The organism is Mesorhizobium sp. M7A.F.Ca.MR.176.00.0.0, from assembly GCF_004023165.1.
In the GTDB taxonomy this organism is placed as follows: domain Bacteria; phylum Pseudomonadota; class Alphaproteobacteria; order Rhizobiales; family Rhizobiaceae; genus Mesorhizobium.
The window spans coordinates 222-46,246 of sequence record NZ_RZTC01000049.1; the positions used below are offsets into that span (position 1 = coordinate 222).

A 46,025-nucleotide genomic window follows, 5' to 3' on the forward strand; every position below is an offset into this window, starting at 1 on the left:
CATGAAGCCGATGCGCACGAGATGCACATCGACATCGCCCAGCAGGCCGCCAATGCCAAGGTCGGCCTGCCCGCTGACGACATGATCGGGGATCAGGCCGAGGTACCGATATGCAGGCGCAGCATCACGGTCGGAAACTGCGCCTCGAACGCCTTCAGCACCCGCACCAGCACCGGCGACGGCAACGCTGCGTCGACCGACAGCGCGACTTCAGCCTCGAGCCCTTGGTGATGGCCGTCGACGCGCGAACGGATGCGCTGCAGCACGCCGATCATGCGCCGCGCATCCTCCAGCATCGCCCGGCCGATCTCGGTCAGTTGCGGCTCGCGGGTACCCTCGCGCTCGAACAGTTTCAGCCCCAGCTGCGCCTCGAGATTGGCTATGCCGTAGCTGATGACGGACTGTGCCCGATTGAGCCTGCGGCCGGCGGCCGAGAAGCTGCCGGCTTCGGCGACTGTCACAAAGATCTGAAGTTGATCGAGCGTCGGATTGGGCTGCATCGTGATATCTAACTTATAGATGGATCGTATAGAAAATATACCAGTTTATTGAATGGATCGAAAGCCCCATATCTGGCGGGACAAATCATTCCAACCGCTGGAGAGCCCAAAATGTCCATTCTTCTCATCACTTCGAGCCCGCGCGGCGCCGCCTCCCATTCGACCCGCATCGCTACCGAATTCGCTGAAAAGCTCGTCGCCGCCGATCCGTCGAACACGCTCGTCGTGCGCGACCTCGTCGCCAATCCGCTCCCCCATATCGACGCCGACTACGCGAGCGGCATCTACGTGCCGGCGGAAGCGCGCACTGCGCGCCAGGCTGAGGTCGTCGGCGTCTCCGATGTCGTGCTCGACGAGCTGTTTGCTGCCGACACCGTGATCCTGGCCACAGGCTTCATCAACTTCAACATCTCCTCGACGCTGAAGTCCTGGGTCGATCATATCTCTCGTTCCGGCAAGAGCTTTTCCTATGGCGAGAACGGCCCCAAGGGTCTCGTCACCGGCAAGAAGGTCTATATCGTGCTGGCTTCGGGCGGCATCTATTCCGAAGGTGCGGCCGTGCAGTTCGATCACGCCATTCCCTACCTGCGCGGCGTGCTCGGCTTCCTCGGCATGACCGATGTCGATGTCATCCGTATCGAAGGCGTCGGCATGGGTCCTGACGCGGTGACCGCAGCGCTCGCCAAGGCGACCGCCAAGGTCGATGCCGTGGTGGCAGCCAGCCAGGGTGTCGCGGCTGCCGCATAGGGAAAAGACTTAAATTGGAGGGCAGGCGCTTGGCGCCCGCCCTTTTTCAATGCGCTCCCCGCTTGTTTTCCTGACAGTAAACAGCGCGAAGCGACCAGAGTCCTTTGGGTGTGACTTGACGATCCACCTTGGTTCACTCACAATCACAATGAACCAAGTGGATCGAAACCATGACGGCTTTCACCGTACGCCTCCCCGACGACACGACAAACAGGCTCGACCAACTTGCCGAAAAGCTCGATCGCTCGCGCTCTTATGTGGCCGCCAAGGCCATCGAAGACTTTGTAGCTCGTCAAGAGTGGCAACTCGCTGAGATAGAGGCCGGATTGGCCGAGGCCGAGCGCGGTGAGTTCGCCAGCGAACAAGAGTTGGCCGCCGTGATCGGGAAATACGTCAAGCCCGCCGGCTGATCCATGAGCCGCAAGACAATCCGTTGGACCAAGCGGGCTTTGCGTCGGCTTGGCGAAATCGGCGCGCATATCGAGAAAGACAGTCCCGAAGCTGCCGCCCGTGTCATTGGGCGCATCTTGTCCGCAGCGGAGTTGCTTACCGAACAGCCGGCTATGGGTCGCGTTGGACGCATCAAGGCGACGCGAGAACTCGTTTTGGCCGATATCCCATATATCGTCCCCTATCGCGTAAGCGAAGATGCCGTCGAAATACTTACCGTCATACATGCCGCCCAACAGTGGCCAAAGAGCCTCTAAGCCAACTGGCCGCTGCCTTTCTAGCCGATGAAATGCCTGAGCAACCCCGCCGAAGCGACTCCGATCAGCACAGTCGGCAGCATGGAAAGCCGCGTGGCGGCCACCAGCGTAACAGCCAGCGCCAGAATATCCGCCGGGAACTTCGACACGAAGGCCGGTGCGATGACCGCAATCAGCACGCAACCGGGCGCAGCTTCCATCACAGCCGTGGCACGCCCGCTGAGCGTACGGTTGCGCAGCACGACATAGCCGCCGATGCGCGTGAGATAAGTGACGCCGGCCATCAGCACGATGGTGAAAAAGGTCGTTGCATCGATCATGCATCACTCGCCATCAGCCAGGCCGCGACCAGACCCGACATGGCGCCCGCGGCGACATACCAGGCGCCGGGAACGAAGAGATAGACCAGTGCCGCCACGACCAGGCTGACCAGCCAGGGTCGCGCCGCCGCCATCCCCGTCCACATGCCGCGCATCAGCACCAGGAAGACAGCCGGGAACGCCATGTCGAAACCATAGGCCCCGACGTCGCCGAGCATCGGACCGAGCAAGGCACCCAGCGTGGTGAAGACCACCCAGGTGAGATACATCGCCAGCGCCGCGCCCATATAGTAGCGCGGGCTGAAGGCCGGCATGATGCCGGCAGCAGTGCGCTGTCTGGCATCGGCCAGGCCCAGCGCCCAGCTCTCGTCGCACATAAAGAAAAGCGCCGGAAACACCTTGCGCCGCGGCAGGTGGCGCAGGAACGGCGCTAGTGCCGCACCCATCAGCAAATGACGGCTGTTGACCAGGAAGGTGATGGCGACGATGAGCACGATGTGCGGCGGCGACGTCCACAATTGGATCGCCGCGAATTCCGAACCGCCGGCGAAATTCAGCCCTGTCATCGCGGACAGTTCGACCGTGCTCAGCCCTTTTTGCGTGGCCTGGGCGCCGAGCACCAGCGCATAGGGTATGGTGCCGAACAGCACCGGCGCGCAGGACGCCACGCCACGGCGGAATTCGGATCGCGAACCATTGCCCGCCGCCTCGACTGCCTGTGAAATGCTCATGTGTCTCCACTGGCGCGCCTCGCGGCCGCCGCTGCCCTGCGTTTGAACTCTCATGACACTGGCGGCAAACATACCCACAATTCTCCGCAATATGGTTGCGAATATTGTTGTACTTCAACTAGGTTCGGCATTGAGTGCCATTAATTCCAAAATAGATGGAATCTAGAGCCATGAAGCTGGATGAGATCGACAAGCGGATCCTGCGGGCGCTGCAGCGCGACGGCCGCATGGCCAACAACGATCTGGCCAAAGAGGTCGGCCTGTCGCCCTCGCCTTGCCTGCGGCGCGTGAAGCTGCTGGAGGAAGCCGGCATCATCGATCGCTACGTCGCAGTGCTGAACCCCGGCAGCATCGGCAAGGGCCTCACCTTCTTCACCCGCATCTGGCTGAAAACGCAGGATGAGGACACGATCGAGCATTTCGCCACCGAAGTCGCCAAGCTGCCGCAGGTGATGGAGTGCTATTTGATGCTCGGCGATTGCGACGCCATGGTGCGCGTGGTGGCGGCCGGCATCGACGATTACCGCCGCTTCCAGTCGGAGCATCTGAGCCGCATCAAGGGCGTGCAGAACGTCAAGACCGACGTCCCCAGCCAGACGATCAAATACACGTCGGAACTGCCGATCTGAGCTGCCGAAAACGGCGTCACATCAAACTGGATAAAAAATGCAACCGGATTGTAGGATCGAACCCGGTGCCGGCGTCCTTCGTGCAAGCAGCGCGCAGCGCTGCCTTTAGGCATGGGAGATTTGAATGAGCCTTTCCTATCGTTGGGTCATCGTCGCCGCTGGCGCGCTGATGTCCTGTGTCGCCATCGGGACGATGTTTTCGCTGGCGATATTCCTGGAGCCGATGGCGATCGACACCAACTGGTCGCGCGCCGGCATTTCCAGCGCCATGACGCTCAACTTCCTGGTGATGGGCCTTGGTGGCTTCGCCTGGGGCGCGATATCGGACCGTTTTGGCGCCCGCATCGTCGTGATGATCGGCGCGGTGCTGCTCGGGTTGGCGCTGGTGCTGGCCAGCCGCGCCGGTTCGCTGCTGAGCTTCCAGATCACCTATGGCGTGCTGGTCGGTCTCGCGGCAAGCGCCTTTTTCGCGCCGATGATCGCGCTGACCACGGGCTGGTTCGACACCAACCGCAGCCTTGCCGTCTCACTGGTCTCGGCCGGCATGGGCGTGGCGCCGATGACGATCTCGCCCTTCGCCCGCTGGTTGATCTCCGCCTATGACTGGCGCACCGCCATGTTCGACATCGGCATTACCGCCTGGGTGCTGCTGTTGCCGGTGGTGCTGCTGGTGCGCCAGCCGCCGAAGCCCGTCCTGGTCGACACCGGCTCCGCGCCGGTTGCCGAAGGTGCCGGCCTGACAGTCGGCCAGGCGCTGCGCTCGCCGCAATTCATCGTGCTCGGGCTGACCTTCTTTGCCTGCTGCGCGGCGCATTCCGGACCGATCTTCCATATGGTCAGCTATGCCATGCTGTGCGGCGTCGCCCCCATGGCAGCGGTCTCGATCTACAGTGTCGAAGGTCTGGCAGGCCTTGGCGGCCGGCTCTTCTACGGCGTGCTGGCCGACCGGCTGGGCGTCAAGCCGGTGCTGATCGCGGGCCTGGCGATCCAGGCGATCGTCATTGCCGCCTATCTGTCGATCAGCCAGCTTGAGCAGTTCTACATGCTGGCCGTTATCTTCGGTGCCACCTATGGCGGCGTCATGCCGCTCTATGCGGTGCTGGCGCGCGAATATTTCGGCCAGCGCATCCTCGGCACCGTGTTCGGCGCCGCCACCATGCTGTCCAGCCTCGGCATGGCATTGGGACCGCTTGCCGGCGGCATGGTGTTCGATGCCTACGCCAACTATTCCTGGCTGTTCATCGGCTCGGCTCTTATCGGGCTCGGCGCGGTCGGCATCGCCATCGCGTTCCCGCCACTGCCACGCAGGGAACTGCAGCCGGCTTAGTTCGGGTCGACTTCCAAACCTTGCTGGCCAGGCGCGCAATCAGCCTGGCCCGTTCGGTTCGCCGCGGATCCTGTCCCCTGTTTCATCCGCTCCCCCTTGTGCGAGTGCGGAAGTCCCCGGCCACGTTTGCACCAAGCGCGACCTTCGCGCACCCGTCCACACCAGTGAGGGTACCACTTGAGCCGAAGGCGCGCGGCTCCGCCACGGCCAGGCTTGAATGGCAGGCAACGGTCGATGGATCGAAAAGCTCTCTTAAGCATTTAAGCTTTGGCTAATAGTAGCCTCAGGAGAGAAACGATGAAAAAGACGCTGCTCATTTTGAGCCTGCTCATTCCGCTCTCGGCGTGCTCCCGTACCGAACAAGGCGCCGCCGTCGGCGGCTTGGGTGGCGCGGCCGTAGGCGCCGCAGTGGCCGGAGACCCTGTGGAAGGGGCGGTTGTTGGCGGTGCGGTGGGAGCGATAGCCGGGGCCGTCATCGGCCACGCCAGCGAAGCCGGCCAGTGCAGATATCGTGATCGGTACGGCCGGGTTTACGTCGCGCGGTGCCCGGACGGCTACTGATCTCAAGACGCGTGATCTCCTTCGATCACGCGTCTGCTTGGGGTTAATCGAATGGCCTATCGGATCAAAAAGTTGCCGGGTTTCTTGTTTGCCGCTGTCGGCGCTGCCGCGTTGAATATCGCGTCCACGATTGCGATTTCGGCCGCGCTGGTTGATGCGAAGACGATTGCCGATCACTTCTCATCGGTGAAATCTATGTCAGGGGATTTCGTGCAGTCGGGCCCGAAGGCGGAAAGAAAACATGGCAGGTTTTTTCTCCAACGCCCGGGCAAGATCCGGTTCAATTATGCTGGCCAATCTGGGATCAGCGTGATTGCGGATGGTAAATCCCTGGTGGTTTACAACAGGAAACTGAAGACATCGCGGCTCTATGCTCTCTCGAAGACGCCGCTGAAGCTGCTGCTCGACAACAAGGTCGACTTCTCCGGCAGTCGCCTCAAGAGCATCAGAGACGACGGCGCCCAAGTTACCGTCAAGCTGGCCGACAGATCGGCTTTCGGCAACTCGAACATCTCCATGGTGTTCGACAGAAAATCGCTCGATCTGCGCAGATGGAGCCTCACCGACGAGAAGGGACTTACCACAACGGTGACTATATCAAATGTGAAGCAGGGCGTTCGCGCTCCCGAGGGCACCTTCGTTATCGATTATGCGGCGAACCGTGAATTCAACACCACAACGAAATAGCGGCGGCCGCAGAATGGTCACAGCACCGGAACCAATATGATCAGCGGCGGTTTAATCCGTGAAGGGACCGGAACCGCAAAGGACGCGGCACAATGATTGAAATTCACAGCATCGAAGCGGCCAACGCCAGACTGCGCATAAGGAGAGCTGAGCACTCTCTGAAGCGCGCGAATGACTTGCTGGACGAGGAAGGCGGCGTCGCTCTTAATCTGGCATTGTGCGGCCGGATAAGGGCCGCGAGAAGGCATCTGATCGAGGCCAGGACCCGCCTGATGACGATCGATCCCGCCAGGACGAGTTGATCCGCCGGCGGTCGTAGGTCAACCCGGACCGAGAGGTCCATCGTGGTGCAAAGACCGGCATGGTTAGGCAGTGCCCTGCTGGGATCTACCCAAAAATCCGGTCGCCCTGCTCGTCGACCAGTTGGATGCCCTTTTTGATCGAGATGTCGACGGCATCGTCGAGCCCGGCGAAACGGTCTGCGCGGATGAATTTGTGTTCCTTCACCACACCGTCGATCTCCTTGGAGACGACGCCGCACGTCTGGTACTGGCCATCCGCCTTGTAGGGCGTGGCGCTGATCAGGAAGCCCTTGTGCTCGACCTGCTTGGCTGGCGCTGCACTCGTCGGCTCAGCCGCCTGGGTTCCGCCGCCACCACCGCCGAAAAGACGCTTCAGAAAAGACATCGGGCTTCCTCCAACAGCATTCATCCCGCACCATGTAGAGTGACGCGGGATGAATTTCACTATCGGTCCTTGGCCCAGCGGGCAAGGGCTGCGTCCGGTCGGCTGGACAAGCTTACTTGTGCGACAGCGCTTCCAGCGCCTCGGCGGCGCCTTCGAGGATGGCGATCGCCTCGGCCTGCTTGTCGGCCGGGGCGTCGACGAAGTCACCCAGAGCCGCGCGCAGCCGGTGGCGGACTGCGCGGAATTCGTCGCGCGCTTCCGAACGATCCCCGCGGCTACCCCGGCCGCCACGACGCCCGCCCTCTTCACTCTCGTCGTTCCAGCCGAACCAGTCGCGCGCCTTGGCCATTTTGCGGCCGAAGCGCTCGAGATGGTCGAGCACGCCATCGATCATCTCGCGGTTGTCGGCGAGATGCGCCTGACCAGCTTCGGTGATCGAAAACACCTTCTTGTTGCCGTCGGCGGCGGAGGCGGCATAGCCGGCCTCTTCCAGGAAGGTCAGCGTCGGGTAGACCACGCCCGGGCTCGGGCTGTAGATGCCGCTGGTGCGCTCTTCCAGGGCCTTGATGATGTCGTAGCCGTGGCGCGGCGCCTCGGCCAGCAGCGACAACGTGATCAGCTTGAGGTCGCCGTCGGCCAGCATGCGCCCGGCGCGGAACATGTCGCCCGGGCCGCCGCGCCCGCCACCGCGACCGCCCTGCCCGAACGGGCCAAAACCGCCGCCCCCTCTGCCACCAAATTTGCCGGCCATGTGCATGAACATGCGTTCGCCGAAATGATTGTTCCCAAAATGTTTGTGCATTGATTGCTCCTTGAGTTGTATCTTACGATATATCTTAATTAGGCAGATCAATCGATGGAGTCAAGATATATCTTACGATGTATCTGAATGCGGCGCCAGAGGCTTGCTTTCAGGCCTGGGAGCAGTCTGGTAGTGGCGTTTCCAACGCTGCTGCTGGTCCTGCCGATAGTACGCCGCATCGTCGGCGCGCTGTGCGAGCCGGCCAGCCGATAGCGCGCACGAAAAGGTCCGGAGATGTCCTCCGGACCTTTGCGCTTCTGGTCATCAATGACGAACGGCTACCAGCGGCCCTCGCGGCGGTTCCAGGCATAGAGAAGATCGGCGAAGCGGTCGTAGGCAAAGCGTGTCACCGGCAAGGCAAACGGATTGCCGAACACCATCGCCAGCCAGCCTTCGCCCGGCGTGACCTTCCACACGGCGATGGCAACGTCGGCGCCGACCAGCAGCCTGCCCGCCGCATCGGTGGCGTGAAGCCGGCGGCGGATATCCTCAAGCGACGCGCCAAGTCCGGCAAGCGCTGCCGGTTCAAGATTGATGTCTCGGAACTCGATCCGCCCGGCCTTGACCGCCTCGATCAGCCGCCGCTTCTGCCTGCTGATACCGGCATCGCAGACCGGGCAGCGCGTGTTGTACCAGACGGTCAGCATCTATCCGTGGCCATGCCTGTGGTGCAGGTCGGGATAATGTGGATGCCGGTGGCGCATCGGCGCATGCCGATGCCAGTGCGAATGCGGCTCGTCCACCGGCCCATCATGATGGTGCTGGTGGTGCTCGTCATGCACATGGCTGTGCTCGTGTTCCAGTTCCTCATGGTCGTGCTCATGCTCATGGCGTTCCGACAAATGCAGCCATAGGCCAACGCCCATCAGAACTCCGGCGGCCGCAAGCTTGAGCGTGACGGCGTCACCCAGGATGGCGATTGCCAGCAACGCGCCGATGAAGGGAGCGAGCGAGTAATAGGCCCCTGTCCGGGCGGTGCCCAGATGACGCAGCGCCACGATGAACATCACCAGGCTGACCCCGATGCCGAAGAAACCGACTGCCGCGGTCGCTGCAATGACCGACGTCGGGGGAAACAAGGCCCCGCCGGCAAGCGCCAGCCCGACATTGACGACACCCGCCACCAGCCCTTTGAGCATGGCGATCACCACCGGGTCGGTGGCGGAGATCCTGCGCGTGAAATTGTTGTCGATCCCCCAGGCCAGACAAGCCCCTGCCACCATCAGGGCGCCACGGTTGAAGGCGACGCCCTCACCTTGCCACGACAGAAGAATGGCACCCGCCAGAATGGCGAAGGCGCCCAGAAGCAGGCGTCGGTCGACATTCTCGCGATAGACGAGCCAAGCGATCGCCATCGTCGCCAGCCCTTCCAGATTGAGCAGCAGCGCCGAACTGGACGCCGTGTTGAGGGTCAAGCCGAACATCAGCAGCACTGGCGCGATGATGCCGCCCATGCCGATTGCCAGCGCCAGCCAGGGAATATCTCCAGCGGTCAGTTGTGCTTCCCCGGCCGCGGCCTGCCTGCCCCGAAGCAGACGATACAGAGCAAGGCCGAGACCGGCACCGAGATAGAGCAGCCCGGCCAGCATGAAGGGATTGACGCCATCAAGCAGCAGCTTGCTGAGCGGCGGCGTCGCCCCGAACAAGGCGGCCGAGCCAAGCGCCAGCGGCACGCCGGGCCAAAGATGCGAATGGGAATGCGGTTCGGACATGGCTACATCCTAACGCAAGCTCCCCAGGAATGGCGACGCACTTTGCGCGCTGTTTCGCCACGGCTCTATCCGAGCGAGGTGATGATCTCGCGGTAGGCGAATTCGGGGAAGGCCTTCAGCGTCCGCGTCCTGACATTGCCGGCCGCCGCCAGCATCAGCGAGAAACGCGCCAGCACTGCGTCGTCGGGCGCTTCGACCACCGCCACCATGTCGTATTCGCCCATGGTCAGGTAAAACGCCTTGAACGATCCGCCCATGTCTCCGAGCTGCTTTCTGGCGGCGTCGAGCCGCTTCGGTGACTCGCGCACGTTTCTGGCGCCCTGCTCCGTCCAGTTCATCAGCACGATGTAGCTTGTCATGGCACACCTCCCTCCGGGACCACGGAGCACGGCGGCTTCACCGGGGCGGGCATCCGGGTTGTCGCCCAGAAAATGCATCCGATACGAAATTATCCTCCTGCGGCGAACGTCCTGCAAGGACTAATGCACCGGCGCCCGATTGCTGGGTGAAGGCGAGCCTCGTGCCAGGCGCCAAGGAGGCAGCGTTATGGTTCGATTGAGATCGGCGACCGGGGCGGCATCATCGTCAAGGGGACACGGCTGAACATGCCATTGTAAGGACAATCCCCACGGGAATTGCAGTTAGTGAACAACATCAATTTCGGCCGCAAAAAGCCCATCCGCCGTGCCACGCCCGGTCAACACGACCCGAGTTCCCTGATGAAGTGTCTTACGAAAGTCGTCCGGGATACCGCATAGAGTGCCGGTCATCATCGGCATGCCCGTCAGGTCGACTCTATTCGGACAGCGGTAGGACCAACCCGCCGTATCTTTGACGGAGAATTCGAGTTGCGTATGCTTCCCCATCAGTGCTGCTAGCCAGAGCGGGTATGCAGTCAGGACGGTTGCACGGACATAACCGCCAAAAACGAAAGGCAACACAATAACGCTAAAACCAGAAAGGATGAGGGCCTTGATGGACACCTGCGGGGCGTCGAAGTCCTTTGCAAACTTTCGGCAGCAAAGAACAAGAATTAAGCAGCCAGCAGGGATAGCAATCGATTTCGCGATCGTATTGTGGTCGCTCACATAACCTTGCGACGGCACAAAAGAATAGCCGGAGATCATGGCTCCAACAAGAACCGCTCCATGAATAGTAAGGCCGACAAGACAGAGGAAAAAAATCCAGAAGAGACAGCGGCGTAGCGGTCGTCTCTCTGTTGTCTCCTCCACGGAAGCCTAGCCTAACTGTCCAGGAAGCTGCGCAGCTTGCGGCTCCGGCTCGGGTGCTTGAGCTTGCGCAGCGCCTTGGCTTCGATCTGGCGGATACGCTCGCGGGTGACCGAGAACTGCTGGCCGACCTCTTCCAGCGTGTGGTCGGTGTTCATGCCGATGCCGAAGCGCATTCTGAGCACGCGCTCCTCGCGCGGCGTCAGCGAGGCCAGCACGCGCGTGGTGGTTTCGCGCAGATTGGCTTGGATCGCCGCATCGATCGGCAGGATCGCCATCTTGTCCTCGATGAAATCGCCCAGATGCGAATCCTCCTCGTCGCCGACCGGCGTTTCGAGCGAGATCGGCTCCTTGGCGATCTTCAGCACCTTGCGCACTTTTTCGAGCGGCATGGCGAGCTTTTCGGCCAGTTCTTCCGGCGTCGGCTCGCGGCCGATCTCATGCAGCATCTGGCGCGAGGTACGCACGATCTTGTTGATCGTCTCGATCATGTGCACCGGAATGCGGATGGTGCGCGCCTGATCGGCGATCGAACGGGTGATCGCCTGCCGGATCCACCACGTCGCGTAGGTCGAGAACTTGTAGCCGCGGCGGTATTCGAATTTGTCGACCGCCTTCATCAGGCCGATATTGCCTTCCTGGATCAGGTCGAGGAACTGCAGGCCGCGATTGGTGTATTTCTTGGCGATCGAGATGACGAGGCGCAGATTGGCTTCGACCATTTCCTTCTTGGCGATCGCCGCTTCGCGCTCGCCTTTCTGCACCTGATTGACGATCTTGCGGAATTCCAGGATCGAGATCGCCGTTTCGGTGGCGAGGTTCTGGATCTCGGCGCGCAGGTCCTTGATCGCATCCTTCTCGTTCTTGGTGAATTCCTTCCAGCCGCGCGAGGTCAGATTGCCGATCGAGCGCGTCCAGTTCGGGTCGAGCTCGGAACCCTGATATTCCTTCAGGAACTCTTCGCGGCGCACGCCGTAGCTTTCGGCCAGCCTGAGCAGCTTGCCTTCGTTCTGCACCAGGCGCTTGTTGATGTCGTAGAGTTGCTCGACCAGCGCCTCGATGCGCGCTGTGTTGAGCGACAGCGACTTCACCGCCTTGATCAACTGGTCCTTGAGCTCCTTCAGCCGGCGGTCCTGGCTGGGCGACAGCGTGCCGGCGGCGGCCAGACGGTTCTCGACCTGCTGGTCCTGCAGCTTGCGCAGCTTTTTGTAGGTGTCGGCGATAACGTCGAGCGTCTCCATCACCTGGGGGCGGAGTTCCGCTTCCATCGCGGCCAGCGACAGGCTCGCTTCGTCCTCGTCTTCGTCGTCGTCATCCGTCAGCCCACGCGTATCGGCGCCGACATTGGTGATGTCGTCTTCGTCGTCGCGCGAACGGCGCGGCTTGTCCTCGACCTTGGCTTCCTCGACGCGCTCGACCACCGGCGCCTGTTTGGCCTCGGGGCCGGCATAGGTGGCTTCGAGATCGATGATCTCACGCAGCAGGATTTTGGATTCGTTGAGTTCGTCGCGCCAGATGATAATGGCCTGGAAGGTCAGCGGGCTTTCGCACAGACCCGCGATCATCGTCTCGCGGCCGGCCTCGATGCGCTTGGCGATGGCAATTTCGCCCTCGCGCGACAACAGCTCGACCGAGCCCATCTCGCGCAGATACATGCGCACCGGATCGTCGGTGCGATCGGTCGGTTCTTTCTTGGTGGTGGTGGCGGCGACCGCGGTGCCGGTCTGCTCAGCCAACTCGTTGGCGTCTTCCTCGGCATCGGCCGCGGTGTCGGCGGCCTCGGGCTCCTCGCCCTGCTCGTCGTCCTCGACCACGTTGATGCCCATGTCGGACAGCATCGCCATCGTGTCCTCGATCTGCTCGGAGGTCACTTCCTCTGAGGGCAGCACCGAATTCAGCTCGTCCATGGTGACATAGCCGCGCTTCTTGGCGGCCTTGATCATCTTCTTGACAGCATCATCGGAAAGGTCGAGCAGAGGGCCATCGGTGGCGCCTTCGCGTTCGGTTTCGACCTCTTCCTTTTCCTTTGTCGCCATAGTCTTTATCTTCTCCTAGCGGCCGAACTTCAAAGCCGCGTAAGCTGTCGGACCAGTCAAATCGGATGCGCTCGCTTATGAAACGCGCTTCACCGGGCCAGTAACTGCATCAACTCGTTTCGTTTGGTGTATGTCGTTGCCCAAATCGGGTTTCCCCTTTTGGGCGACATGCATTAAGTCCAGATTAACCCTGATATCTGTGGCAGGCGGGCTGCCTGTCCAGTGACCAGTACCTCACATCGCTTATTTCCCGTCGACGCGGGTTCGGGTTAACGTTTCGAATCGTCCTGATTCCGCCAATCTGCCAGAAGGTCAAGCGCCTCTCGCATGATTCGCATGAAAAAAGCGAATCAATTACCCGACTTAGCCCGTTACGCGCCATTTGGACGCGCAACGACGCTTTCTCAATTCACTCGCTTCCAACTAAGCTCGCCCAGCCCTGCCCGAGGAGACGCCAAACCCTTCGATCAGCGCTTCCGTGGCCTGCACATCCTGGAATTGCGCCTGAATTTCGATCAGATGCCGGTAGTTTTCGTCTGTGGGATCGGTGGCGAGCGCCGCTTCCGCCTGTTTCAATTCCTTATGTAAGGTGCGCGCGCTGCGCTGCAAGTGCAGCGCCTGGCTGAAAGCATCGCGGGCATCTTCAAGGGCGGCGGTCTCCAGCGCCGGCCATTGCCGCATCCGCCGGATCAGCCCGACGGCCCGCTCCCAGATCTCGGCGCAGCCGGCGCGTTCGATCATCGCAATCACCGCCTGCCGGTCATTGGCCATGTCATGCGCCATTGCATCGAGGATTGCCGCATGCAGCCGCCTCAGGTCGGAGTTGGCGAGATCGAGGAACTCGATATGGGCGAAATTCTCGTCGATCAGCGCCGGATGGTTGATCAACGCGACGATGATCGTCGCCTCGCGCACCGACATCCCCTCGCCGCCGCGTTTGACCAAAGCCGACTGGCCGAGGCTTTCGGTGATCGCAATGCGGCCGCCACCGCCTTTGGCGAACTGCCCGCCGGGCGCGGCCGTCTTGCCCTGGCCCTGTTTCCAGTCCTGCCGACCTTGACGCCCACTGCGCTGCGAGCCGAAGAAGCTCAGCACACGCTCCCGCATCTCCTGCTGGTAGTGGTAGCGCAGGCTTTCGTCGCGGATGCGGCTGGTCAGCTCGCGCAGCGTCTTCTCGAGTTCGGCCCGCCGCTCCGGCGTATCGAAGACGCCGCCCGCCGTCTCACGCATCCACAAAAGGTCGACCAGCGGCCGCGCCTCGGCCAGAACCCGACGAAACGCATCCGGTCCTTCGGCCTTGACCAGATCGTCGGGATCCTTGCCTTCCGGCAGCAGCGCGAAGCGCGCCGAACGGCCGGCCTGCACAGATGGCAGCGCCATATCGGCGGCCCGCCACGCTGCCTTAAGCCCGGCCTTGTCGCCGTCGAAGCACAGCATCGGCTCCGGCGCCATGCGCCAGAGCAGTTCGAGCTGGTTCTCGGTAAGCGCGGTGCCGAGCGGCGCCACGACATTCTCGAAGCCGGCCTGCGCCAGCGCGATCACGTCCATATAGCCTTCGACGGCGATGACCGTGCCGCCCTTGGCCAATGCCTTGCGGGCGCGGGCGAAATTATAGAGTACGTTGCCCTTGTGGAAGAGCTCGGTGTCAGGCGAGTTCATGTATTTGGCCAGCGCGTCCGGCTGCAAAGCACGGCCGCCGAAGGCGATGATCTTGCCCCGGGAATCCGGAATCGGGAACATGATGCGGTCACGGAACCAGTCATAGGAAACCGGGATGTCGTCACCGTGGCGCACCAGTCCACAAGCCTCGATGTCGGCCTTGGGCACGCCCTTGGCGGCGAGATGCTCCTTCAGCGCATTGCGGCTGTCGGGCGCAAAACCGAGCCGGAACGATTGCTGCGTCGCCGGCGTCAGTCCGCGGTCGCGCAGATAGGCACGCGCCTTGGCGCCTTCCGGCCCCTGCAGCCGTTCCTGGAAGAAGGTGGTGGCCATCTCCATGACGTCTGTCAGGCTGGCGCGTTCCTTTTCGCGCCGCTCCTCCTGCGCATCGCGAACCGGCATCGGCACACCGGCCATGTCGGCGATCTTTTCGACCGCTTCGGGAAAGCTCATCCCGTCGAGTTCGGTGAGGAACTTGAAATGATCGCCCGAAACCGAACAGCCGAAACAGTGGTAGCGGCCCTTTTTGTCCTCGCAGTGGAAGGACGGGCTCTTCTCGCCGTGGAACGGACAACAGGCCCAATAGTCGCCGCGCGGCGCGTTGGTTTTCTTCCTGTCCCACGCAACGCGCTGGCCGATCACCGATGAAATCGGCACGCGGTCGCGTATCTCGTCGAGGAAGGCGGGTGGAAAGCGCATCGGGGAACTCGTTTCCCGATTATATAATCATACCCGCGAATTCCGACGACCCTTAATGCGGGCCATACCCGGTTTCCACAGGCAAAAGAGGCGGCCGTTGCGGGCCGCCTCTTTCCAATATCCGCCTGGGGAGCGATCAGTGCGCGGCAAGCGCGCCGAAAATGACGCCGGAGAGCACACCGACCAACACATAGTCGTTGCCGACGCGGATCCATTCCTGGCGGCGGCCGGGACGATGCAGGCCATAGCGGCCGTAGTCGCGGATCGGCTGGTGCTGTCTCCAGCCTGAATATTTATGGCCGTTGCGCCAGTTGTTGCGCTTCACGATGACCTTCTTATGGATGACGCGCTTCTGGATGAAGCGCTTCTTGACATCCCTGTTGGTGGGCTTTTGCCAGTCGACCTTGCTGTAATTCGACTGCGGAGCGTTCGGTGCATTCAGCGGTGCGGCTTGGCCGGTGAGCGACGTAGCGGCCAGCATCGAGAAAGCGAGTGCGGAAAGGACAATGCGTTTCAAGAGAAGTCTCCTTGGTTGTCGATGCCAGAGGAATAGCGGGCCACCGATGAACCGAAACTGAACGCCTGCATTACAATTGCGTAATGAATTCCTTGATTTACCCGATAGAGCTGAACATATTCGCAAAGGTCAGGAGTCTGTCGCGCTGCTAACTCGGCCTATCCGTTGCTTCGCGCCCGCCCCGCAATGCAACCATTTGCGCGTCCGTCCATTTTCCGACACCGCCCGTCGCGCTGCAACGGCCCTTGAAATCGACAAGATTTTATTATCCGGCTAAAATATTCGAGCTATTATAAGCCACCGCCATGAACATGATTCGTACCCTCGTTTTCCCTTCTGATCGCCACGCCAAACAGGACGCGCATCCTGTTTGCATGCGGGGGACGAAATGAGCGGGTCCGTCGTCCTTCTGCATCTGGCCGGCGCCGTGGCGCTGATGCTGTTTGCCACCCGCATGGTGAAGACCGGCGTCGAACGCGCCTATGGCGACGTGCTGCGCCATCGCCTGCGCGCCACCATGCGCAATCCGATCATGGCGGTGCTGGCCGGCACCGGCCTTGCCATCGCCCTGCAAAGCTCCACCGCCGTCACGCTGCTGGTTGGCTCCTTCGCCGGCTCTGGCATCGTCTCGGGCGCCGCGGGCCAATTGGCAGTGCGCGGCGCCGAGATCGGCTCTGCGCTGGTGGTCAAGCTGCTGACCTTCGACCTCACCTTGCTGGTGCCGCTGTGCCTGATCACCGGCACGGTCATGTTCATGGCCACCGAGCGGCGCGACTGGCGCCAGACCGGCCGCATTCTGGTCGGCATCGGCCTTTTGATCCTGTCGCTGGAGATGATCGGACAGGCGTCTGAGCCGCTGCGCAACAGCCAGCTCATGCCGGTCATCATCAACTACTTCTCGACCGATTCCATCACCGCCTATCTGCTGGCGGCGCTGATCACCTGGCTGTTCCAGTCGAGCATCGCGGCGGTGCTGTTGATGGCGACGCTGGCGGGCCGCGGCCTGATCACGCCTGAACTCGGCGTTGTTCTTATCCTCGGCGTCAATCTCGGCTCCTCGATCATCGCGCCGATGCTGACCCGCTCGTCGAGCCCCGAGGTGCGCGTCGTGCCGATCGGCAACCTCCTGATGCGCGGGCTTGGTTCGCTTGTCATGCTGATCCTGGTCATGATCTTCAGGCCGCACTTCGCCTTTCTCGGTTCGACGGCGGCGGACCAGATCGTCAATGCCCACATCCTGTTCAATGTGCTGATCCTGCTCGCCGGCCTGCCGCTGGCAGGGTTTGTCTACCGCGCTTCGGAGAAGATCGTCGCACTTGGCACCAAGCCCGTGCCGGCCGCCTCGCTTGACGTCGTCGAGCTGTCCGCGCTCAACGAAAGCGCGCTCGACGTGCCGAGCCAGGCGCTTGCCAATGCCACCCGCGAGGTGGTGCGGGTCTGCGAGACGATCGAGATCATGCTCAAGCGCATCATCGAACTCTATGAAAGCGCCGACGCCGACAAGATTAAAGCGCTGGCCGCACTCGACGACCGCGTCGACCGCAAGCACGCCGCGATCAAGCTCTACCTCGCCAAGTTGACCAGGAACGCGCTGACCGAGGACGAGGCGCTGCGCTGCCAGGAGCTGATCGGCGCCTGCGTCAAGCTGGAGCAGGTCGGCGACATCATCGTGCGCAACATGCTGGTGCATGTGAAAAAGAAGTTCGAGCGCGGACTGGAATTCACCGACGAGGGCTGGGCCGAGCTGTGCGCCTTCCATAGCTCGGTGCTGGCCAATGCGCGGCTTGCCTTCAACGTTCTGGTGTCGCGCGATCCCGAGACCGCCCGCCAGTTGGTGCTGGAAAAAGACCGGCTTCGCGACCGCGAGAAAGAAACCAGCGCCAGCCATTTCGTGCGCCTGCGCGACGGCACTGCCAAGAGCGTCGAGACCAGCTCGATCCATCTCGACACCATCCGCGACCTGAAGCAGATCAATTCGCTGCTGGCCTCGATGGCCTATCCGGTGCTCGAAGAGCGCGGTCTGCTGACTGGCTCCAGGTTGAAGGCGAGCTGAGAAACAGCCGATCTCCCCCTCGTGGGGAGATTGGCGCTTCATCGCCTCGCGCCCCCACTGAAGAAAACCTAAACCGGCGACAAAAATTTCTGGATTGCCCGCAAAGCCCATCCGTGGTTTGAGGCCATTCCAGCTAAGGCTTCCCCATGTCGCTTCCGCTCATCGCCCTGTTCATTGCCGCCTTTGCTTTCGGCACCACTGAATTCGTCATTGCCGGCGTGCTGCCGCAAGTGGCGGAGGGGCTCGGCGTCTCGGTTCCCTCGGCCGGCTATCTCGTCTCCGGCTATGCCTGCGGCATCGCCATCGGCGGTCCACTGCTGGCGCTCGCCACCAAGTCGCTGTCGCGCAAGAGCCTGCTGCTCGGCCTCGCCATCGCCTTCACCATAGGCCAGGCGGCTTGCGCGCTGGCGCCCGACTTCACCTCGATGCTACTGTTGCGCATTGCCGTGGCGGTCGCGCATGGCGCCTATTTCGGCGTCGCCATGGTCGTCGCCGTGGGTCTCGTGCGCGAGGACCAGCGCGGCATGGCTGTCGCCGTCATCCTGTCTGGCCTCACCGTCTCCAACGTCATCGGCGTGCCGGCCGGCACCGCGATCGGCAACATCTGGGGCTGGCGCGCCACCTTCTGGGTGATGTGCGCGCTCGGCGTGGCGGCGACGCTTGCCATGGCAGCCCTGTTGCCGCGCACCACCGGCTCATCGGCCAGGCCCGCCGGTTTCGCCCGCGAGGTCCGTGTGCTGGCCCGCCAGCAGGTCTGGACTTCGCTGATCCTGATGCTGATGCTGATGATCGGCCAGTTCGGCCTGTTCACCTACATCACCCCGACACTGCTGGAGGTCACCGGGCTCGACGAGAACCTGGTGCCGTGGGTGCTGCTGCTCAACGGCGTCGGCGCCACGCTCGGCGTCTTCCTCGGCGGCAAGCTCTCCGACTGGAAGCTGATGCCGTCATTGATCACCATGCTGGCCTTGCAGGCGGTGACGCTGGCCGTCATCTACGCCGTCAGCCCCTATCCCCTGCCGATGGTTGTGGCGATCGTCGTCTGGGGCGGCCTCAACTTCGCCATCGGCACACCGATCCAGACCCGCATCCTGGCCTGGACGGCGGACGCCTCGAACCTCGCCTCGTCGCTCATTCCGTCCGGCTTCAATGTCGGCATCGCGCTGGCCGCGTCGTTGGGCGCCGCGATGCTGAACAGCGGCTATGGCTACCGCAGCCTGCCGCTGCTGGGCGCCATCGCCATGCTGGTCGCCGTCGCGGTGGCGCTGGCATCCTATGTCTGGGAAGGGCGCAGCAACGCCACGCCGCCGCTGACGGCTCCGGCGGAATAGACCACTTCACCCGCGCCAGCGCAGCAGGCGCATGGCATTGGCGGTGACCAGCACGGTGGCGCCGGTATCGGCCAGGATCGCCGGCCACAGGCCGGTGATGCCCAAAATGGTGGTGACCAGGAACACCGCCTTCAGCCCGAGCGCAACGCTGATGTTCTGGCCGATATTGGCCATCACCGCCCGCGACAGTCTTACCATGCGCGCGACATCCATGACGCGGCCATGCAGGATCGCCGCGTCCGCCGTCTCCAGCGCCACATCGGTGCCGCCGCCCATGGCGATTCCGATGTCGGCGGCGGCGATCGCCGGTGCGTCGTTGATGCCATCGCCGACCTTGGCGACCTTCAGCCCTTCGCGCTGCAATTCACCGATGATGCGCTGCTTGTCCTGAGGCAACAGCTCCGCCCGCGCCTCGATGCCGAGCGAAGCGGCGATGGCTTGCGCCGTGCGGCGATTGTCGCCGGTCAGCATGATCGTGCGGATGCCCTCGGCCTTCAGCGCCGCAATGCCGGCCGCCGCATCCGGCCGCGGCTCGTCGCGCATGGCGATCAGTCCTGCCACCACGCCGTCGGCGACCAGCACTGAGACGGTCTTGCCCTGCCCGTTGAGGCTGTCGACGGCGAGGTGCTGCACTTGCGTCATGTCGGCGCGTTCGCCCGCCGCCGGACCGGAGCCGAGGAAGACGGCGACACCACCGACGCTGCCCTGGACACCTTTGCCCGAGATCGCCTTCGCCGCCAGAGCCGGCGGCACCGGCGCACCATCAGCCTTGGCCCTGTCGAGGATCGCCATGGCTAGCGGATGGCTGGAACCCTGCTCGAGCGCCGCCGCCAGCGCCAGCACGGTGCGTTCATCGCGGCCATAGGCCATGATGTCGGTCACCACGGGCCTGCCCGCGGTCAGCGTGCCCGTCTTGTCGAAGGCCACCGCCGTGACCCGGCGAAACCCTTCCAGCACCGCACCACCTTTCATCAGCAGTCCGCGCCGCGCGCCGGCCGCAAGACCTGCGGCGATCGCCGCCGGCGTCGAGATGACGAGCGCGCAGGGGCAACCGATCAGCAGGATCCCCAGGCCCTTGTATATCCATTCGTTCCAGTCGCCGCCAATGAGCAGCGGCGGCAGCATCGCCACCAGCGCGCCGACCGCCAGCACCGCCGGCGTGTAGGTGCGCGAGAAGCGGTCAATGAAGCGTTCGGTCGGTGCCTTGGCTTCCTGCGCCTCCTCCACAAGCCGCACGATTCGGGCGATGGTGTTGTCAGACGCGGCAGCCGTCACGCGAACCCTGAGCACGCCGTCTGTGCTAATGGTGCCGGCAAAGACGGCGTCCGCGACGCCCTTGCGCTTGGGCGTGCTCTCGCCGGTCACCGGCGCCTCGTCGATTTCGCTCGCCCCCTCGACGACCACGCCATCCGCCGGGATGCGGTCGCCCGGCCGCACCAAGATGACGTCGCCGACCACGAGATCTTCGGCGGGAATCTCAGATGTGCCGCCCGCCCGCTCGACCAGTGCCGTCTTCGGCACCAGATCGGCAAGCCCCTGGATGCTCGCCCGTGCGCGGCCGGCGGCGACACCTTCCAGAAGTTCGCCGATCAGGAACAGCACCACCACGGCGGCCGCTTCTTCCGTGGCGCCGATCATCACGGCGCCTATCGCCGCGATGGTCATCAGCATCTCGATCGAGAACGGCGTGCCGGCCAATGCCGCCATCAGCGCGCGCCGCGCGATCGGCACCAGGCCGACCAGCAGGGCGGCAAGGAAGACCCAGCGCTCGGCCGCAGGAAGAAGATGGCCGATACCGTAGGCGGCAAGAAGCGCTGCAGCGCAAGCCAGCGTCAGAGCTGCCCGGCGGGTGCGCCACCACGCCTGCCCAGGCTCGGCATGGCCATGATCGTGGCCTTCATGGTCATTGGGGACGTGATCGGCGTGCGCCCTGTCTGAGATCGGCGATACCTGCGCCTCGGCCTTGACGATGCCATAGCCGAGCCTTGCCACCTGTTGCAGCACCTTGTCTTCCGGCAGCGCGCCGCCGTGGCTGACCGTCATGCTGGCGCCGGTCACCGAAACCGAGACATCGGCGACGCCGTCGAGGCGACGCACAGCCGTATCGATCTTGGCCGCACAGGAGGCGCAGTCCATGCCGCCGATCTTGAACCGTGTCTGCCCGATTGTTTCCAGCTTGAGGGGTGCCGTCATCACATTACCTGTCTGCCTTGCCCGCGCGGCGTCGCCGCATGGGTCTTGAATCCTGATGTCCAGCACTGTAATTGCTCTAGTCACTAGAGCTTCAAGAGGAAAATTTCATGTTTTCGATCGGTGATCTCTCGCGCCGAACCGGGGTCAAGGTGCCGACCATCCGCTACTACGAGCAAATGGGCCTTGTTGCGGCACCCGAGCGCTCGGAAGGCAACCAGCGCCGCTATTCCAGGCAGGAGCTGGAGCGGTTGGCCTTCATCCGCCACGCCCGCGACCTCGGCTTCGCCGTCGAGGACATCCGCTCCCTGATCGAGTTGAGCGGCCACCCCGAGCAGCCCTGCGGCCACGCCGACAAGATCGCCGAGGAGCAACTGATCTCGGTGAGGGAAAAGATTGCCCAGTTGAAGCGGCTCGAGGCCGAGCTCGAACGCATCGCCACGTGCTGCAATGGCCAGACGGTCGGCGACTGCTACGTCATCCGCGCGCTGTCGGATCATGCGCTGTGCGCCGATGAGCATGGTTGAGAGGTTCGAAGGACGCGTCAAAGGCGGCGCCGAGTTCGAAATGAGGGGGTGAACTCAATCCGACGAGATCACCCCGCAACGATCTCGCCCAGGAAGGCACGGTCCACCAAAGCGCAATCTCTTACGACAAGGCCGCGCTCCCATCGCTGGAAACACGGCCCTGGCGTTGGGTCCTTGGGAGGACTGGCACTCCGGCGCGGCCGCGCCGGATCACCTTTAGCGATCTCAGGCGATGTCGAAGCGGTCGGCGTTCATCACCTTGGTCCATGCCGCGACGAAATCCCTGGTGAATTTCGCCTTGGCGTCCGCCGACCCGTAGACCTCGGCAAGCGCGCGGAGCTGGGCGTGCGAGCCGAAGATCAGGTCGGCACGGGTGCCGGTCCACTTGACCGCCTTGGTCTTGCGGTCACGCGCCTCGTAGACTTCGTCGGAGCCGGCGGCCGGGTCCCAGACCGTGTTCATGCTGAGCAGATTGACGAAGAAGTCGTTGGTCAACGTACCCGGCCGGTCGGTGAGCACGCCGTGCTTCGACCTGGCCGTGTTGGCGCCGAGCACGCGCAGACCGCCGACCAGAACCGTCATCTCGGGCGCGGTCAGCGACAGCAATTGCGCGCGGTCGACCAGCATGGCTTCGACCGACATCGGCTGCTTGCCCCTGACATAGTTGCGGAAGCCATCGACTTTCGGCTCGAGCGCGGCGAAGGAATGGACATCCGTCTGTTCCTGCGAAGCATCCATGCGGCCCGGCGTGAACGGCACCTTGGTCTCGTGACCGCCGTCCTTCGCCGCCTTCTCAACCGCAGCGACGCCGCCGAGCACGATAAGGTCGGCCAGCGAGATCTTTCTCCCGCCGGTCTGTGCCGCGTTGAACTCCGTCTGGATGGCTTCCAGCTTCGCCAGCACCTTCGACAGTTCCGCCGGCTGGTTGACGTCCCAATCCTTCTGCGGTGCCAGTCGGATACGTGCCCCGTTGGCACCACCGCGCTTGTCGGAATTGCGGAACGTCGAGGCCGAGGCCCACGCAGTCGAGACCAATTCGGAGACCGAAAGGCCCGATGCGAGGATCTTCGCCTTCAGCGACGCAATGTCCTGCTCGCCGACCAGTTCATGGTCGACCGCCGGGATCGGGTCCTGCCAGATCAGCTCTTCCTTCGGCACGAGCGGACCGAGATAACGAACGACCGGACCCATGTCGCGATGGGTCAGCTTGTACCAGGCCCGGGCGAACGCGTCGGCGAAATGGTCCGGATGCTCATGGAAGCGCCTCGAAATCTTCTCGTAGGCCGGATCGACCCGCAGTGCGAGATCGGTGGTCAGCATGGCAGGCGCGCGGCGCTTGGACGGATCGTGGGCATCCGGCACGATCCCGGCACCGGCGCCGCCCTTCGGCGTCCACTGATGCGCTCCCGCCGGGCTCGTGGTCAGCTCCCATTCGAAGTTGAACAGATTGTCGAAGAAGTTGTTGCTCCACTTGGTCGGCGTCGTGGTCCAGGTCACCTCGAGGCCCGAGGTGATGGCGTCGCCTGCAATGCCGGAGGCGTGCTTGCTCGACCAGCCAAGGCCCTGCGCCTCGATGCCGGCGCCTTCCGGCTCCGCGCCCACCAGCGAGGCATCGCCGGCGCCGTGCGTCTTGCCGAAGGTGTGACCGCCAGCGATCAGCGCCACGGTCTCCTCGTCGTTCATGGCCATGCGCGCGAAGGTCTCGCGGATGTCGCGTGCCGAGGCCAGCGGATCCGGTCTGCCGTTCGGCCCTTCCGGATTGACGTAGATCAGTCCCATCTGGACGGCGCCGAGATGGCCCTGGAGTTCGCGGTCGCCGGAGTAGCGCTTGTCGTCGAGCCACTTGGTTTCCGAACCCCAATCGACGTCCTGTTCGGGTTCCCAGACGTCGGCGCGGCCGCCAGCAAAACCGAAGGTCTTGAAGCCCATCGATTCCAGCGCGACGTTGCCGGTGAGGATCAGCAGGTCGGCCCAGGAGATCTTGCGGCCATATTTCTGCTTGACCGGCCACAGCAGCCGGCGCGCCTTGTCGAGATTGGCATTGTCCGGCCAGCTGTTGAGCGGAGCAAAACGCTGCTGGCCGGCCCCGGCGCCGCCACGGCCATCGCCGATGCGGTAGGTGCCGGCACTGTGCCAGGCCATGCGGATGAACAGCGGCCCATAGTGGCCGAAGTCGGCCGGCCACCACTCCTGCGAATCCGTCATCACCTGGTGCAGGTCCTTGATCACCGCATCGAGATCGAGCGACTTGAATTCCTCGGCATAGTCGAACTCTTCGCCCATCGGATCCGAAAGGTTCGATTGCTGATGGAGAACGCCGAGATCGAGTTGGTTGGGCCACCAGTCACGGTTGCTCCTGCTGGAGGATCCGTGCGCAACGGGGCATTTGCCGGCGCTGGGATCATCGGTCTGTGCGTCCATGTTCTTCTCCGATCGTGGCTGTGTTGAACTGTTCAACTGCTGCGTGAACAGGGACGTTGGATGTCCCTGGAGGTGGTCCGTTTCATGGCTGGCGCGATGACCATATGCCCGATACGCGACCGAATATGTTGGATGTCCTGTTGCCGCGGGCATGCGCCTCACCAGGCGGTCCCGGCTGCTCCTCATCTTCGTTGCGACTCCTATAGCAAAGCCGCTTCATTAATTTAAGTTGGATTTCCTGATTACAGCGATAAGATGACATTATGACAAACCTGACGCTGAAGCAGTTGCGTTATTTCGAGGCGCTGGCGCGGCACAATCATTTCGGCCGTGCCGCCGATGCCTGCGCGATCTCGCAGCCCGCGATCTCGGTGCAGATCCGGGAGTTGGAGGAAACGCTTGGCACGGAGCTTTTCCAAAGAGGGCCACGCCAGGTCCGGCTGACCAATTTCGGCGAGGAATTCGCCTTGCGCGTTCGCGACATCCTGCGCTCGGTGGATGAGCTGACAGATCTGGCCCGCGCCTCGCGCGACCGGCTGGTGGGACGGTTGCGCATCGGGGTGATCCCGACGATCGCACCCTACCTTTTGCCTGCCATCATCGGCAACCTCGCCCGCATGCATGACGGGCTCGATATCCATGTGCGCGAAACGCAGACGCAGAAGCTGATCCAGGAACTGGCCGACGGGCGGCTCGATGCCGCCATCGTCGCCTTGCCGGTATCGGAAGCGTCGCTGACGGAAATCGTGCTGTTTGCCGAGAACTTCGTGCTGGTCCGACCCGGCGAGGATGAGGGAAAGCCGGTGCCCAACCGCGAAATGTTGCGCGAGATGCGGCTGCTCCTGCTCGAGGAAGGCCATTGTTTTCGCGACCAGGCGCTGTCGTTCTGCAACATGCATTCGGCACGGCCGCGCGAGTTGCTGGACGGCAGCTCGCTGTCGACCCTGGTGCAGATGGTCGGCGCCGGCGTCGGCGTCACCTTGATCCCCGAAATGGCCGTGCCGGTGGAGACGCGCTCGGCGGCGGTCTCTATCGCCCACTTCGCCAACCCCCAACCGTCGCGGACGATCGGCATGATCTGGCGCAAGACAAGCCCGATCGCCAAACAGCTGCTGCTTATATCCGAAGTGGTTCGCCAGGCAGCCGAAGCATTGCGCGCGCAGCACGGTTCGGCATCGGTTGCGCAGCCTCTGAATCTGCCGGCAGCGGCCCAATGAAGGCAGGCTGACCTGATCGTCAGCCTGCCGCCTGGAACCGGATTTCGCCCTTGTTCAGGAAGCAGGTCTTGTCGAACAGCGACAGGTCCAGAGGGTTCGGTAACCGCACATCGCCGATATCGGGACATGGCTTCTTCGCCGGATCGTATGACCGATCGATCTGCGAGATGAAGACGAGGATCAATCCTTTGTCGCGGGCAAAGGCCTTCAGCGTGCGAACCTGCGCCATCAGGTCCGGGTTTTCCCGCTTCTGATCGAGCAGTTGCAGATAATCGATCACCACCAGCGTGCCGCGCGGCGCCGAACCCAATGCCTTGACGATGTAGGCGGCACTGATGGCGTCGGAATTATCGAATGTGAACTGGTCGTTGAACTGCACCGGGTCCGCCCCGATGGCGTGAAACCGGTCCAGCACATCCCTTTGCGTATATTCGAGCGTAAAGAACACACCGCGATGGCCTGATTTCATGGATTCGACCGCGAGTTCGAGGCTCATCAGCGTCTTGCCGTTTCCGGGTCGCGCACCGACCAGAACCAGGTCGCCGGGCGCAAGTTGCGCAAACAGCATGCCGGCGGGCGCCGCCTCGGCTGCCTTGGCTGCAAGCAGGCTCCAGCTGGTGAACCCTTCCTGTGCTGCAACACGGTCGAGCGCTTGGTGCAGCGCAATCTTGCCCTCGCGAGACAAAAGCCTGGCTTGACGCTTGAGATGGTAGATGGGCGCGGACAACTTCATCGCAAAACCTCCTGGTGCGAGCCGTTTTTGCAACCCCTCCTTATGCCAAGTGCTCGAACAGTCGGTTCGGTGATTGGATAGCGCCCTGCATGAACGATGCTTTCCCGGCGGAGGGAGGTGGCGTGGGCCGCGCCAGAATCAGATGATAGCTCAATCCCTGCGGATCGAAAATCGCGGACCTCCAGGGATCAGGCTCCGGACTCGTGGCTCTTCACGATAGGAATTTTTTCTTGATTTCCTGCCCTCAGCTATGGTACATATTTGTCCATGGTGCTGATTTGCGCCAATGACCCGCCGCACAGGCGGGTTTTCGTTTGATGCTCCGTCAGCCAACGCGCCGAGGGCTCCGAAGGGACCCGCCAACCCGAGTTCGTTGCCCTGCAAGGATGCGAAGACGTCCGCCACAAGCCTGGAGCCAGCATGTCGGCGTAGGCCGTTTGCATGCATCGACCTGCTTTACGGCCCTTCATGCGGGTACGCTAAACAAGATGTGTTTCGCCTGATAATGCGAGGCCATCTATGATCGATTCTCGCGGCAATGCCGCAAGAAATCGCCATTCGCTTCGACAAGGAGAATTGATCCGGTGCGGTTGAGATCTGTTCCTCTGGGTGTCGTCGCCAGCCTTCTCGTCGTCATCGCCGTGGCGGTATCGGCCCGATCCTTTGCCGCACCATCTGCCGTTCCAGCCTGGCTGCAGGCTCATGTCGGCGACAGCGACGGCCAGATCTCGCAAATTGTCCTCGAACGAGCCCGCGCGCTTTACCTGAAGAAGGTCGCGCAAGGCGCTGTCAAGAACCCCTGCTACTTCGCCATGGATGCCACACGCCCCAGCGATCTGGGCAATGGCGTGCTCGGCCGTCGCTATTACGTCATCTGCGAGGCCAGCCAATCATTTCGCGCGATTTCGTCGGGTCATGGCAGCGGCCGGAATTTGAAAGGTGTTGTCGATTTTTCGAACGGCAAGCGGTGCGCTAGAAACTTCGGCAATGCGATGGATTCATCGTTGACGGCCGGCGGGGCCTATATGACCAGAGAGGCGAAAACCTCGTTCAAAGGCTACTACCGCACCGGCGCGAAGCAGGACGCGATTTTCCAGCGCACCTTCATCCAGTTCGACGGCGAAGGCGAAGCCGCGAACGCCAGGCAGCGGGCGATCGGCGGTCACGCTGCCCAGGTGCTGCATGGCCTATGCCTGCGCAAAAACCCGAACAGCTCGCACGCCGACCATGACGGCTTCGTGCCGTTCGGCAAGCTGGTGGACTATGCCGGCGGTCGCAGCAATGGCTGCACCAGCTGGTCGCCGGCGGATGCCAAGCGGATCATCCCGATGGTCAGGGACAATCCGACGACGCTCTACATCTACCCGGAATCGCGCGACATCACCGCGGTCGCAGCCGACCGTTCACAGCCGGGCGCCTACTGGAACGCGTCCTGCCTGAAGGAAATCGGCACACCGAAATTCTGGCCGAGAAAGACCCTTGAGCCGATCATCGCCCAATACAGGAAGGATCATCCGGCACCGCCGCCACAGCCGCTGCCGATCTGCGAAGCGTCTTGAAGTCCGCATAGCGCCGCCGCGTTGATTAAGACCGTGCTGCTTTATGTTCGTCGTGCGAACCGCATTGATCGGCGGCCCTGCGACCCACCAGCAATGATTCAATCCGATCTCCAAGGTCAGCGCGCCAGCAGCTTCGGCCCCCGCCTCTCTCCTCGGCGTCGCTACTCAAAACAGCTGTGTGCATAAGGGCCGGATGGATCAGACTGGTTGAATGCTCTGGCCGAGGAGAGAATTTCCGGCACCACGTTCAGCCGATTGCGGTGGTTGGAACCAACGGCCTGCTACCCAGTTAGAAAGCCAGCAAGTCTGGTTGTAGCCTTGCCGCCATGTGAATCAAAACCCGCCGACGCTGTCTACGGCCTAGCAGGAGTGGCGACCTTGCAGCGGCGGTGGCCGGCTGGGAAACCGGTGTGCCTGCCTTCGCAATCTGGGCTGCACAGCCGCTGACGACAGCCCAGCAGACACCGTCGCCGACAGCCAAACAACAGGAGATATGCCGACATGAAAGCAGCCCGCATCCATGCTTTTGGCGGACCTGAGGTTGTTTCGATCGATCAAGTCCCCTTGCCTCAACCGCTTGACGACGAGGTTGTGCTCAGGGTTCGCGCCGCGAGCGTCAATCCGATCGACTACAAGATCCGCGAAGGTTCGACGAGCGAAACCCTGCCGGTCACGCTCGGGCGCGACGTGTCCGGCACGGTGGAAATATGCGGCACGCGGGCGCATACGTTGAAGAAGGGCGACTCGTTATTTGCGATGCTTGGTCATGACCGCGGCGGCAATGCCGAATATGTCGTGGTCAAGGCGACGGAGGCGGCTGCGAAACCGGATCGTCTAAGCCATGTCGAAGCCGCGGCGGTGCCGCTTGCCGGCATCACTGCATGGCAGGGCCTGTTCGACCATGGCGGCCTCAAATCCGGGCAACGGGTTCTCATCCATGGCGGCGCCGGCGGCGTCGGTCATCTGGCGATCCAGTTCGCCAAGGCCGCGGGCGCGTTCGTCGCGACAACCGTTTCCGCCGAGGACGTGGTTTTCGTGCGTGAGCTCGGCGCCGATCAGACGGTCGACTACAAGAACCAGCGTTTCGAAGAGGTCGTCGATGCGGTCGACCTGGTGTTCGACCTTGTCGCGGGCGACACGCAGGACCGCTCCTGGGAGGTGCTCAAACCTGGCGGGACGCTCGTTTCCACTCTTTCCGAACCGTCGCAGGAAAAGGCAAACTTGCGCCGGGCGCGTGGCGTCTCCTATCTGGCCGAACCGAATGCGGCGCATCTTGCCGAGATCGGCCGCCTCATCGAGGCCGGCAAGGTCACCCCCTTCGTGCAAGCCACCTACCCTCTTGGAGAGGTCGCCAAAGCGGAAGAACGGCTGGAAAATGAGCATGTGCGTGGCAAGATCGTGCTTGAGGTTTCCGCCTAGCGAGTTGGTGCTTCTGCCGTCCCTCTGGAACGGGTTATCCGATCCGCGCGTCGCCGTCGCTGTCCGGCACGTTCGGAAACAACACCTTCAGCTTGTGTTCCGCGCTTGCCCAACTGCGCGTGTGATGTTGCCAGAGGCACCAATTGCTCACCGCAAAGGCTAGAATGCCGACAGTCACGGCGAGACTGACTGTCGAGCCAATGACAACCTTGAGCATCACCCCGGCAAAGACACCGGCGATGGCACCGTTGACGACATTCACCATCCCTGCGGTTCCGGCGAACGCTTGCCAGGGCCTTGGCTTGAGGCCGACATCGGCCAGCAGAGCCGTTTGGTTGTCATGAGTGGAGTGAACCAGGTAGCGCGCCATCGAGGGAGTAAGCTCGGTGTAGTAGTGCCTGATGCGCGCCATGCCACGGGCGTGGACCATGTCTTCGATGGCCACCTGCACAGCCCTGACGAATGTCACCAGCCCGATGAAGTAGAGGCATGGCAACAGGATCAGGCTGAACAGCATGAAAGGAAGCCCCATCCTTGTCACCTGGGCGACGAAGGCAAGGGCGATCGTGGCGCTGGATACCGAAGTCAGGAACAAATTTGCGCGCTGATTCGCCTCCTGAATCGTCGCCGCCCTGGCGGTCCCCAGCACCAAATGCTCCGTGGTCATCATCTGCAGGAGTTGCTGCCGGTTCTCGCCTTCATCGGTTTTTGTCTTCCTTGCAGGCATCGCAAAAAACCTGTTGCGGGACGCGCTCCCCCACCCAACCAACTCCTCAAAGCCGCCCACCCAAGGAACGAACTGCTTCGGAAGGGGTTCCAGCGCAACCAAGAGCCGTTCCGTGATCCCGGAGAAGAGCCGGATCACAGACCGAGCCAATTTTGTCGACAGATAGCGAAACGATTGTCCCCGAGCATCGTTTCGAAACCAGACATGAATTTGATGAGGAGGCGATGATGAGCGCTACCGGTTTGGATGTTTTTGACAGGACGCTGCAGACAACCAACATCTGGCTCGACGAGATCATGGACGATCATGGTCCGGATCGGCGGATTGCATGGCACATATTGGGCGCGGTCTTGCGGACCGTAAGGGACAGGCTGCAGATCGGGCTTGCGGCCAAACTTGGGGCGGAACTGCCGCTCCTGGTGCGCGGCGCTTATTACGAGCACTACCGGCCCGCAGCCGAGTCGGACAAAACGCGCTCTCTTGAAAACTTCTCGCAGCACATCGGCGAGGAATTGAAATCTCCGCCCCGTCGATCCCGAGGAGGCGGCACGCTCGGTGTTCCGAGTTCTTGCACGGCATATTGATCTGGGCCAGTCGGCCAAGGTGCGCGATGCCCTGCCGAACGAAATCCAGGCGCTCTGGCCCGAAAGCCTCGGAGTCAAATAGCGTCGGCATCGAATCTGACGGGTTTCTAGGCAGCCGTGCCGAGGCTGACGCCCTGTCAAGTGTCAGTCCCGCAAGCGGTTGGCGGCATGATCCTGATGCTGCTCGGTCGCGACCTGCCTGGAGTCCAAACCGCGTTCTTTGGAATGCTGCGCCTTGTCGCGATTGGACAGAACCTTGTTTTCTTCAAGCTTGTCCTTTGGCGTTACGGTCATGGCGCCTGTGCCAGAACCCTTTCCCTGCGAACCTGCTCCGATGTGTTTCTTGCTCCCGCGTGCCATGGGCTGCCTCCAATCTATGACAAATGTTCCAGGATCGGTGCTCATCTAGTCGTCAGGACGATTTTTGTGATGGACGCTTTCCTGATTTTTGCCGCGAAGGATGTTGCGGTCGTCCGGATCGACGAGGTCCGGTGTGTCGGTTCTCATGTCCGACCCTTTGCGCAGCGCTTCGCGTTCCGCCGCTGATCGTTTCAGATCCGCCTCTGAATCGAAATCCTTGCCGGCATTCTTTGTGTTTTCCCGCTCTTCAATGATGCGAATTTGTTGATCATGGGTTTTGCGTCCAGTCATCGCTTCCTCCGGCGTGTTCGTGTTGGCGCTCGAAAGTCATTGGCCGCCTCTAAGGTCGGGTCACGGCGCTTGCCTGTCCGAGCCGGCTCTCGTGCTGATAATGGCAAGGTGACGGGATCGTTCCGAAGGCGTTGAATAAGCTTTTCGCCAGATGGCTCGGTTCACCCACGCGCTCACGTTGACCGAGGCCGCCGCCCCGCCTTCTGAACCAATACGTCCTTTGAACGTTTCGGCGACCGCCGGACTGGTGCCGGACGCCTTTCCGTCGCGCTCCAGTTCAGCGCAGGAAATCGACCACAGCCTGGATGAACTCTGCCGGATATTCGATGTTCGACAGATGGACCGCGGGCAGCACTATGAGCTTCGCGCCGGGCACCGTCGCGGCAATCATCTCACCGTGGCTGGCTGCTGTCACCGTGTCGTGCCGACCGGCGATCACCAGCGTCGGCCGCGGTATCAGTGCTACGGTGCGGCGAAGATCGGCGTCGCGAACCGCTGCGAACAGACCCGCCAGACCTTGCCGGTCGATAGCCAGCAGCATGGTGCGAAACTCTTCGACCACCGGCTCGTTGGCGGCAACCATCGACGTGGGGAACCAGTTGCTCAGGAACGTCTCGGCGGTTTCCGACATGTCCGGTGCCTGCCGCACCGCGGCAATCCGCTCGTCGAAATAGCTTGCCGGCGAGAGATGGGACGAGGTGTTGCTCAGGATCAGCCGGTCGATCCGCTCGGGCGCGTGGATGCCGAGCCACTGCGCGACGAACCCGCCGAGCGACAGGCCAAGGAAATGTACGCGTTGCAGGTCGAGCGCGTCGAGCAGCTCGATGACGTCGCGGCCAAGCCGGTCGAGCGAGTAGGCGCCGACGGGAACGCTCGATCCGCCATGGCCGCGAAAATCGTAGCGCAGGACACGGAAATGCTTCGACAATTCGCCGATCTGCCTGTCCCACATGTGCAGCGTGGTGCCGATGGAATTCGACAGCACCAGCACCGGCTTGCTTGCCTCGCCATCGAAGCGGTAGGCGATGCGCGTGCCGTCGCCCGTCGTGGCGAAATTCAGCTCATTCATGATGAAGATTCCTTCTGGAACGTTGAACGAGACAGACCCTAGCCGTGGAGCAATTTTGTTGATATTACAAAGATAGAACAATCTCTGTAATAAAAACTGACATGGCCGAATTCACCCTGCACGACCTGCAATGCTTCGATGCAGTGGTCCGCACCGGCGGTTTTCAACCTGCGGCGGCCATGCTGTATCGCTCGCACCCGGCGGTGTTCGCCGCCGTCGCCAAGCTGGAACGACAGCTCGGCCTCATCCTTTTGGACCGCAGCGGCTATCGCGTGCGTCCGACCGAGGCCGGGCTTTCGTTCCACCGCCGAGCGCTATCGCTGCTGCGCGAGTTGGACGGTTTGCGCGTCCATGCCGCCCAGTTGGCGATGGGTGAGGAAAGCGAGATCCACGTGGTGATAGGCGACCTGTGCCCGCGCCCGCATGTGCTGGGCATGCTCGGGCGGTTCTTCGCACAGTGCCCCGGCACGCGCCTGCATCTGCATTTTGAAGCGGTGGGCGGCCCATGGGAGCGTCTATTCGATGACGAAGCCGATCTGATCCTGCACTGGGTCGACAAGGGCGATGCGCGGGTGGAATGGGTCGATCTGTGCAAGGTGTCCTTCATTCCCGTGGTGGCGCCGGGCTTTCTGCCCGGGCGTATCGAGCAGCCGATCACTCTGGACCAGATGCAGGCACTCACCCAATGCGTCATGCGCGACAGCGCCCGCCATTCGCCACAACAAAACTATTCGCTGATCGAAGGCGCGCCGCAATGCCTCGTCGCCGACCAGGGCATGAAGAAGGAGATCATCCTGCAGGGCCTTGGCTGGGGCCACCTGCCCCGCTTCCTGATCGAGGAAGAGCTGCATGACGGGCGCCTGCAATCCATTGCCGGCCGCCATCTGCCGGGCCGCACCGACGAACTGGTGGTGGCGCGGCGCCGCGACCGGCCGCATGGGCCGATCGCCAACCGGCTGTGGGATCATATCCAGCAGGAAGCGCCGACATTGCGCCGTGCATTGGAGCCGAGGAGGCCCGCCGGACAGACACCCACCAACCAGTCGCGAAAGGCGCAAGTGGCAACGCCAGGACCTCTCGGGTCCCGTCCAGCGATCACTTCTTGACATACGCTCCAGGCTGGCGGCCGCTCTTCGGAGCCTTGGCGTCCTTTGAACGCTCCGCGATAGCGGGGCCGGCCCCGGACGTCTTTTCGGTTGCGGCGCTCGGCGTGACTTGCCTTGGCGGGTTTTGTCCCTCCGACTGGCGGGTTCGGTCTTCCACTTCGCCCATCCGGCGGGTGAGCCCGATGCCGCCGACGGGCTTCTTGTTGGCGGCCGCATCCTGGGAGAATTCATCGGAAGCGTCGGCATCGGTCTTTGCCGGATATTTCGTCGCACCGGTTTCATAGCGGGTTTCGTTCTCAGTCATGACATCTCTCCAGTTGCATGACGGATAAACATCTCAGCGGTATCCGAGTTCCAACTCCTGGACTTCGATTCCGGACGGATCTGGGTTCCGGGAGCGCCCGGTCGGCCACCCAAGCGACGAGATGAGCAGCATCCTACTGCAGCAGGCCCTTGACGATGCCGCTCGCCTTGCCGAAATCCATCTGGCCGGCATAGCTCTGCTTCAGCGCGGCAATCACCTTGCCCATGTCCTTCTGGCTGGCCGCACCGGTCGCGGCGATCGCCTCGCGCGCCGCAGCCGTCACCGCCGCATCGTCCAACTGCGTCGGCAGAAAGGTGCGGATGATCTCCATCTCGCCGCGCTCCTGCGCGGCGAGTTCCGGCCGCTTGCCGTCGTCGAAGGCTTTGGCCGATTCCTCGCGCTGCTTCACCATCTTGGCCAGGATCTGCAGGATCTCCTCGTCGCTGGCCGGCTCCTTGCCCGAACCGCGATTGGCGATGTCGCGGTCGTGAATAGCCGCCTGGATCAGCCGCAATGTCGGCAGCCGGTGCTTGTCCTGCGCCTTCATCGCGCTCTTCAGGGATTCGGCGATTTTGCCGCGCATGGTGCATTCTCCTTCGATCGGCGCGGACAATAGCGCCGGGGGCGAGCCAAGGCAAATCCTGATGTGCCGGGGCAAGCCACTGATTTTGCTAGGTGAAATAAAACGTTCCGGCATTTCGCATGATCATTGACCGCCCTGCCCCCTTCCCCTATGTACTGGGCCTTGCATGAACGGAAATTTGACTGCGTGGAGGCCGCGAAATCGCCGCTTCGCGCCGTTTGCCGCGCAGATGGCCCGCCGGGCCGGTTGCAGCGCGCGGCCTGATAGGAGTGCCGCATGGCCGAGATGACGCCCGCCTTGACCCCCGCATGGGCCACTGAAAAGCCGACCGCCCTTCTGGTGCTGGCCGACGGCACTGTCATCGAAGGTCGCGGTCTCGGCGCCACCGGCTCCGCCGTCGCCGAAGTTTGCTTCAACACGGCGCTGACCGGCTACCAGGAAATCCTCACAGACCCTTCCTATGCCGGCCAGATCGTCACCTTCACCTTTCCGCATGTCGGCAACATCGGCACAAATGACGAGGACATCGAGGACCTCAATCCCGCCGCCCGCGCCGGCGCCGTCGGCGCCGTGTTCAAGGCCGATGTCACCAACCCGTCCAACTATCGCGCCGGCACCGGTCTCGACCAATGGCTGAAGAAGCGCGGCATCGTCGCCCTGTCGGGCATCGACACGCGCGCGCTGACAGCACTGATCCGCGAAAAGGGCATGCCCAACGCCGTCATCGCGCACGCGCCCGACGGCGTGTTCGATCTCGACGATCTGAAGCGGCGCGCCGCCGCATGGTCGGGCCTGATCGGGCTCGACCTCGCCAAGGATGTCACCTCGGGCCAGTCCTCGGTCTGGCGCGAGACGCCCTGGGTGTGGAACGAAGGCTTTGGCGAACAGACCGAACCGACAATGCATGTCGTCGCCATCGATTATGGCGTCAAACGTAACATATTGCGCCTGCTCGCCGGCCTCGGCGCCAAGGTCACGGTGGTGCCGGCCAAGACCGGCGCCGAAGAAATCCTTGCCATGCAGCCGGACGGCATTTTTCTCTCCAATGGCCCCGGCGACCCGGAAGCCACCGGTGATTATGCCGTGCCGGTCATCCGGGATCTGTTGAAGACCGACATCCCCGTGTTCGGCATCTGCCTCGGCCACCAGATGCTGGCACTGGCGCTGGGCGGCAAGACCGCCAAGATGCACCAGGGCCATCACGGCGCCAACCATCCGGTCAAGGATCACACCACCGGCAAGGTCGAGATCGTCTCGATGAACCACGGCTTTGCCGTCGATGCCGACTCGCTGCCATCGGGCGTCGAGGAAACCCACGTCTCGCTGTTCGACGGTTCGAACTGCGGCATCACGCTGACCGGCCGGCCGGTGTTCTCGGTCCAGCATCACCCGGAGGCTTCGCCCGGCCCGCAGGACTCGCATTATCTGTTCCGTCGCTTCGTCAATCTAATCCGCGAGAAGCGCGGCGAGGAATTGCTGGCCGAACGGGCTTGATCCTTCAGAATGCTGTTAGCGATATCGCTTAACACAAAGCGATAAATGTGCGATATTGCTTGTTGTGAAGACGATCATCCTTTCGGTATCGGCGGCTCGCGATCTCGATAACCTGCCGGCGGATGTCCGCGAGCAGGTTTCCGAGGGTTTGATCACTTACGCCGTCAGCGGTCGTGGAGATGTAAAGCGTCTTGCCGGCCGGAACGGTTATAGACTGCGTATCGGCCGCTATCGCGTCATATTCGACGAAGACCGCACCACGATTCTCGCGATCTACATCGGCAAGCGTGAAACGACGACCTATAGCAGGCCATAGGACAGGACATCATGAACGCCCCGCAAATCATCAAGACCTCAACCGGCGAAGAACTGGTCGTCATCCCGAAGGCCGACTACGAGGCATTGCTGCATGCCGCTGAAGAAGCCGTGGAAGATGCTGCGGATGTGGCGATCTACGATGAACGGAAGGCCGAGCTCAAAACGGAAAAGCCCCTGCCCGCTGCCGTGACGATGGATATCCTGCGGGGCTCGAGCCGGCTCAAAGCGCTGCGCAATTGGCGCAACCTGACCCAAGCCGATTTGGCGACTGCCATTGGTGTCAGCCAGGGTTTCCTGTCGGACCTCGAATCCAATCGTCGCAAACCATCGCCGCAGACCAGTGCCATGCTGGCAAAGACGCTGGATATCCCCGGCGAATGGATCGAACCCTAGAGCAATCCCAGGAAAAGTGTGAAACGGTTTCCCGTCCGGGAATTGCGACAAACAAAGAATCTAGTTCTCATCCTACGCCACCGGCCGGCCTTCACTGGCTTCCAGGACGGCGAACCATTGCTGGCGGTCGAGCCCGATATCAAGCGCCTTGACCATGGCGGCCAGCCGTTCCGGCTTCATCGAACCCAGCACCGGCACCAATCGGGCCGGGTGGCGCAGCAGCCAGGCGATGGCGACTGCGGCAAGATCGCCGGCACCGATTTCCGCTGCCACCTCGGCTAGCGCTGCCCGCACCCGCGCCTCGCGCCCCTCCTTGCCGGTGAACAGCGAGCCGCCCCCGAGCGGCGACCAGATCATCGGCGCATAGGCAAGGCGCTGCGCGTGGTCGAGGCTGCCGTCGGTCAGCGCTGATGTCTTCAGCACCGACATCTCGATCTGGTTGGTGGCGAGCGCGAACGGCATTCGCGAGGCCAGCAGATCGAACTGCGACGGCGTGAAATTGGAGACGCCGACCGCCCTCACCTTACCGGCTTTGACCAGGCCGGCCAGTGCCGGCGCCGTCTCATCGGCATCCATCAACGGGTCCGGCCGATGCAGCAGCAACAGGTCGAGATAGTCGGTGCCGAGATTGGCGAGCGAGCGGTCGACCGAGGCCGCGATATGAGTGGCGCTGGTATCGTAGTGCTTCAGCCGGTTGTCCGGCCGGTTTGGCGATTTCTTCATGATGTCGCATTTCGAGATCAGTTCGATGCTGTCGCGCTTGCCTTTCCAGCGCGCCAGCCCGGCGCCGAAGGCCGCTTCAACCTCATAGTGCCCATAGATGTCGGCATGATCAAAGCTGGTCAGTCCGAGATCGACGGCGGTGCCGATCAGCCGTGCGACCTGATCGGCATCCGGGCGGGCGGCGCTGTCGAGCAGACGCGAGGCGCCGAAGACCAACCGCGACAGCGACAGTCCGTCCCGAGTCAGCGCAATGCGGCTGTGACTCACACCTGCGCTCCATCTTCGGCGGCGCCGGCGGTGACATTTGCGCGCGCCGCGGGCCTCGCCACCTTGGTGACGAAGACGATGACCGCCAGCGTCAGAAAACATGCGCCGACCAGATAGGGCGCACCGCCGAAGGTCACCGGCGCGCTTGGCCCGGTGAACCAGGAAAAGATCGCCGTATAGAGCAGCGGCGTGATGATCGAGGTGATCGAGAAGATCGAGGTCATCGCGCCCTGCAACTCGCCCTGCGCCGAAGGCGGCACCTTGGCGGCGGCGAGGCTCCTCAGCGGCGGATCGGCCAGTGCTTCCAGACAGCCGACGACGATCACCGCATAGATCATCCAGCCTTGCGACGCGAAGGCATAGCCGAAAGCGCTGGCTGCCGTGAATGTCAGGCCGATGACCGCCGTCTTCCACTCGCCAAGCCTCGGGATCACGCGCGGCAGCACCGTCGCCATGACGGTCGCACCGCACAGGCCGAAGGCGCCGAGCGAGAAGCCGATCTGCTGCTCGCTCCAGCCATAGCGGTAGCTGGAGACGAACGACCAGACCGCCGGATACATCATGTGTCCGAGCGTCATCAGGAAGAAGACAAGCCCGATCCAGCCGATGCCTTGATATTGGCGCATCTGCAGCAGCGTGCCGACCGGGTTGGCGCGTTTCCACTCGAAGCGGCGGCGATGCTTGTCATCGAGCGTTTCCGGGAGGAAAAACAACGCAATGAGGAAATTCACGAAGGCGAGCCCGGCGGCGAAATAGAATGGCACGCGCGGCCCGAACGTGCCGAGCAGCCCGCCCAGAACCGGCCCGATGACGAAGCCGACGCCAAACGCGATACCGAGCAGGCCGAAATTCTTTGCCCGGTTCTCATCGTTCGAGATATCCGCGATGAAGGCTGAAGTCGTCGAATAGCTGGCGCCTGAAATGCCGGCCAGCACACGCCCGATGAACAGCATCGGGTAGGACCAGGCGACCGCGCAGATCAGATTGTCGATGGAGAAGGTCAGCACCGAGGCGAGCAGGATCGGGCGGCGTCCGAACCGGTCGCTCAAGCCGCCCATGATCGGCGCGAAGACGAACTGCATCGCCGCATAGACGAAGAACAGCCAGCCGCCTTCGATCGCCGCGCCGCTGATGCTGACCCCGGTCAATTCCCGGAGATAGGCCGGCAGCACCGGCATGATCATGCCGAAGCCGATAATGTCGAGCAGCAGCGTTGTGAAGACGAGCGCAAGGCCCCGTCTGGCGGTTTTGGGGTCGATCATGCAGGATCAAGCTCCTCTGCTCGCCCTCAGGCGCAGGCGGACGCACTTATAGGCGAGCCCGCGGCAAGGAACAATAAGGGAACAATCCGGATGCGTTCATCCTGACAGCCCCTGACGGCAACATCGCCGGCAGGTGAAGCTCGAAAACGGCCTGGTCAGATCGGCCCACTCAGCGTGTTGCACTCCGACAGCTTGCCGCTCTTGTAACCACGCGCCAGCCAGGTCTGCCGCTGCTGCGAGGTGCCGTGGTTGAAGCTTTCCGGCACGACATAGCCTTGCGTCTTCTTCTGCAGCGTGTCGTCGCCGATCTGCTTGGCGGCGTTCAGCGCGCTCTCCATGTCGCCCTGCTCCAATATGCCTTTCTGCCCGGTGTAATGCGCCCACACGCCGGCAAAGCAGTCGGCCTGAAGCTCGATTCGCACCGACATCTGGTTGGCTTCGACCTCACCCATGCTTTGCCGCATCTGGTTGAACTTGGACATGATGCCGGTCAGGTTCTGCACGTGGTGGCCGACCTCATGCGCAATCACATAGGCGCGGGCGAATTCGCCCGAGGCGCCGAACTGCTGGTCGAGCTGCTGGAAGAAGGTCATGTCGAGATAGACCTTGTGGTCGCCGGGACAATAGAACGGTCCGGCCGCCGCTGAAGCGAAGCCGCAGGCCGAGCGGACCTGGCCGGAAAACAGCACCAGCTTCGGATCCTCGTAGGTCAGGCCTTGAGATTTGAAGATGCCGGACCAGGTGTCCTCGGTCTCGGCCAGCACGGTCGCCACGAACTGCTTCATCTCGTCATTGGCAGGTGTGGCACCGCTGTCCTGGCCGCTGTTGTCGGTGATCTGACCGCCGCCGCCCGGCGCCAGTCCGCCGCCGCCGCCACCCAGGATCGTCGACGGATCGAAGCCGAAATACCATCCGGCCAGCACCACCAGGATGACGAGGAAGATGCTGCCGCCGCCACCGGTGCGACCGCCGATCGGAATGCGGAACTGGCCACCGCCGCCGCCGAGCCCGCCACCGCCGCTGCGGTCGTCCTCGATATTGTCACTCTGACGACGGCCTCTCCAGAGCATGGCAACTCCTCGCGCTGCAAACTTCCCCGTTGTTGCGGGGCTCGACCCAACAAACAACTATCTCAATGGTTGCTCCAAGTCACAGCATTTTTCCAGACCGCGGCGGTTCTGGCATGACGGCCTCACCGCTCTGGCCGAGAGTGCGCAAGGCCTGTAGCATTGCTCGTGGATGGGGGATGTATTGGGCTTGAAGACGATCGGTTCGTTCCTGTCGCTGATTGCGGCGTTGTTTTGCCTCGGCACGCCGGTAGCCGGCGCGGTGACGCTCGATTCCAGCGTTGCCGTCACCGACCCCGCCACCTTGCAGGCATTGGAGCGTGGCGGACTGTCGATCAGCCGCCTGCTGGGGCCAGCGCTCGGCCTGACCCGCGAGGTCGACAATCGCGGTCTGTTCTCGGTACCGGCTTTGGCGACGGTGCGCGACACAGTCAAGCAGCAGATCGCCGACGAGCCGAAGACCAGTCCGGACCCCTATGTCGCCGACATGGCCAGATCGAAGGACACCAGCCAGAAATTCAATCCAAAATACATCGACGACGACGGCTCGACGCTGGACCTCACCGGCGTCGTCAACCGCATGGACCGCGGCTATCTCGGCCACACTGAATGCGGCGAGATCCGGCTGATCTATCGCTTCCACTATTCGATTGCTGAAAAGCCGGTGAAGGGAAAGGGAGGCCAGCGCATTTCCTCGCGGCTGCCGCTGACCATGAGCCTGGTGTTCAACGCCAAACCCAGGCAGGCACAAGCGCGCGCCTCCAAGGACCTGCCAAGCGCCACCGACGGGTCCTGCGCCGATGTTGCCCAGCGCTGGCTGGCAGCCGGAAAGAAAGACCTGCCACCCGACCAGCTTGCCGCCTGGCTGCGCTCCGACGAGGGGCCGCTGTCGGGCGCCATGCTCAAGTCGTCGCAGATCATGCGACTCGAACTCAACATGCAGGTGCTGCGCCTGTCTGCCTCGACGCGGCGCGATTTCGGCGGTCATGCCGAATACCTCCTGAAGATCTTCAAATGGGATCCGGCGACGTCCAGCTTCTATGAAGCGAAGATGGAAAACCAGATCGACCGCGCCACCGTGCTGGCCGACAAGCCGTCTTTCGCCAAATGGCTGCTCACCGACCGCAACATCTACGACCTCGACCATGGCCGGCTGGTCATCGATGAAAAATTCCTGGCCAGGAGCGCCGTCTCCGTCGCACCCGGCGGCCTCAGCCGGTCGCAGAACAACATCGTCTACGGGCTGGTCGACGACGCCGACATCGACAAGGCGCTGAAGGACTACGTCGCCAGGGGCAATACGCTCGCCACCATCAAGTCGGCGGCCGGCTTCAAATTGCGGCTCAACGAGATGAGCTGCACCGGTTGCCATCAGACGCATGGCATTGCCGGCTTTCATTACACCGGCGCCGATCCGGCCAGCGAGCCGCGCCGCAACGCCGTCTTCGTGCCGGGCTCGGCTGTGTTCTTCGCCGACCTGCCGCGCCGCCGCGCCATCGTCGAGCAGTTCGCCGCCGGCAGTCACCCGGACTTTACGCGCGGCTTCGCCGCCCGTCCGGACGCCAGATATGCCGAGGCGCTGAAAGGCACCGACCTCTACAATGGCTGGGGCTCGATCTGCTATCGCGGCGAGGACCCAAGTTTCAAGGACTGGACCTGCGGCACCGGCCTGCGCTGCGCTGGCGTCCATGAAAGCGCCATCCATCCGGGCTTCGGCACCTGCGTCAGCGAGGCCGGCACGGCCGTCGGCGACCCGGTCGAGTTCGGCGAGATCAAGATGTCGACCTGGGGCAACGACCAGTATTGCCGCCTCTCCCCGGCCACCGCCAAGGCCTGCGCCATCGACCCGGCGCGGGACAAGAAGCCGCCGGTCAAGCTCGCCGGCTATGGCGCGGCGCGCCAGCGCTACGACAATCCGCAGCAGAAGACCGGCGGCTTTCCCGGTGGCATGCTGCGCAAGGCGAGCTGCGACAAGCTTCCCGGCGAGGCGACGTGCGGACGTCTGGCCAAGACCGGCTTCAACGACTGCATCGCGTCGGGCAAGGACCACAAATTCTGCACGAAGGAATTCACCAAGACCGCCGGCCTGCGCGCCTGCGACAAGGCGCATCCCTGCCGCGAGGACTATATCTGCACCGCAGGCTATGACGATCTGGTGCAGGCAAAAGCCGGCAAAGGCACCTGCATCCCGCCCTATTTCATCTTCCAGTTCCGCGTCGACGGCCACCCGCGCAGCTGGGTGCAGGATGTCAGGGAGTGAGGGAACGGTTTGCCGCAGGCAAATTGAAAGGTCCACTGGACCTTTCAAAAGGCTCGAACGCCCGCAGCCATAGCGGAGGGCGATAGACACTGCCGCAAGAAAGGACGTAAACCACGTCCAACAGCGGCCTTGGCCTGCAGCCAATCACGTCAGACGCCTAATCTTCCTGTTTGGCGCCGGCGCTCTTGCCGTCAGAGCTCTTCGACCGTTCCTCGAAACGCGCCGCGCCCTTTTTAAGCGGACGGCCGGTTTCCGCCTCGGTCTTGCGCTCGTCCCTCGCCGCCGCCTGTTTCAGTCCCGCGGCCGCCTGCTTGCCCTTTGCGGTCGGTGCTTGTTCGATGCCCATCGCTTCCTCCGTTCGCGCGACAAAACGCGCGCTGTCGGGAGCAACGTGCCCGGCGTGCGACGGTTCCGGCAGCGCCGGAAATCTGGCGGCTCAGCGCGCCGTCATCGCCTTGCGGAAAGCTTCCAGCGTCTCGGCGCTGACATGGTGCTCGATGCCTTCGGCGTCGATGCGCGCCGTCTCGGCGCTGACACCAAGCGAGCGCAAAAAGGCTTCCACCGTCTGATGGCGGATGCGGCTTTGCTCCGCGACCTTGCGGCCGGCATCGGTCAGGAACACGCCGCGATAGGGCTTTCTCGACACCAGGCCGTCGGCGCACAGCCTGGTCAGCATCTTGGCCACTGTCGGCTGGGCGACGCCCAGGCGTGCGGCGATGTCCACCTGGCGCGCCTCGTTGCCGTCTTCGATCAGGTCGGCGATCAGCTCGACATAATCCTCGACCAGCGCGCTGCGGCGCGCTTCGCGCTGCTGCCGGAAGCCCTCCGAATGAATTTCGGCGTCAAGCAGCGGCTCGCGCGGGACCGGTCTGTTCTTCAGCGCCAATACGCGCTCCTCCCAGGACTATTTGCCATCCATGCTTTCATAGCACGGGCTCTGATTCTTCAGGCCGTTTATTTGCATTGCGCCACAGGTGCAACCAGCGCTTCCGATTGCCGTTTCCACCCGATGACCGCCGGCCGGATGAAAAGCAACGACAATGAAATATAGCATATTGCATAATGTTGAGCCATGGCATAGCTTAGGGAACATCGCCCAGTCTCCCGGAAAGCCCTCCCCCATGTCCGAAGCCGAAGCCACAGCCTCCCGTTCCTCATGGCGGTTCGCCAGGCCCGACGAGGACGAGCAGCCCAGCCTGCGTGAAGTCAATTCCTCCATCGCCGTTCCGAGTTCGGGGGTCTGGTTCCGCCGCCTGTTCGCCTTCATGGGTCCCGGTTACATGGTCTCGGTCGGCTATATGGATCCGGGCAACTGGGCGACCGATCTCGCCGGCGGCGCGCAGTTCGGCTACACGCTGCTGTTCATCATCATGCTGTCCAACCTGATGGCGATCCTGCTGCAGGCGTTGGCGGCACGGCTCGGCATCGCCACCGGCCGCGACCTCGCCCAGGCCTGCCGCGCCTACTATCCCCGTCCGGTCAATTTCGTGCTGTGGATCGCCTGCGAACTGGCCATCATCGCCTGCGACCTGGCCGAAGTCATCGGCACCGCGATCGCGCTGCAACTCCTGTTCGGCATTCCGCTTATCAGCGGCGCCATGCTGACGGCGCTCGACGCCTTCCTCGTGCTGCTGCTGATGAACAAGGGCTTCCGCTATCTCGAAGCTTTCGTCATCGCGCTGCTGATCATCATCTTCAGCTGCTTCGCCATCCAGATCTTTGTCGCCGCCCCGCCGGCAGGCTCGATCCTGCATGCCATGTTCGTGCCGTCGTCGCAGATCGTCACCAACCCGGAGATGCTCTACATCGCCATCGGCATCATCGGCGCCACCGTCATGCCGCATAATCTCTATCTGCACTCCTCTATCGTGCAGACCCGTGCCTATGAGCGCACCGACAAAGGCAAGCGCGACGCCATCAAATGGGCAACGACGGACTCGACCATCGCCCTGATGCTGGCGCTGTTCGTCAATGCCGCCATCCTGATCGTGTCGGCGGTCGCCTTCCACAACACCGGCCACCAGGATGTCGCCGAGATCGGCCAGGCATTCGAGCTGCTGTCGCCGCTGCTTGGCTTGAGCATCGCCTCGATCCTGTTCGCGGTGGCGCTGCTGGCGTCCGGCCTGAACTCGACGGTGACGGCAACGCTTGCCGGCCAGATCGTCATGGAGGGTTTCCTGCGCCTGCGCATCCCCAACTGGGCACGCCGGCTCTTGACGCGCGGCCTCGCCATCATCCCGGTGGTGGTCGTCACCGCGCTCTATGGCGAAAAGGGCACCGGCCAGTTGCTGGTGTTCAGCCAGGTGATCCTGTCGATGCAGTTGCCTTTCGCGGTCGTCCCGCTGGTGCAGTTCGTCTCCGACAAAAAGAAGATGGGCAATCTCGCCATTCCGCGCGGCGTCGCCGCCCTTGCCTGGGTAGTCGCCGCGGTGATCCTGGGGCTCAACTTCAAGCTGCTCTACGACACCATCTTCGGCATCGGCTAAGCTCCGCTTCGAAAATCAACTACCGTGCGCAAAGGGTAGTCTCGCGACAAATCGACAATCCGCGCTATGTTGTCCCGCAGCATGGCCGGGATCGAAGACATCAGGAAATTCTACGCGCGGCTGCTGGTCGCCCATGCCGGCTCGCCCGATCCACGCCTGGAAGCGGCTTTCGCCGAGGTGCCGCGCGAAGCGTTTCTCGGTCCCGGTCCGTGGACGGTCATCGCCGGCAACGGCAAGGTCACGACGCCGAGCGCCGACCCGGCCCATGTCTACCAGAACGTGCTGGTGACGCTCGACGACGACAAGGGCATCAACAATGGCGAGCCCTTCCTGCATGCCATGTGGATCGGAAAGCTTGCGGCTAAACCTGGCGAGGCCGTCACTCATATCGGCGCCGGCACCGGCTACTACACCGCCGTGCTGGCCAGGCTGGTTTTACCAGGCGGCACCGTCACCGGCTTCGAACTCGACGAAAAGCTGGCCGATCTGGCGCGCAAAAATCTCGAAGCATATGGCAATGCAACGGTCGTCCATGGCGATGCGGTGACGACGCCCCTGCCGCCATCCGACATCATCTACGTCAATGCTGGCGTCGCAGCGCCACCAGCAGGGTGGCTGAAGGCGCTGCGGCCCGGCGGCCGCATGATCTTCCCCTGGCGCCCGGCCGAGCGCGTCCCGCTGGCGGTGATGGTGATCCGCACCGAAAAAGGCTTCGCCTGCGATCCGTTCATGCGATCGTGGTTCATTCCCTGCGTCGGCGCCTCGCTCGCAGACTCAGCGTCGAGGATCCCGACCCGCGAGCAGGCCGCGCGCAGCCGCTCGATCTGGCTGGTGCAGGACAGGGCGCCGGACGACACCGCCACCGCCATATCGGGCGATGTCTGGTTCTCGTCGGAAGATCTCCACCCCGGGCCTCGCAAATGATGGTGGTTCGCCAAAATTTATATGTCGGACTGGTGGCTCGTCGCCCGTCCTTGGGCTGAAGTCCGGCCACGACGGCGTGGACAGAAGAACGGGAGCACTGGAATGAGAAAGATCATCTCGGCGACATTCGTCAGCCTAGACGGCGTCATGCAGGCGCCCGGCGGCCCGCAAGAGGATCCGGTCGGCGGCTTCAAGTTCGGCGGCTGGACCTTCCATTACTTCGACGAGGCGGGGAGCGCAGCCATGGATGAACTGTTCTCCAAGCCTTTCGCCCTGCTGCTCGGCCGCAGAACCTACGACATCTTCGCCGCCTACTGGCCGTATCAGAAAGATTCGATCGCGGATGCCTTCAACCCCGCGACCAAATATGTGGCGACGCATCGGCCTGACACCCTCACCTGGCAGAACACGCAATCGCTCGGGCCTGATATCGTTGCGGAGTTGCGCCGTCTCAAGCAGGAGGATGGCCCTGACCTGCTCATCCAGGGATCCGGCGATCTGATCCAGACCTTGCTCGCCAACGGGCTGATCGACGAAATTCGGCTGATGATCTTCCCGCTGTTGCTGGGCAAGGGCAAGCGGCTGTTCGGCGACAGCGCGATGCCGGCCGCCTTCAAGCTCATCAAGTCGCAGGCAACCAGCACAGGCGTCATCATGGCGACCTACGAACGATCAGGCGAGATCAAGGTCGGCTCGTTTGTCACAGGGGAGCCATCCGAGGCCGAGCTCGAACGGCGCAAGAACTGGAAGTAGCAGGACCTGGGTTCCTCGCCCCACGATGAAAGATCGACCCCCACTCCGTCTCGG

The 46,025-nt window shown here is 62.8% G+C and carries 48 protein-coding genes and 2 pseudogenes; 24 read left to right on the top strand and 26 right to left on the bottom strand.

Annotated elements, in window-relative coordinates:
- Window positions 1–500: pseudogene (locus tag EOB59_RS17665) on the bottom strand (LysR family transcriptional regulator); the annotation flags it as partial.
- A 111-nt stretch (window positions 501–611) separates the two neighbouring features.
- On the opposite strand from EOB59_RS17665, the gene EOB59_RS17670 reads away from it, so the two are divergent.
- The 3 genes from EOB59_RS17670 to EOB59_RS17680 all read left to right on the top strand — a co-directional run bounded on the left by EOB59_RS17670 (window position 612) and on the right by EOB59_RS17680 (window position 1,954).
- On the top strand, window positions 612–1,247 hold the full coding sequence (locus EOB59_RS17670) for an FMN-dependent NADH-azoreductase (RefSeq protein WP_127268106.1): 636 nt from the start codon (window positions 612–614) through the stop codon (window positions 1,245–1,247).
- 170 nt (window positions 1,248–1,417) lie between these two features.
- Window positions 1,418–1,657, top strand: a complete 240-nt coding sequence (locus EOB59_RS17675) for a CopG family ribbon-helix-helix protein (RefSeq protein ID WP_127256140.1) — start codon at window positions 1,418–1,420, stop codon at window positions 1,655–1,657.
- Window positions 1,658–1,660: 3 nt separating this feature from the next.
- Window positions 1,661–1,954, top strand: a complete 294-nt coding sequence (locus EOB59_RS17680) for a type II toxin-antitoxin system RelE/ParE family toxin (protein ID WP_127268105.1) — start codon at window positions 1,661–1,663, stop codon at window positions 1,952–1,954.
- Between the two features lie 20 nt (window positions 1,955–1,974).
- Here the strand turns inward: EOB59_RS17680 and EOB59_RS17685 are convergent, their stop codons facing one another.
- Both EOB59_RS17685 and EOB59_RS17690 read right to left on the bottom strand, forming a co-directional pair.
- Entirely contained in the window at window positions 1,975–2,274 is a 300-nt protein-coding gene (locus EOB59_RS17685; protein WP_128288896.1) for an AzlD family protein, read from the bottom strand.
- Entirely contained in the window at window positions 2,271–3,005 is a 735-nt protein-coding gene (locus EOB59_RS17690) for an AzlC family ABC transporter permease (protein ID WP_127399415.1), read from the bottom strand. The genes EOB59_RS17685 and EOB59_RS17690 overlap by 4 nt, the downstream gene beginning before the upstream one ends.
- Window positions 3,006–3,175: 170 nt before the next feature.
- Here EOB59_RS17690 and EOB59_RS17695 point away from each other — a divergent pair, with 170 nt between their 5' ends.
- The 5 genes from EOB59_RS17695 (at window position 3,176) to EOB59_RS17715 (ending at window position 6,511) form a co-directional block, all read left to right on the top strand.
- Complete coding sequence (locus tag EOB59_RS17695) at window positions 3,176–3,634, top strand: Lrp/AsnC family transcriptional regulator (protein ID WP_127268102.1); 459 nt, start codon at window positions 3,176–3,178, stop codon at window positions 3,632–3,634.
- 124 nt (window positions 3,635–3,758) lie between these two features.
- On the top strand, window positions 3,759–4,961 hold the full coding sequence (locus tag EOB59_RS17700; protein WP_128288897.1) for an MFS transporter: 1,203 nt from the start codon (window positions 3,759–3,761) through the stop codon (window positions 4,959–4,961).
- A 297-nt stretch (window positions 4,962–5,258) separates the two neighbouring features.
- Entirely contained in the window at window positions 5,259–5,522 is a 264-nt protein-coding gene (locus EOB59_RS17705) for a YMGG-like glycine zipper-containing protein (RefSeq protein WP_127268100.1), read from the top strand.
- Window positions 5,523–5,573: 51 nt separating this feature from the next.
- Window positions 5,574–6,209 carry an outer membrane lipoprotein carrier protein LolA gene (locus tag EOB59_RS17710; protein ID WP_127396260.1) on the top strand — a complete coding sequence of 212 codons (636 nt, stop codon included), beginning with the start codon at window positions 5,574–5,576 and terminating at the stop codon, window positions 6,207–6,209.
- Window positions 6,210–6,301: 92 nt separating this feature from the next.
- Window positions 6,302–6,511, top strand: coding sequence for a hypothetical protein (locus tag EOB59_RS17715; protein ID WP_127326295.1), 210 nt, complete (start codon window positions 6,302–6,304; stop codon window positions 6,509–6,511).
- A gap of 85 nt (window positions 6,512–6,596) precedes the next feature.
- Here the strand turns inward: EOB59_RS17715 and EOB59_RS17720 are convergent, their stop codons facing one another.
- Together EOB59_RS17720 and EOB59_RS17725 are read right to left on the bottom strand one after the other, a co-directional pair.
- Window positions 6,597–6,896 (bottom strand): HlyU family transcriptional regulator, encoded by a 300-nt coding sequence (locus tag EOB59_RS17720; RefSeq protein WP_127326294.1) that lies wholly within the window; start codon window positions 6,894–6,896, stop codon window positions 6,597–6,599.
- 112 nt (window positions 6,897–7,008) lie between these two features.
- On the bottom strand, window positions 7,009–7,698 hold the full coding sequence (locus EOB59_RS17725; RefSeq protein ID WP_127326293.1) for a PadR family transcriptional regulator: 690 nt from the start codon (window positions 7,696–7,698) through the stop codon (window positions 7,009–7,011).
- A gap of 87 nt (window positions 7,699–7,785) precedes the next feature.
- On the opposite strand from EOB59_RS17725, the gene EOB59_RS36430 reads away from it, so the two are divergent.
- A complete protein-coding gene (locus EOB59_RS36430) occupies window positions 7,786–7,911 on the top strand; it encodes a DUF2798 domain-containing protein (RefSeq protein ID WP_128288898.1) in 126 nt (41 codons plus the stop codon).
- Window positions 7,912–7,976: 65 nt separating this feature from the next.
- Here EOB59_RS36430 and EOB59_RS17735 read toward each other — a convergent pair whose 3' ends face one another.
- The 7 genes from EOB59_RS17735 to EOB59_RS17765 all read right to left on the bottom strand — a co-directional run bounded on the left by EOB59_RS17735 (window position 7,977) and on the right by EOB59_RS17765 (window position 15,550).
- On the bottom strand, window positions 7,977–8,345 hold the full coding sequence (locus EOB59_RS17735) for a DCC1-like thiol-disulfide oxidoreductase family protein (RefSeq protein WP_128288899.1): 369 nt from the start codon (window positions 8,343–8,345) through the stop codon (window positions 7,977–7,979).
- Complete coding sequence (locus tag EOB59_RS17740; RefSeq protein WP_128288900.1) at window positions 8,346–9,410, bottom strand: DMT family transporter; 1,065 nt, start codon at window positions 9,408–9,410, stop codon at window positions 8,346–8,348. It lies immediately after the preceding gene.
- A 65-nt stretch (window positions 9,411–9,475) separates the two neighbouring features.
- Window positions 9,476–9,769 (bottom strand): GYD domain-containing protein, encoded by a 294-nt coding sequence (locus EOB59_RS17745; RefSeq protein ID WP_128288901.1) that lies wholly within the window; start codon window positions 9,767–9,769, stop codon window positions 9,476–9,478.
- Between the two features lie 282 nt (window positions 9,770–10,051).
- Window positions 10,052–10,537 carry a hypothetical protein gene (locus tag EOB59_RS17750; protein ID WP_128288902.1) on the bottom strand — a complete coding sequence of 162 codons (486 nt, stop codon included), beginning with the start codon at window positions 10,535–10,537 and terminating at the stop codon, window positions 10,052–10,054.
- 116 nt (window positions 10,538–10,653) lie between these two features.
- On the bottom strand, window positions 10,654–12,675 hold the full coding sequence (gene rpoD, locus EOB59_RS17755; RefSeq protein ID WP_013530149.1) for an RNA polymerase sigma factor RpoD: 2,022 nt from the start codon (window positions 12,673–12,675) through the stop codon (window positions 10,654–10,656).
- A gap of 423 nt (window positions 12,676–13,098) precedes the next feature.
- A complete protein-coding gene (dnaG, locus tag EOB59_RS17760; protein ID WP_128288903.1) occupies window positions 13,099–15,033 on the bottom strand; it encodes a DNA primase in 1,935 nt (644 codons plus the stop codon).
- 136 nt (window positions 15,034–15,169) lie between these two features.
- Window positions 15,170–15,550 (bottom strand): RcnB family protein, encoded by a 381-nt coding sequence (locus EOB59_RS17765; RefSeq protein WP_128288904.1) that lies wholly within the window; start codon window positions 15,548–15,550, stop codon window positions 15,170–15,172.
- Window positions 15,551–15,938: 388 nt separating this feature from the next.
- On the opposite strand from EOB59_RS17765, the gene EOB59_RS17770 reads away from it, so the two are divergent.
- Window positions 15,939–17,603: a Na/Pi cotransporter family protein gene (locus EOB59_RS17770; protein WP_127322913.1), complete on the top strand. Its 1,665-nt coding sequence runs from the start codon at window positions 15,939–15,941 to the stop codon at window positions 17,601–17,603.
- 146 nt (window positions 17,604–17,749) lie between these two features.
- Window positions 17,750–18,934, top strand: coding sequence for an MFS transporter (locus tag EOB59_RS17775; RefSeq protein ID WP_127326287.1), 1,185 nt, complete (start codon window positions 17,750–17,752; stop codon window positions 18,932–18,934).
- A 6-nt stretch (window positions 18,935–18,940) separates the two neighbouring features.
- Here EOB59_RS17775 and EOB59_RS17780 read toward each other — a convergent pair whose 3' ends face one another.
- Window positions 18,941–21,127, bottom strand: a complete 2,187-nt coding sequence (locus tag EOB59_RS17780; RefSeq protein ID WP_128288905.1) for a heavy metal translocating P-type ATPase — start codon at window positions 21,125–21,127, stop codon at window positions 18,941–18,943.
- A gap of 107 nt (window positions 21,128–21,234) precedes the next feature.
- Between EOB59_RS17780 and EOB59_RS17785 the strand changes: the two genes are divergently transcribed.
- A complete protein-coding gene (locus tag EOB59_RS17785) occupies window positions 21,235–21,651 on the top strand; it encodes a helix-turn-helix domain-containing protein (RefSeq protein WP_127321557.1) in 417 nt (138 codons plus the stop codon).
- 225 nt (window positions 21,652–21,876) lie between these two features.
- Here EOB59_RS17785 and katG read toward each other — a convergent pair whose 3' ends face one another.
- Window positions 21,877–24,072 carry a catalase/peroxidase HPI gene (gene katG, locus EOB59_RS17790; RefSeq protein WP_128288906.1) on the bottom strand — a complete coding sequence of 732 codons (2,196 nt, stop codon included), beginning with the start codon at window positions 24,070–24,072 and terminating at the stop codon, window positions 21,877–21,879.
- A gap of 263 nt (window positions 24,073–24,335) precedes the next feature.
- On the opposite strand from katG, the gene EOB59_RS17795 reads away from it, so the two are divergent.
- Window positions 24,336–25,289, top strand: a complete 954-nt coding sequence (locus tag EOB59_RS17795; RefSeq protein ID WP_127809612.1) for a hydrogen peroxide-inducible genes activator — start codon at window positions 24,336–24,338, stop codon at window positions 25,287–25,289.
- A gap of 19 nt (window positions 25,290–25,308) precedes the next feature.
- Here the strand turns inward: EOB59_RS17795 and EOB59_RS17800 are convergent, their stop codons facing one another.
- Window positions 25,309–26,022 (bottom strand): DNA helicase, encoded by a 714-nt coding sequence (locus EOB59_RS17800; RefSeq protein ID WP_128288907.1) that lies wholly within the window; start codon window positions 26,020–26,022, stop codon window positions 25,309–25,311.
- 584 nt (window positions 26,023–26,606) lie between these two features.
- On the opposite strand from EOB59_RS17800, the gene EOB59_RS17805 reads away from it, so the two are divergent.
- A complete protein-coding gene (locus EOB59_RS17805; RefSeq protein ID WP_128288908.1) occupies window positions 26,607–27,581 on the top strand; it encodes a hypothetical protein in 975 nt (324 codons plus the stop codon).
- A gap of 501 nt (window positions 27,582–28,082) precedes the next feature.
- Window positions 28,083–29,000 (top strand): NADP-dependent oxidoreductase, encoded by a 918-nt coding sequence (locus tag EOB59_RS17810; protein ID WP_128288909.1) that lies wholly within the window; start codon window positions 28,083–28,085, stop codon window positions 28,998–29,000.
- Between the two features lie 34 nt (window positions 29,001–29,034).
- Here the strand turns inward: EOB59_RS17810 and EOB59_RS17815 are convergent, their stop codons facing one another.
- Window positions 29,035–29,829 (bottom strand): hypothetical protein, encoded by a 795-nt coding sequence (locus tag EOB59_RS17815; RefSeq protein WP_245486667.1) that lies wholly within the window; start codon window positions 29,827–29,829, stop codon window positions 29,035–29,037.
- 125 nt (window positions 29,830–29,954) lie between these two features.
- Here EOB59_RS17815 and EOB59_RS17820 point away from each other — a divergent pair.
- Window positions 29,955–30,393 (top strand): annotated as a pseudogene (locus EOB59_RS17820) (DUF2267 domain-containing protein).
- Window positions 30,394–30,455: 62 nt separating this feature from the next.
- On the opposite strand, the gene EOB59_RS17825 reads toward EOB59_RS17820, so the two are convergent.
- The 3 genes from EOB59_RS17825 to pcaD all read right to left on the bottom strand — a co-directional run bounded on the left by EOB59_RS17825 (window position 30,456) and on the right by pcaD (window position 32,031).
- Window positions 30,456–30,671: a hypothetical protein gene (locus tag EOB59_RS17825; protein WP_013530133.1), complete on the bottom strand. Its 216-nt coding sequence runs from the start codon at window positions 30,669–30,671 to the stop codon at window positions 30,456–30,458.
- A gap of 45 nt (window positions 30,672–30,716) precedes the next feature.
- The gene (locus EOB59_RS17830; RefSeq protein WP_023809680.1) at window positions 30,717–30,962 is read right to left on the bottom strand and encodes a hypothetical protein; all 246 of its coding nucleotides are present in this window, start codon (window positions 30,960–30,962) and stop codon (window positions 30,717–30,719) included.
- A gap of 277 nt (window positions 30,963–31,239) precedes the next feature.
- Window positions 31,240–32,031, bottom strand: a complete 792-nt coding sequence (gene pcaD / locus EOB59_RS17835; RefSeq protein ID WP_128288910.1) for a 3-oxoadipate enol-lactonase — start codon at window positions 32,029–32,031, stop codon at window positions 31,240–31,242.
- Window positions 32,032–32,132: 101 nt separating this feature from the next.
- Here pcaD and EOB59_RS17840 point away from each other — a divergent pair, with 101 nt between their 5' ends.
- Window positions 32,133–33,137: a LysR family transcriptional regulator gene (locus EOB59_RS17840; RefSeq protein WP_128288911.1), complete on the top strand. Its 1,005-nt coding sequence runs from the start codon at window positions 32,133–32,135 to the stop codon at window positions 33,135–33,137.
- Here the strand turns inward: EOB59_RS17840 and EOB59_RS17845 are convergent.
- Window positions 33,127–33,441, bottom strand: coding sequence for a hypothetical protein (locus tag EOB59_RS17845; protein ID WP_127396753.1), 315 nt, complete (start codon window positions 33,439–33,441; stop codon window positions 33,127–33,129). The two genes, EOB59_RS17840 and EOB59_RS17845, sit on opposite strands and share 11 nt — an antisense overlap.
- 133 nt (window positions 33,442–33,574) lie before the next feature.
- On the bottom strand, window positions 33,575–34,024 hold the full coding sequence (locus EOB59_RS17850) for a GatB/YqeY domain-containing protein (protein WP_128288912.1): 450 nt from the start codon (window positions 34,022–34,024) through the stop codon (window positions 33,575–33,577).
- A 276-nt stretch (window positions 34,025–34,300) separates the two neighbouring features.
- On the opposite strand from EOB59_RS17850, the gene carA reads away from it, so the two are divergent.
- The 3 genes from carA (at window position 34,301) to EOB59_RS17865 (ending at window position 36,229) form a co-directional block, all read left to right on the top strand.
- Window positions 34,301–35,518, top strand: a complete 1,218-nt coding sequence (gene carA, locus EOB59_RS17855) for a glutamine-hydrolyzing carbamoyl-phosphate synthase small subunit (protein WP_128288913.1) — start codon at window positions 34,301–34,303, stop codon at window positions 35,516–35,518.
- A gap of 64 nt (window positions 35,519–35,582) precedes the next feature.
- A complete protein-coding gene (locus EOB59_RS17860; protein ID WP_023809686.1) occupies window positions 35,583–35,834 on the top strand; it encodes a type II toxin-antitoxin system RelE/ParE family toxin in 252 nt (83 codons plus the stop codon).
- An 11-nt stretch (window positions 35,835–35,845) separates the two neighbouring features.
- Window positions 35,846–36,229 (top strand): helix-turn-helix transcriptional regulator, encoded by a 384-nt coding sequence (locus tag EOB59_RS17865; protein ID WP_127397906.1) that lies wholly within the window; start codon window positions 35,846–35,848, stop codon window positions 36,227–36,229.
- A gap of 72 nt (window positions 36,230–36,301) precedes the next feature.
- On the opposite strand, the gene EOB59_RS17870 is transcribed toward EOB59_RS17865, so the two are convergent.
- The 3 genes from EOB59_RS17870 to EOB59_RS17880 form a co-directional block, all read right to left on the bottom strand.
- Entirely contained in the window at window positions 36,302–37,219 is a 918-nt protein-coding gene (locus EOB59_RS17870; RefSeq protein ID WP_127397908.1) for an aldo/keto reductase family oxidoreductase, read from the bottom strand.
- Window positions 37,216–38,481: a TCR/Tet family MFS transporter gene (locus tag EOB59_RS17875; protein ID WP_128288914.1), complete on the bottom strand. Its 1,266-nt coding sequence runs from the start codon at window positions 38,479–38,481 to the stop codon at window positions 37,216–37,218. Before EOB59_RS17875 ends, EOB59_RS17870 begins: the two co-directional genes overlap by 4 nt.
- Before the next feature lie 155 nt (window positions 38,482–38,636).
- Window positions 38,637–39,551 carry a neutral zinc metallopeptidase gene (locus tag EOB59_RS17880; protein ID WP_128288915.1) on the bottom strand — a complete coding sequence of 305 codons (915 nt, stop codon included), beginning with the start codon at window positions 39,549–39,551 and terminating at the stop codon, window positions 38,637–38,639.
- A 187-nt stretch (window positions 39,552–39,738) separates the two neighbouring features.
- Between EOB59_RS17880 and EOB59_RS17885 the strand changes: the two genes are divergently transcribed.
- Window positions 39,739–41,808 carry a hypothetical protein gene (locus EOB59_RS17885; protein WP_245486668.1) on the top strand — a complete coding sequence of 690 codons (2,070 nt, stop codon included), beginning with the start codon at window positions 39,739–39,741 and terminating at the stop codon, window positions 41,806–41,808.
- 157 nt (window positions 41,809–41,965) lie between these two features.
- Here EOB59_RS17885 and EOB59_RS17890 read toward each other — a convergent pair whose 3' ends face one another.
- Together EOB59_RS17890 and mntR are read right to left on the bottom strand one after the other, a co-directional pair.
- Window positions 41,966–42,154, bottom strand: a complete 189-nt coding sequence (locus tag EOB59_RS17890) for a hypothetical protein (protein ID WP_127321885.1) — start codon at window positions 42,152–42,154, stop codon at window positions 41,966–41,968.
- Window positions 42,155–42,244: 90 nt separating this feature from the next.
- Window positions 42,245–42,694 carry a manganese-binding transcriptional regulator MntR gene (mntR, locus tag EOB59_RS17895; RefSeq protein WP_127271216.1) on the bottom strand — a complete coding sequence of 150 codons (450 nt, stop codon included), beginning with the start codon at window positions 42,692–42,694 and terminating at the stop codon, window positions 42,245–42,247.
- Window positions 42,695–42,929: 235 nt separating this feature from the next.
- Between mntR and EOB59_RS17900 the strand changes: the two genes are divergently transcribed.
- The 3 genes from EOB59_RS17900 to EOB59_RS17910 all read left to right on the top strand — a co-directional run bounded on the left by EOB59_RS17900 (window position 42,930) and on the right by EOB59_RS17910 (window position 45,971).
- Window positions 42,930–44,294, top strand: a complete 1,365-nt coding sequence (locus EOB59_RS17900) for an Nramp family divalent metal transporter (RefSeq protein WP_127809602.1) — start codon at window positions 42,930–42,932, stop codon at window positions 44,292–44,294.
- 81 nt (window positions 44,295–44,375) lie between these two features.
- Window positions 44,376–45,218 carry a protein-L-isoaspartate O-methyltransferase gene (locus EOB59_RS17905; RefSeq protein WP_164895679.1) on the top strand — a complete coding sequence of 281 codons (843 nt, stop codon included), beginning with the start codon at window positions 44,376–44,378 and terminating at the stop codon, window positions 45,216–45,218.
- Between the two features lie 102 nt (window positions 45,219–45,320).
- A complete protein-coding gene (locus tag EOB59_RS17910) occupies window positions 45,321–45,971 on the top strand; it encodes a dihydrofolate reductase family protein (protein WP_127399421.1) in 651 nt (216 codons plus the stop codon).
- Window positions 45,972–46,025 lie beyond the last annotated feature (54 nt).

Bases quoted from the DNA above. Each gene is read 5' to 3' on its own strand.
- EOB59_RS17670 (WP_127268106.1), top strand. From the start codon at position 612: ATGTCCATTCTTCTCATCACTTCGAGCCCGCGCGGCGCCGCCTCCCAT.
- EOB59_RS17675 (WP_127256140.1), top strand. From the start codon at position 1,418: ATGACGGCTTTCACCGTACGCCTCCCCGACGACACGACAAACAGGCTC.
- EOB59_RS17680 (WP_127268105.1), top strand. From the start codon at position 1,661: ATGAGCCGCAAGACAATCCGTTGGACCAAGCGGGCTTTGCGTCGGCTT.
- EOB59_RS17685 (WP_128288896.1), bottom strand. From the start codon at position 2,274: ATGATCGATGCAACGACCTTTTTCACCATCGTGCTGATGGCCGGCGTC.
- EOB59_RS17690 (WP_127399415.1), bottom strand. From the start codon at position 3,005: ATGAGCATTTCACAGGCAGTCGAGGCGGCGGGCAATGGTTCGCGATCC.
- EOB59_RS17695 (WP_127268102.1), top strand. From the start codon at position 3,176: ATGAAGCTGGATGAGATCGACAAGCGGATCCTGCGGGCGCTGCAGCGC.
- EOB59_RS17700 (WP_128288897.1), top strand. From the start codon at position 3,759: ATGAGCCTTTCCTATCGTTGGGTCATCGTCGCCGCTGGCGCGCTGATG.
- EOB59_RS17705 (WP_127268100.1), top strand. From the start codon at position 5,259: ATGAAAAAGACGCTGCTCATTTTGAGCCTGCTCATTCCGCTCTCGGCG.
- EOB59_RS17710 (WP_127396260.1), top strand. From the start codon at position 5,574: ATGGCCTATCGGATCAAAAAGTTGCCGGGTTTCTTGTTTGCCGCTGTC.
- EOB59_RS17715 (WP_127326295.1), top strand. From the start codon at position 6,302: ATGATTGAAATTCACAGCATCGAAGCGGCCAACGCCAGACTGCGCATA.
- EOB59_RS17720 (WP_127326294.1), bottom strand. From the start codon at position 6,896: ATGTCTTTTCTGAAGCGTCTTTTCGGCGGTGGTGGCGGCGGAACCCAG.
- EOB59_RS17725 (WP_127326293.1), bottom strand. From the start codon at position 7,698: ATGCACAAACATTTTGGGAACAATCATTTCGGCGAACGCATGTTCATG.
- EOB59_RS36430 (WP_128288898.1), top strand. From the start codon at position 7,786: ATGCGGCGCCAGAGGCTTGCTTTCAGGCCTGGGAGCAGTCTGGTAGTG.
- EOB59_RS17735 (WP_128288899.1), bottom strand. From the start codon at position 8,345: ATGCTGACCGTCTGGTACAACACGCGCTGCCCGGTCTGCGATGCCGGT.
- EOB59_RS17740 (WP_128288900.1), bottom strand. From the start codon at position 9,410: ATGTCCGAACCGCATTCCCATTCGCATCTTTGGCCCGGCGTGCCGCTG.
- EOB59_RS17745 (WP_128288901.1), bottom strand. From the start codon at position 9,769: ATGACAAGCTACATCGTGCTGATGAACTGGACGGAGCAGGGCGCCAGA.
- EOB59_RS17750 (WP_128288902.1), bottom strand. From the start codon at position 10,537: ATGATCTCCGGCTATTCTTTTGTGCCGTCGCAAGGTTATGTGAGCGAC.
- rpoD (WP_013530149.1), bottom strand. From the start codon at position 12,675: ATGGCGACAAAGGAAAAGGAAGAGGTCGAAACCGAACGCGAAGGCGCC.
- dnaG (WP_128288903.1), bottom strand. From the start codon at position 15,033: ATGCGCTTTCCACCCGCCTTCCTCGACGAGATACGCGACCGCGTGCCG.
- EOB59_RS17770 (WP_127322913.1), top strand. From the start codon at position 15,939: ATGAGCGGGTCCGTCGTCCTTCTGCATCTGGCCGGCGCCGTGGCGCTG.
- EOB59_RS17775 (WP_127326287.1), top strand. From the start codon at position 17,750: ATGTCGCTTCCGCTCATCGCCCTGTTCATTGCCGCCTTTGCTTTCGGC.
- EOB59_RS17780 (WP_128288905.1), bottom strand. From the start codon at position 21,127: ATGACGGCACCCCTCAAGCTGGAAACAATCGGGCAGACACGGTTCAAG.
- EOB59_RS17785 (WP_127321557.1), top strand. From the start codon at position 21,235: ATGTTTTCGATCGGTGATCTCTCGCGCCGAACCGGGGTCAAGGTGCCG.
- katG (WP_128288906.1), bottom strand. From the start codon at position 24,072: ATGGACGCACAGACCGATGATCCCAGCGCCGGCAAATGCCCCGTTGCG.
- EOB59_RS17795 (WP_127809612.1), top strand. From the start codon at position 24,336: ATGACAAACCTGACGCTGAAGCAGTTGCGTTATTTCGAGGCGCTGGCG.
- EOB59_RS17800 (WP_128288907.1), bottom strand. From the start codon at position 26,022: ATGAAGTTGTCCGCGCCCATCTACCATCTCAAGCGTCAAGCCAGGCTT.
- EOB59_RS17810 (WP_128288909.1), top strand. From the start codon at position 28,083: ATGAAAGCAGCCCGCATCCATGCTTTTGGCGGACCTGAGGTTGTTTCG.
- EOB59_RS17825 (WP_013530133.1), bottom strand. From the start codon at position 30,671: ATGGCACGCGGGAGCAAGAAACACATCGGAGCAGGTTCGCAGGGAAAG.
- EOB59_RS17830 (WP_023809680.1), bottom strand. From the start codon at position 30,962: ATGACTGGACGCAAAACCCATGATCAACAAATTCGCATCATTGAAGAG.
- pcaD (WP_128288910.1), bottom strand. From the start codon at position 32,031: ATGAATGAGCTGAATTTCGCCACGACGGGCGACGGCACGCGCATCGCC.
- EOB59_RS17840 (WP_128288911.1), top strand. From the start codon at position 32,133: ATGGCCGAATTCACCCTGCACGACCTGCAATGCTTCGATGCAGTGGTC.
- EOB59_RS17845 (WP_127396753.1), bottom strand. From the start codon at position 33,441: ATGACTGAGAACGAAACCCGCTATGAAACCGGTGCGACGAAATATCCG.
- EOB59_RS17850 (WP_128288912.1), bottom strand. From the start codon at position 34,024: ATGCGCGGCAAAATCGCCGAATCCCTGAAGAGCGCGATGAAGGCGCAG.
- carA (WP_128288913.1), top strand. From the start codon at position 34,301: ATGGCCGAGATGACGCCCGCCTTGACCCCCGCATGGGCCACTGAAAAG.
- EOB59_RS17865 (WP_127397906.1), top strand. From the start codon at position 35,846: ATGAACGCCCCGCAAATCATCAAGACCTCAACCGGCGAAGAACTGGTC.
- EOB59_RS17875 (WP_128288914.1), bottom strand. From the start codon at position 38,481: ATGATCGACCCCAAAACCGCCAGACGGGGCCTTGCGCTCGTCTTCACA.
- EOB59_RS17880 (WP_128288915.1), bottom strand. From the start codon at position 39,551: ATGCTCTGGAGAGGCCGTCGTCAGAGTGACAATATCGAGGACGACCGC.
- EOB59_RS17890 (WP_127321885.1), bottom strand. From the start codon at position 42,154: ATGGGCATCGAACAAGCACCGACCGCAAAGGGCAAGCAGGCGGCCGCG.
- EOB59_RS17900 (WP_127809602.1), top strand. From the start codon at position 42,930: ATGTCCGAAGCCGAAGCCACAGCCTCCCGTTCCTCATGGCGGTTCGCC.
- EOB59_RS17905 (WP_164895679.1), top strand. From the start codon at position 44,376: ATGGCCGGGATCGAAGACATCAGGAAATTCTACGCGCGGCTGCTGGTC.
- EOB59_RS17910 (WP_127399421.1), top strand. From the start codon at position 45,321: ATGAGAAAGATCATCTCGGCGACATTCGTCAGCCTAGACGGCGTCATG.